This is a genomic window from Burkholderia sp. Bp8998 (assembly GCF_003854235.1).
Taxonomy (GTDB): Bacteria; Pseudomonadota; Gammaproteobacteria; order Burkholderiales; family Burkholderiaceae; genus Burkholderia.
In genome coordinates this window covers 1-56,381 of sequence record NZ_QTQF01000025.1, presented here as the reverse complement: position 1 = coordinate 56,381, position 56,381 = coordinate 1, and the positions used below count along the sequence as shown (strand labels likewise).

Sequence of the window (56,381 nt, the reverse complement as noted above, 5' to 3'; positions counted from 1 at the left end):
AAGGCCCGAGCGGCCTCGCGCTCGGACCGGGCAACGATGCGCTGATCGGCTGCGACCCCGATGAAGGCGGCAAGCAGACGACGCTGATCATCGACCGGACGGACGGTACGACGCTCGCGCAACTGCCGTTCGGGGGCGCCGACGAGGTGGTCTACGACCCGGTTTCGAATCGCTACTTCCTCGCTGGCGGTCACCACTCCAAGGACAACGTATCGCGGGTCGGCGCGAAGGACGCGAAGTTCGACCCCGCCCTCGCGGTCGTCGACGCCAGCACCCGCAGTCTCGTTGCAATCGTCCCGACCGGCAAGTTCTCGCATTCGGTCGCGGTCGACGGTGCGTCGCATCACGTTTTCGTCCCGTACGGCGCAGGGTCACCCGAGCAGTTCCCGGGAACCGGTATCGCCGTGTTCGCGACGGAGTAACGGCTCCAGTGCGGTGATTGTCCGCGGGAGAACGGTTCCCGCGGATTTTTTTGACGTCGCGCTCGTGCGCAGCGAGAGACCGACTATCGGACCCGGCGGCACGTCACGAGGCTGGATGGTCAGGTCGTGCGGCCTGGCCGGACGTACGCCGGAACGCGAGCGTGCCAGGTGAAGTGGAGTCAGGAGATGGAAGTGAAACACGGGTGGCCGATTCTGCGGTTACTGAAGCTGCTGGGCGTTTGCGCCGGATGCGCCGGCACCATGCATGCGTCGTTTGCCGAAGACGCGCGCGGCAACGCCCCGATGCCGACCTACGTGCTGAGTTACGCGCAGACGCAGACGCTGCTCTCGCTCGCCGTCGCCGAGGCGAACGCGCGGCACCTGGCGATGGGCTTCGCTGTCGTCGATCCGGGCGGGCATCTGCTGGCCGCCGTGCGGATGGATGGCGCATCGTTTTCGAGTGTCGACTTCGCACGCGGCAAGGCGTTCGCGTCCGTCGCGCTGGGCGGCCAGTCCGGCGTCACGCTCGAACATCGCTACCGCGACGATCCGTCCGAATACAGCAACATGTCCGGCGCCGGCTATTACGCGCCGTTTCTGCCCGGCCGCGGCACGTTTCCGGTCTTCATGAACGGCCATTTGCTCGGTGCGCTCGGTGCCGCCGGCGCACCGTCCGAGACCGACGATCAGGTGGTCCTGAAGGCGATCGCCGGGCTCGGCGCTCAATCCGCGCGTTGATCGCGCTTTGTCCTTGAAAACCAGTCTGGAAGACGTATGACACACAACATGGAAATGGAGCACTCGGGCGATACCCCGGCAATCGACATCGAGACGGGCCGTGCAGTGACGATGGACGGAACCGCACAATGCCGCCGGACCATGCTGAAGCTCGGCTTCGGCGCGCTTGCGGCAGGGTTGACTGGCGTCGCACGGGCGCAAGCGGCGGCCCCGAAGGTGCGAGCGGCAACGATGCACGTGCTGCCGGGTGGCAAGACGGTGAAGCTGGTGCCGTCGTGGGATACGGTGCAGGTCGGGCAAATGACGCCGGATGCCGCGGCGGCGGCTTCGATCCGGTCCGGCGACACCGTCTGGTACGACGGCACGTGGACCAACTGGGGCAACGAGGCGAAGTACGGGATGGGGTTCAAGGAGCGCGAGCCCATTCGCAAGAAATATCCGAACGGTGCATTTTCGCTGATCGGGCCGGTCGAGATCGAAGGCGCGGAACCCGGCGATGTCGTCGAATGCCGCATGTTGAAGATGCGGCCGATCGACTGGGGCTGGAACTCCGCGCCTCCGGGCGTCGGTGCACTGCCCGGTGATTTCGGTCCGTACCTGCGCTACCTGAAATTCGACGACGAGCGCACCTATGCGTCGTATGTACCGGGCGTGCGAATTCCGTTGAAGCCGTTCCAGGCCTATCTCGGCACCCAGCCGCCCGGCGACCGCGTGACGAGCGCGAACTTCGCCGGCAGCTATGGCGGCAATCTCGACTGTGCCGTTCTCGGCGTCGGCACGTCGGTATTTCTGCCCGTTCAAGTCGCGGGTGCGCGCGTATGGACGGGCGGCTCCATGGGGGCGTCCGGCGAGGGCAATGTCGACCAGACATCGATCGAATCCGCATTCGAGGAAATGCGAATCCAGTTCCTGCTCCACAAGCGGTCGTCGCTGAATGGCCCGATCGCCGAAACGCCCGAGCACTGGATCGGCTTCGGTTTCGCCGATAGCCTCGACGACGCGCTCGTTGCGTGCATTCGCCAGACGATCGGCTGGATGTCGGCCGCTACCGGGATTCCAGCAGTCGATTGCTACGGGATCCTGAGCGTGGCCGGAAGCTTCCGGATCACGCAGTATGCGCATCAGACCCGAACCGTCTACAAGACGGAACCGCCGAAGGGCGTGCACTGCATGGTGCCGAAGCAGATTTTCTCGGCCGAGATGCTGCGGCGCCTGTCGGATTACACGCGCGCGTAAGCGCAGGTTCGTTACTGCTTTTGAACGAGCGGCCGCACCGGCCGGATCCGTGCGTCACGGCGGGTCGGCGGGTGCGTGCCGCGGGAGGGTGCGTAGTGAAACTGAATGATCAAAAGACGACGGTCGATGCCGGCATGCCGCCAGTCGGCGCAATGAGCCGGACCGTCGCGTTGCTGGTCTGCTTTCTCGTCGTCGTTCTCGACGGCTTCAACACGACGTCGATCTCGTTCGTCGTGCCGACGCTGGCGCGCGACTGGCACCTCGCGCCGGCTGCGTTCACGCCGGTTTTCGTGGCGACCAACATCGGCGCGGCGATCGGCTTCATCGTCACCGGCCCGCTCGCCAGTCGCTTCGGACATCGTTCGGTCGGGCTGGCCAGCGTCGCGCTGTTCGGCGGTTGTACGTTGCTGACGATGTATGCAGGCAGCGTGGCGTTGCTGTCGGCGTTGCGGGTGCTGTCCGCGATCGGGCTGGGCGCGGCGCTGCCGATCGCGATCACGGCCTCGGCGGCGATCATCGGCGCGAAGCATAAGGTTGCCGCATCGGTGCTGGTGACGACCGGGATGTCGGTCGGCGCCGTGGCCGGAGGGTTGATCGGAGGCCCGCTGATGCACCGCTTCGGCTGGCAGGCGGTGTTCCTGATCGGCGGCGTACTGCCGTTTGTCGTCGCGCCCGCGTTCTTCCGGATCCTGCCCCCGGCCGCCGCCGCGGGATCCGGTACGCAGCATCCGGAGCGGCCGGTGGCGAGCCCGGTGCGGGCGTTGTTCTCCGACGGTCGTGCGCGTTATACCGGCGTGCTGTGGCTGTTCTCGTTCCTGATCTTCATGGACGTCTATGCCCTGCTGTTCTGGCTGCCGACCCTGCTGCTGTCGTTCGGCTTTTCGCTCGATCGGGCACCGGCCGGCATGGCCGCGTTCAGTATCGGCGGGCTGAGCGGCAACCTCCTGATGACGGCGGCCATCACGGCGATGACGGTGTCCGGGCGGTTGCGTGTGAAGTCGGCGCTGGCGGCGGGGATCGTCTGCGTGATCGCCGGCGTCGCGGTGCTGAGCCTGGCCGCATTGTCGCCGTCGACCGTGCTGCTGTCGATCGGTGTGATCGGCGCGGGGCTCGTCAACGGGATCATGGGGCAGACGGCGCTGGCGGTCGCATTTTATCCGCCGGGCATTCGCGCAACCGGCGTCGGCTGGGGACATGCAATCGGGCGGATCGGTTCATTCGTCGGCCCGGCAATCGGCGGCGCGCTGCTCGCGACGGGCTGGGATCCACGCCACATCGTGCTCGTCGCCGTGGTGCCGGCGATTGCCGCAATCGCCGCGCTCGGCGTGCTGGCGCTCATCGGTCGCGGCACGGTGGGCCCGGAGCCTGCCGCGAGCGGTGCGCCGGCCGGCCACTGAATCGTTCTCGACACACCTTTCTGAACAACCTGCGGAATCACGCTCGATCATGAAAATCATTGCTTACGCCGACGCCGGCCATCAAGCGCTGGGCGTCGTCACCAGCGATACGCATTTCGTCCCCGTTGCGGAAATCGCCCCGGATCTGCCCACGAACCTGATCGATCTGCTCGAGATGGACGACGGGCTTGAGCGCCTGCGTGCATCGGCTGCCGGCAAGACTGGCAATCGACTGCTCTCGTCGGTGACGCTGAAGCCGTTCCTGAACCGGCCGAACGCGATGTGGGCGCTTGCGCTGAACTTCAAGAGCCACATTGCCGAGACCGGACTGCAAACGAACCCCGACTATCCGCATTTGTTCCTGCGGACGGCCGCATCGTACGTCGGCGCGGGCGAGCCGATCGTCGCGCCGCCGGAAGCCGTGGCGCGCGCATTCGACTACGAGGGGGAACTCGGCGTGATCATCGGCAAGCCCGGGCGCTATATTCCCGTCGAGCGCGCGCTGGAATACGTCGCCGGCTACACCTGCCTGAATGAAGGCTCGGTGCGCGAATACCAGGTGCACAACCGGCAATTCGGCCTCGGAAAATGTTTCGAAGCGTCCGGTTCGTATGGCCCATGGCTCATGACTTCAGACGAGTTCGGCAATCCTGCGAAGCACACGGTGCTCACGCGCATCAACGGCATCGTCCGGCAGCGGGCCCCCCTCGACGACATGCTGATCGACGTGGCGCACACGGTGAGCTATCTCAGCCGCGGCTACCGGCTGCGGCCGGGCGACCTGATCGCGATGGGCACGCCCGGCGCGCTGAAGCCGGAACCCGGCGACGTCGCCGGGAATGACCTGTCGCGACAGTACGGACCGTTTCCGACGCCGGGCCTCGTGCACATGCGTCCGGGCGACTGGGTCGAAATCGAGATCGACGGGTTAGGCATACTCAGCAATCCGGTGATTGCGGATCCGACCGATCTGCTGGCCTGAGTGGTGCCATGCAGGCGTGCGGGGATCCGCACGCCTGCGGCAGACCGATCGCGCCGGTCAGTCGAAACGCTCCCGGTCGAGCGTGATCGAATGCCGGCGAAACTCGCTCGGCGGCACGCCCATGTGCTGCGCAAAGAAACGAGTGAAGTGACTGTGCTCCTCGAAGCCGAGCTCGTCGGCGATGTCGGCGAGCGGCCGGCCACTCTCGGCGAGCAGGCGAATCGCATGCGACATTCGAACCCAGTCGATGAAGTGCTGCGGCGAGATCCCCATGCAGCGCCGGAACTGCTCGAAAAAGCGTGACCGCGACAGCCCGACCTCGGCGGCGACCTGTGTAACGGTCATGTTCGCCGATGGCGCGCGCTTGATGAAGTCGAGCGCCTTACGGATTCTGAAGTCGACCGGGCGCGTGGACGGCGCGATGCGCGTCGTCAGTTCCGGATCGGCAAAATCGCGCCCGAGCGCCGTGAGGAGATCCTCGAGGATCGGCACGCAACCGGCATCGTGTGCAACGAGATGATTCGTGATGGCGGCCGCCAGACGGTCGACGTGGTGCTGTACGTCCGGCGTGACGACAACCAGCTGGCGCGGAAAGATGTCGGACGGGCCGCCGTCGGCCAGGCCGAGCCGCTTGCGCAGCCAGGGTGTTTCTATGACGAGCGACAGGATCAGCGACGGCGTGTCCTTGTTTGCGGACTTCGCGTGTTCGATCCACGGATTCAGGCAAATCGCAGCGTCGGCGCTGAGCGTGCATGCCTGCGAACCCATCCGGAAATCACAATCGCTTCCGCCAAGCTTGAACAGGAACTGGTACTGCGAGTGCGCATGCGCGACCAGCTGCCGGCTGATGAAGTTCACCGTGGCACGGCCGAACTCACCTTGCAGAATCCAGACCGGCCTTTCCGATTCCATTGCTGCTAGCACCATTTCCCTCTTCTCCGAAATCGCCGCGGCTGGAGCGCCGTCGCCGGTTCGGCGCGTCCTGCTCCGTTGCAAACGGCCGCCGTGTCGCGACAAGGAGACGTCGCTTGAACGCGCGTACAAGCCGCCTACTTAATCAAATGCGTGCCGGCCCGTCAATCCGGGGAAGATCGCAGATGTCGCTTGTGCAACGCCGGACCTGCCTCGCCGTAAAAATCCGGACGATCGGGTAAATCGTCGCTTCAATCGACCATCACCGCAGCGGCGCCCACGATAGAGTGTCATGCGAGCGGGGCGCACTGCGCAGTCCTGACGGGATTGAGTTCACGAGAGGTCGAGGATGACGGCATGGTTTGAACGCGACGGTATTCGTCTCGCATATGAGGAATCGGGTCCGGAAGATGCGCCCGTGGTGGTTTTCAGTCATGGCTTCCTGATGGACGGCGACATGTTTCGCCCCAACGTCGAGGCACTGAGCGATGTGTTTCGTTGTGTCGTCTGGGATCAGCGCGGCTTCGGCTCGACGGGGCCGATCGAACGGCCGTTCAGCTACTGGGATTCGGCACGCGATCTGATCGCGCTGCTCGATCATCTCGAGATTGCGTCCGCCTCGCTGGTAGGCATGTCGCAGGGTGGATTCGTGTCGATGCGCGCGGCACTGCTCGAGCCCGCCCGATTCCGGGCACTTGCGCTCATCGCGACGCGCAGCGATCTCGATGACGCATCGGTGACGGCGTCGTTCGACGCGCTCAAGACGGAGTGGGCGAACAACGGTGCGCGCAACGTGGCGGCGCATCTCGCCGGGTTTCTGCTCGGGGCGGATTACGCCGCATCGGCGTGGATCGAGAAGTGGCTGAGAATGCCGCGTGAAAAGTTCGGCTACCCGGTCGATGCGCTCACGACGCGCGATGATATTACGCCACGGCTCGCCGAGATCACCCATGCGGCGATCGTATTCCATGGCGATGCCGATGCGGCCATTCCGCTGCGTTGCGGTATCGCGCTTTCCGACAATCTGCCGAACTCCAGAGGAATCGTCCGTGTGGCCGATGCGGGGCATACGCCGAACCTCACCCATGCGCGTGATGTCAATCCGAAGCTGAGGGACTTCTTGTTGCGTTACGGGCGCTGACCGAACCGCTGCTTTGGTCTGACGGAGCTGCGCCGATCATGCATTCACCCGCTTTACGGAATGAATGAAGGAATGCGAATGAAGGCGGAATCGAGAGGATGAGGGCGAGGAAATCCGGACGATCCGGTAAGCGAGCGCACCTTTCGGTGAACGGCCATCTGGATGCGAGCCATATAGTCCTGTCGACCGCAATACCGACATCCGAAGGAATGAACATGCTTTTCATCGTTTACTGCCTCGATCACCCTGGCATGACGGACCGTCGTCAGATCCACTTTGCCGCGCATAAGGCGCGATTGCTTGCGTCCCCGTTGAAGGCGCGGATGGCGGGGCCACTTGTCGACGCCGACGGCGCGGTGGGTGGCAGCCTGTTTCTGTATGAAGCCGACGATATCGAAGCAGTGCGGCAACTGGTGCTCGACGATCCGTTTTATACCGACGGCATCTGGAAGTCCGTCGATATCCGGCTGTTCCTGAACCGCGCAGGCGAGCACTGATCGATCTTCGGCGCGATCCGACTGACCGGGGCAACTGTCCTGGCGGTGCGGCGTGGATCGGACACAGGTCGATGCGCGACAGGCGTCGCGGTCATTTCTGGCGACTTGATTGAAAATTCCCATGGTCCGAATTGGAACGCTCGAGGTTTTTCTGGACAGACGTGAAATTCGCTCTAACGGCAAACTGCTGCCCATGAGCAGTCGCGCGTTCGACATTCTCGAACTTCTGATTCGGGCGAACGGTGCATTGGTGTCGAAAGACGAGATCATGCAGCGCGTATGGCCGCACACGGTCGTGGAGGAAAACAATCTTCAGGTGCATGTCGTCGCGTTGCGCAAGGCGCTGGCGGGCGACCGGAACCTGATCGTCACGGTGCCGCGACGCGGCTACCGGCTGCTGACGACGACGCGCACCTATGCGCTGCAGCAGCTCGAGAACAACGGCGAACGTGCGGCTGCGGCGCTTGCGCATGCGAACGACTTCCACGCGTTGTTCAGGCTTGCGCCAGCCGGCGGCGAAGGGCTGCCGGGCGAATCGCGGCTCCACCTGATTCGACGCGAGCCGGAAAAATTGCGTGGTGCGGAGGCGCCAGGGGGACGCGTCGAGCATGAATGACGCGACCGGCCTGGAGCGATTTTTAGTTGAAACGTGGCGTTGATATCCTGATTTCGGGCGGCGGGACCTCAGTAATCACGATGCTCGTGTTCACGCTCGTGTTCGTGCTCGCGCCACGGATCACGTTCACGCGGATGACGATGCATCCACGCTTCGTGCTCCCAGTAACGATGGCCGTCCCAGTAGCGGTCGCCGTGCATGCCGATCGAGATCGACACATCCGCCGCCGGGGCCGGACGCTCTTCGTATGCCGGCTGCGGTGCAACGTAGACTTGCGCGAAGGCCGCGCTGGCCGCCACGAGTGTGCCGCCGGCCACGAGTGTCGGCAGAATTCGACGTATTGCAATGGTCTTGGGTTTCATCGCGCTGTCCTCCATCAAATACCTGAAGACGAGCAGGATTCGTTCCCATGCGGAGCGGCGGCCGCTTCGGTCGCTATTTCAAACATGCCGCCGCGCCTCATCGCCGCCAGTGCCGATCCGCTGTCGGAACGCACATTGAGCCGTTCGCGGTTCGACGCGATGAACGGAAGCGGCCGCGGCATTGGATGCAATGCCGCGGCCGGGAGAGGGGGAAGGAGAGAGCAGGGCAGGTTCAGGTGCGCGGCACGTCGTTTCGTGCCGTGCGTCGCGAACCTGCCTGCCCGTGGATCAGGCGACCGCCGAGCGCGCGACCCGCACCGGCACCGACTTGTACGACGGCGTGCCGCTTTCCTTGTCGATGTAGTCGAGCGGCACGAGCACGTTCGCTTCCGGGTAATACGCGCCGACCGATCCCGGCGCGATGTCGTACTCGATCGCGGTGATCTTCTCGAGCCGCAGCGTGCGGCCCGACGCGGTGACCGTCTCGATGTCGACGAGGTCGCCGTGTTCGAGCCCGTACTTCGCGAGATCGGCCACGTTCATGAACAGAACGTCGCGACGCCCGAACACGCCGCGATAGCGGTCGTCGAGCCCGTAGATCGTCGTGTTGTACTGGTCGTGGCTGCGCAGCGTGATCAGCCGCAGCACCTGCTCGGCGCCAAGCACGTCCGCGTCTTCCTTCACGCCCTGGTAGACCGAGAACATCGCCTTGCCGGTCGGCGTGGGCCACACGCGCTCGGTCGGCGGCAGCGGCAGGCGGAAGCCGCCCGGCGTGCGGATCCGCTCGTTGAATGCCTCGAAGCCGGGCACCGTCTTGTCGATCAGGTCGCGGATGCGGTCGTAGTCGGCGATCAGGTCGAGCCACGCGACCTTGCTGGCCGGCAGCGTCGCATGAGCGATCCCCGCGACGATCGCGGGCTCCGAGCGCAACTGGTCGGACGCAGGCTTGAGCTTGCCGGCCGACGCGTGGACCATCGACATCGAATCCTCGACGGTGATCGATTGCTGGCCGCTCGTCTGCATGTCGAGCTCGGTGCGGCCGAGCACGGGCAGGATGTAGGTTTCCTTCGCCACCAGCAGATGCGAGCGGTTCAGCTTCGTGCCGAGATGCACGCTGAGGTCGAGCTTCGCCATCGCGGGGAACGACAGCTCGGGATCGGGCAGCGCGACCGCGAAGTTGCCGCCGAGGCACAGCAGGGCCTTGGCCTGGCCGTCGACCATCGCCTGCATCGCCTGCACGGCGTCGTGCCCGTGGTGCGCGGGCGGCTTGAAGCCGCATACGTCCTCGATCTTCTGCAGGAACTCGGCCGACGGCTTCTCGGTGATGCCGACCGTGCGGTTGCCCTGCACGTTGGAGTGGCCGCGCAGCGGGCACACGCCCGCGCCGGGCTTGCCGAAGTTGCCGCGCATCAGCAGCAGGTCGGCGATCAGGCGCACGGTCGCGGTGCCCTTGTTGTGCTGCGTGACGCCCATCCCGTACGTGATGATCGTCGCGTTCGACTTCGCATAGGCGAGCGCGACCTGCTCGAGCTGCGCCTGGCTCAGGCCGCTCGCACGCTCGATGTCGTCCCACGACGTGGCCTGCAGGTCGGTGGAGAACGCGTCGAAGCCGTTGGTGTGCTGCGCGATGAAGTCGCGGTCGAGCACGTCGCCGCGCTCGGCCTCGAGCTGCAGCAGCGCCTTCATGATGCCCTTCAGCGCGGCCGCGTCGCCGCCCGCGTCGACCTGGTAGTACGTCGACGCGATGCGCGTCGAGCCGAACGACGCCATCTCGATCATGTCCTGCGGATCGGCAAAGCGTTCGAGCGCGCGTTCGCGCAGCGGATTGAACACGATGATCGGCACGTGGCGGCGCGAGCACTCGTGCAGCGTGCCCATCATCCGCGGGTGGTTGGTGCCGGGGTTGTGGCCGATCGAGATGATCAGCTCGCAGTGGTCGAAATCCTCCAGCGACACCGTGCCCTTGCCGATCCCGATCGACTGCGGCAGGCCGACGCTGGTCGGCTCGTGGCACATGTTCGAGCAGTCGGGGAAGTTGTTGGTGCCGAGCTCGCGCGCGAAAAGCTGATACAGGTACGCGGCTTCGTTCGACGCGCGGCCCGATGTATAGAACTCGACCTGCTCGGGCGGCAGCGCACGCAGCACCTCGCCGATGCGCGCGAACGCGTCGTCCCATTCGACCGCGCGGAACGTGTCGGTCGCGCGATCGTAGACGAGCGGATGCGTGAGCCGGCCCATGTTCTCCAGTTCGTAGTCGGACATCCGCAACAGCGACGATACCGTGTTCGCCGCGAAGAACTCGGGCGTCACGCGCTTGGTCGTCGCTTCCCACGTGACGGCCTTCGCGCCGTTCTCGCAGAACTGGAACGTCGACTTGTGTTCCTTGTCGGGCCACGCGCAGCCGGGACAGTCGAAACCGTCGGGCTGGTTGGTCCGCATCAGCACGATCGGCGCCTCGATGGTTTCCATCTGCGTGCGCACGGCCTCGGCTGTCGCGCGAAGCGCGCCCCAACCGCCGGCGGGCCCATCGTACTTCCTGATGCCTGGCACTTCGCGTCGATTTGTCATGTGATTCTCCATGAGCCTTTTCCCGCTGCGGGCGGCTCGGGTTGCGCCGCGTCGCGGCGTGGGGCGGTGCCGTCGGGCGGACGGCGCCGGTGATGCGGGCCCGTGCGTCCGGGCCCGCCTGTTATCGGTGATTCAGGGTGCGTCCTTCTTCGCACTGGACGACTTCTTTCCGGATGTCTTCGCGACCGGAGGCGGCGTCTGAGCCTTCGCTTCGTCATCCTTTTCATCCGTCGACGCCTTCGCCGCGTTGCCGTTCGGCCTGGCTTTTCCGTCGGCGTCCTTTTTCGCGTCCCTGGCGTCGGGCGACGCCAGCTTGTTGAACTTCACTTCGTCGCTCGCCTTGTCGTAATCGACTTCGACGCGATCGCCGGACGTCAGCTTGTCCGCGAGGATCTCCTTCGCGAGCTTCGTCTCGATGATCTGGCGCACCTGCCGCTTCAGTTCGCGCGCGCCGAATTCCGGCTGATAGCCGGCTTCGGTCAGGTGTTCGACGAGCGAGTCGCCCATCACGAGCGTGATGTCCTGCGCGGCGGCGGTGCGCACCACGCGGTCGAGCTGGATCTGCACGATCGAGCGGATGTTCTCCTTCGACAGCGCATGGAACACGATCACCTCGTCGATCCGGTTCAGGAACTCGGGGCGGAAATGGCCCTTCAGCACCTGCATCAGCGCCTCGCGGATCGCCTTGTCGGTCTTGCGCGCGGCTTCCGGCTGCGTGAGGTTGTCCATGATGATCGCGGCGCCGAGGTTGCTCGTCGCGATGATGATCGTGTTGCTGAAGTCGACCACGCGGCCCTTGCCGTCGGTCAGGCGGCCGTCGTCGAACACCTGCAGCAGCACGTTGTAGACGTCCGGATGCGCCTTCTCGATCTCGTCGAGCAGGATCACGCTGTACGGGCGGCGCCGCACGCGCTCGGTGAGCTGGCCGCCTTCGTCGTAGCCGACGTAGCCGGGCGGCGCGCCGATCAGCCGCGCGACCGCGTGCCGCTCCATATACTCGGACATGTCGATGCGGATGATCGCCTGCTCGTCGCCGAACACGGTCTCGGCCAGCGCCTTCGCGAGCTCGGTCTTGCCGACGCCGGTCGGCCCGAGGAACAGGAACGTCGCGATCGGACGGTGCGTCTGGCCGAGCCCGGCGCGAGACAGCCGCACCGCGTCGCTGACGGCGACCACCGCGTCGTTCTGGCCGACCACGCGCTCGCGCAGCTGCTCTTCCATCTTCAGCAGCTTCTGGCGCTCTTCCTGCGTGAGCTCGGACACCGGAATGCCGGTCAGCCGCGACACGACTTCGGCGACCGATTCGACCGTCACCTCGAGCGTCTCGGAACCGGTCTTGCGCTGCCACGCTTCCATCCTTTCGTCGAGCGACTTCTGCTTCTCGCTGATCTGCTCCTCGAACTGCTTCGCTTCGTCGAAGCGCTTGCGCGACGTCGCGTAGTCCTGCTCGCGCTTCAGCTGTGCGATCTGCGCTTCGCCTTCCTGGATGTCGACGGGGCGCGACGTCGCGCCGATCCGCACGCGCGCGGCGGCCTGGTCGATCAGGTCGATCGCCTTGTCGGGCAGGAAACGCGCGGTGATGTAGCGGTCGGCGAACTCGGCGGCCGCGACGAACGCGTCGTCGGCGAACGTCACCTGGTGGTGCGCCTCGAGGCTGTCGCGCAGCCCGCGCAGGATCACGATCGTCTGCTCGACGCTCGGTTCCGGGACGAACACCGGCTGGAAGCGCCGCTCCAGCGCCGCATCCTTCTCGATGTGCTTCTGGTATTCGTTCAGCGTGGTCGCGCCGATCAGGCTCAACTCGCCGCGCGCGAGCGCCGGCTTCAGCACGTTCGCGATGTCGAGCCCGCCTTCGCCGCCGCCCTGGCCCGCGCCGACGATCGTATGCAGCTCGTCGATGAACAGGATCAGTTCGTCATGCTTGGCGGTCACTTCGTCGATCAGCTGCTTCGCACGCTCCTCGAATTCGCCGCGATACTTCGCGCCGGCGACCATCGAGTTGATGTTGACTTCGACGAGCCGCTTGCCGCGCAGCACTTCGGGCACGTCGCCGTTCACGATCCGCTGCGCGAGGCCTTCGACGATCGCGGTCTTGCCGACACCGGGCTCGCCGATCAGCACCGGGTTGTTCTTCTTGCGGCGCGCGAGCACCTCGATCGTGCTCTCGATTTCCCGCGCGCGGCCGAGCACCGGGTCGAGCTTGCCCTGGCGCGCGATCGCGGTGAGGTCGCGGCCGAACTTGTCGAGATTCGGCGTGCCGGTCGGCGCGTCGACGCGGCCGTCTTCCGCACCCTTGCCGACGACCTTCACGACCTTCTGGCGTAGCGCTTCAGGCGTCACGCCGTATTTCTTCAGCAGCGTGCCGGCGATGCTGTCCGGCACCGACGCGAGACCGATCAGCAGATGCTCGGGGCCGATGTACGAGTGGCCGAGATCGCGCGACGCCTGGAATGCGTACTGCACGGCCTTCTTCACGCGCGGCGAGATCGACAGCCGGTCGAGCGAAGCGTCGGGGGAGGCCGTGCCGGTGTGCGCGTGCTCGTCGATGTACGACTGGATGTCGTGCGGCGACAGCTTCAGTTCCTTCAGCAGCGCGGCGCACACGTCGGTGTCCGCGAGCGCGTACAGCAGGTGTTCGGTGTCGAGTTCGCTGCGGCGCAGCGCGTGCGCCTTCTCGGCCGCGCGCTGCAACAGTTCGAGCGTTTGCTCGCTGAACGCGTCGGTCGGGTCGACCGATTCGCGCGGAATCTCGGCGGCAAGCGAGGGCGCGTCGCCGGACTCGCCGAACAGCGACGACGCACCGCCGCCCAGCAGCGAATCGAACGGGTTCAGCATGCTCTGATGCCGCATCAGCTGACGGAAGTGGTAGTCGCAGATCGAGATCGTCTTGCGCTCGCCGTCCTGCATCACGGTGGCGCGCGCGACGGCCGGCCGGGCGTGACAGATATCGCAAAGTGCGGGCATGGTGGTCTGGCTCCTGTCATTGAACGTGGATCGAAAGGGACGTCCCGATGTGCGCGGGCGCCCCGGGGTGCGCCTGCCGCACGACGTGACCGGCGGCGCGCGCGCCGCGCCGGCGCCCTCGCGCACCGTGCGCCGGCACGGCAACCGGCCGCGCTCGACGCCGGCAACACCGGTGCTTCGCTCGGCCCGCGGCATCACTTCGACTGCGTTCAAAATAGCGAATCGACCCATGTCCTCCAAGACACAGTTCCGCATCGGCCCGGCCGGGAATTGCACCCTCACATGCGTGCGAGCATGAGACGCAAGGAGTACAGACGAGCGCGCATGCGGGCGCGGCATGCGACAGACGGAAACGCGGCGGCGCGCGATGCGCGCGAAGCGCGGTGCGACATCGGCGCGCAGGGCGCCGGTGGAGAGCAAACGGGAGGGCGCGCGCGAGGTGAAACGCGGCTGCGCACGCGCATCGGTGCGATGACGCGGTGCGGTGGCGCGTTCGGGCGGGTTACGCGGCGCCCCGCGCGCACCGCGAGCGGTGCGTGGCGCGGGGCCGATGACGAAGAAGTCGGGTTGCACGGTGCAGGCCGAACAGGGCGCAACCGTGGCAGCCGCGATCAGTCGGAGAGTTTCATCGCGAGCCGCTGCCGTGCGATCTGCTTCATGTCGGTCGATAGCCCCGGATTCTGCAGACCATTGGCCCAGACGGAGAACGAATCCTCGATCAGGTTGCGGGTGTCGGGCGGCAGTTCGGCCAGCATCAGCGACACCACGGTGAACAGTACGGCGGTGTCGCCGGCCTGGCGGCTCGCGTTCGCGTCGATGACCTGCTTCAGGCTGTCGACCGACGCTTGCAGCGCCTGTAATGCGTCATTCGATTCGCTCATGTCACGCTCCATGCAGGAGGGCTCGGTCGGCGACGAACGTGCGGCCGGCCATGCGACCGGTGCGCGCGACACCCGGCAGGCATCACGCGCGGGCGGGACGTCAGGTCGCCGCGTTGGCCTGCGGCGCCACGGCCACCGATGCCTCGCTCGTCAGCATCAGGAACGTGAACGTTTCGCGCAGGTACAGGCGAACGACCTTGTCGGTATGGCTCGTGTAGCCGATCGACACGTCTTCGCCGAGGTGCAGTTCATAGTCGCCGCCGCGGGTGGACAGCACGCAGCCGCCGCTGATCGCCGGCGCCCAGATGATCTCGCCGCTGACGATGCGCTTGATGTGGCCGAGGACCGGATAGCCCTGGTCGCGCGCTTCGCTCAGCGCCGTATAGGCGTCCGAGCCGAGCACGACCGAGTACGGGCCGTCGACGCCGGCGAGCCGCAGCGCTTCCAGCGCGTCGCTGATCGCGTCCGGGTACGCGCTGACGTCGGCCGGCAGCGTGAGCTTGCGGTTCGACGTGCCTTCACGGATGCCGACGATGCCGGCGGCTTGATAGCCGTCGAAGATCGCGCCGTCTTCCGCGAACGCGAGCCGTTGCGCGGCGTCCTTCGCCGGCTGCCAGTCGGCATCGCGCGCGCCGCGCTCGACGCTGTCGATCGCATCGCGGCTCAGCTCGAACGGCACCGTCAGCTCGACGATCGTGCGGACTTCGCGCAGCCGTGCGCCCACCAGCTCGCGCGGCGCGGCGACCTCGCGCAGATGCCCGGTGCCGACGGCCGACAGCTCGGGGCCGGCCGGGCCTTCGACGTCGACCACGCGGCGCCCGGCCACCGAGCGCCTGAAGGTGCGTGCCACTTCTTCCTCGATCTGCTCCCAGGCGGACGAGGCGATCGGCGCGAGTTCGCGGTGCAGGTTATTCATAGGCCTTGGCTCCTTTCAGCGATCCGATGTTCAGCGAGCCGTCACGACGCAGCTCGGGCGATGGGGGGGCCGGCTGCGCGGCGGCGGTGGCGTCGGCGGCCGGTGCGGTGCGATCGGCGAGCGCTTCGAGCAGGTCGGCCGACGGCACGAAGAACAGCGAGCCGGTGACCGCGCGGCTGTAGTCGAGCAGCCGGTCGTAGTTGCCGGGCGGGCGGCCGACGAACATGTTCTCGAGCATCTGCTCGATCGGCGCCGGCGAGCGCGCGTAGCCGATGAAGTAGGTGCCGAATTCGCCGAAGCCGGGGCGCCCGAACGGCATGTTGTCGCGCAGGATCTTCACCTCCTGGCCGTTTTCGTCGAGCGTGGTCAGCGCGCTGTGCGAGCACGACGGCTTCACGTCCGGCGCCAGCTCGATGTCGGACAGCTTGGTGCGCCCGATGATGCGCTCCTGCGTCTCGACCGCGAGCGCGTTCCAGCCGGCCATGTCGTGCAGGTACTTCTGCACGATCACGTAGCTGCCGCCGGCGAATTCCGCATCTTCGTCGCCGATCACCGTGAAGTCGACCGCCTCGCGGCCTTCCGGGTTCTCGGTGCCGTCGACGAAGCCGATCATCGCGCGCTGGTCGAAGTTGCGGAAGCCGTGCACCTCGTCGACGACCGTGACCGCGTCGCCGAGCACGCCGAGCAGTTGCGTCGCGAGTTCGAAGCACAGGTCCATCGCGTCGGCGCGGATGTGCAGCAGGATGTCGCCAGGCGTCGCGACCGCCACGCGCTGGCCGGCGCCGAATTCGCGGAACGGATGCAGCGACGCGGGGCGCGGATCGCCGAACAGCGCATCCCATGCGTCGGCGCCGAAGCCGCATACGCAGGACAGGTTGCCGCCCGGCACGCGCTTGCCGACCGAGCGCACGAGCGCGGCGATGTCGCCGCACCACGCGCGGATCGTGTCGGCGCGCTCGGCGCCCGGGTTGACGGTTGCGACGAGGAAGATCGCGCTACGCGTGATCGGGCTGTGAACGGCCTGGGAAAGCGGGGGACGGGTTTGCATCGCGGCCTGCCGGTCAGTCATGTCGGGACGGACGGGCCGCGGTTGCCGCGGCGCGCGAAGACGAACGGTTGGACTGTGTCATGCGGCTGTTCTCTTTGTGACATGCGGATGAAGGACGTTGCGCGGGCATCGCGCAACGGGCCGCAGCGGCGGCAGCCCGCCGCCCGTGCGCGCAAGGGGGAGGCAGACAGGGTGGCCGCGCGTTCGCCCGGCGCGTGACCCTTCCGCACCGCGTAACGTCGTCGAGCCTGCAATCTAGCAGCTTCGGCGGGTCTTTGGAACACGTATCGGCAATCTGTCATTCGAATGGGTTGATCGGGGTCCGATTTTGCGTCGCGGGCGTGCAGCTGTACTCCTGAAACCCGCGGCGCTGTGCTCTTGAGCGGGCGTGGCGCGTGCAGTAGATTAGGTTCGCTCCGCCCGCGACGAGGGCCATCATGATGAACCTGCTGGAAGCGATGCGTATTTATGTTGCGGTGGTCGCGCGGGCCAGCACCGTGGCCGATGCGTGCGCAACCGTTCCCGATGCATCCGTCGCGGGCTTCCCGCCGCCCGAAACCCTTCGCCGTGTCGACGGAGCGTCGAGCGCGGCCCCTACGTCACTGCACCGGTCATCGCCTTGAATACGTCCACTGCTTCCGCCGATACGGCCACCGAGCGCATCCGCCGCCGCTTCGGACACTTCCTCCATGCGGCCGAGCTGGCCGGGCTGATCGTGATCGGTCTCGCGACCGCGTTCGCGATGACGCAGGAAGCGTGGAAGGTCGTGCTCGCGGGCGAGGTGTCGCTGACCGACCTGCTGCTGATGTTTCTCTATCTCGAAGTGCTCGCGATGGACGTGCGTTACCTGCGGCTCGGCCGGCTGCCGGTGCGCTTTCCGCTGTTCATCGCGATGACGTCGCTCGCGCGCGACCTGATCCTGCGCGGCGCCACCGACAGCCCCGAGCGGATGCTGATGACCACGTTCGGGATCGTGCTGCTCGCGGTGGGCGTGCTGATCCTCAGCTTCGGTCAGCATCGCTTTCCGATGGAAGTCGACGATGTCGAGGAGGATGCGCATACGCGGCGGTAATATGCGACGCCAGCACTGGCGGCGATCGAAAAGTCGCGAGCCGATTGCCGCATGCATGGTGATGCCGAGCTTCCAGAATCCGCTCGGTTTCCAGATGCCCGACGAGCGCAAGCGCGAACTGGTTGAATTCGCAACGAAAGCCGACATGCCGGTGATCGAGAACGGCGTGTACAACGAACTGTATTTCGGCCATGCGCACCCGAGCGCGCTGAAGGCGTTCGACCGCAACGGGATCGTGCTGCACTGCGCGTCGTTCTCGAAGAGCCTGACGGCCGCCTGCCGGATCGGCTGGGCGCTGCCGGGCCGCTATCGCGAACAGGTCGAGAAGCTGAAGTTCCTGAACACGCTGGCGACGCCGTCGCTGCCGCAGCTCGCGATCGCCGAGTTTCTCGAGCGCGATGGCTACGAACATCACTTGCGGCGCTTGCGCAAGGCATATGCGCAGCAGGCGAACCTGATGCGCGCGATGGTGTCGCGGTTCTTTCCGGAGGGCACGCGCATCTCGAGCCCGGCGGGCGGCTACGTGCTGTGGGTCGAGTTGCCGCCGCAGGTCGATGCGATGCGGCTGTACCAGCTCGCGCTGGAGCAGGGGATCACGATCGGCCCCGGCTACATGTTCTCGATCGAGGACACCTACCGTAATTTCATCCGGCTGAACTACAGCAGCCCGTGGTCGCCGGAGACCGAGCGGGCGATCGTCACGGTCGGCAAGCTCGCGACGGCCTGCATGGACTGACGGCGCGGCACGCGGATTGCTCCGGTCGCGCAACCCCGTGCGCACGCGTGCGGTGTTGCACGTGTTGCACCGCAACGTGGATGACGTTCCATGCCGGTCGTGGATCGCATGCGAGCCACAGTCCGTGTTTGCGTGCGCTGCGGGGGCGTCTGTACCTGTTCTTTTCAGGAAGGACACCGATAATGGGATCGTTACCCCGCCCCAAGGGAGTCACGCCATGTCCGCAAGCACCACCTCGTCTTCACCTCCTGATCTCACACAGGGCATCGCGCTCGACGATCTCGCCGACGGCGCGATGATCGAGGGCCGGGTCGGCGACGCAGCGGTGCTGCTGGTACGCCGCGCCGACGAACTGTTTGCCGTGGGCGCGCAATGCCCGCACTACGGCGCACCGCTGGCTGAAGGATTGCTGGTCGGCGATACGCTCCGCTGTCCGTGGCATCACGCGGCGTTCTGCTTGCGCACCGGCGAACTGCTGCGCGCGCCGGCACTCGACGGCCTGACGTGCTGGCGCGTCGAGCGTCGCGATGGCCGCGCGGTCGTGCTCGATGCACGGCCGGCCGCATCGCCGCCGGTGTTGAACACGGCCGGGCTGCCCGAGTCGGTCGTGATCGTCGGCGGCGGCGCGGCCGCGATCGCGGCGGCCGTGACGCTGCGGCAGGAAGGCTATCCGCACGCGATCACGCTGCTGAGCGCGGATAGCGAGCCGCCGTACGATCGGCCGAACCTGTCGAAGGACTATCTGGCCGGCACGGCCGAGGCCGACTGGCTGCCGCTGCGCGGCGCGTCGTTCTATACCGAGCAGCGCATCGACGTGCGCTGCGGCACGCGCGTCGCGCGGATCGACCCCGCGCAGCACGCGGTCGAACTCGCGGACGGCAGCCGCGTCGGCTACGGCGCGCTGCTGCTCGCGACCGGCGCCGAGCCGAACCGGCTGACCGTGCCGGGTGCCGATCTGCCGCACGTGTGCGTGCTGCGCTCGCGCGCCGATTGCGATGCGCTGATCGGCAAGCTGACGAGCGCGCAGCGCTGCGTCGTGGTCGGCGCGAGCTTCATCGGCCTCGAAGCGGCCGCCGCGCTGCGCACGCGCGGGCTCGACGTGCAGGTGGTCGCGCCCGATGCGCATCCGATGGCGCGGGTGCTCGGCGACGCGCTCGGCGACACGATCCGCGCGCTGCACGAATCGCACGGCGTGACGTTCCATCTCGGCGCGACGCCCACGCAGATCGCGCCGGACCGCGTGACGCTGTCGAACGGCGACGCGCTGCCGGCCGACGTGGTGGTGGTCGGCATCGGCGTGCACCCGAACGTCGCGCTCGCGCAGGACGCGGCATTGGCCGTCGATCGCGGCGTGACGGTCGACCGTTTCCTGCAGACGAGCGCACCGGACATCTACGCGGCCGGCGATATCGCGCGCTGGCCCGATCCGTTGACGGGCGAACGCATTCGCGTCGAGCACTGGGTCGTCGCGGAGCGGCAGGGCATCGCCGCGGCGCGCAACATGCTCGGCCAGCAGCGGCCGTTCGACGCGGTGCCGTTCTTCTGGAGCCAGCATTACGACCTGACGATCCGCTATGTCGGCCATGCGGAGCAATGGGACCGCGTCGAGATCGACGGAGACTTGCGCGCGCATGACGGTTCGGTGACGTTCTGGCGCGGCAATACGCGGCTCGCGGTCGCGACGATCGGCCGCGATCTCGACTGCCTGCGGGCGGAAGCGGCGCTGGAGCAGCAGGGCGCGCCGCACGTGTGATGACGGGATGGCATGGCGACGTCTTCCCGTCGCTGAATGCAGCGCAGCCCACGCTCTCCTGATTTCCCGATGCGCGCCGCCGGGTGCGCGCCTTGCTCGATCGACGCGACGGTCACATCCACCTTTTTCGCCGTCGCCAAGGAGGGCCCGACACGAAAGCCGTCGTATTTCACGGCATCGGCGACTTTCGCATCGATAACCGGAACGAGGAGGGCCGAGATGAACGCAATCAACGATCGCTACGACAACTGCATGGCTGCGTGCGATGCGTGCGCGCTCGCATGCGATGCATGCACGGCCGGGTGCCTCGCGGAACCCGACCCGCACGCGCTGGCCGGCTGCATTGCGCTCGACATCGAGTGCGCGCAGCTGTGCCGCTTCGCATCGGGCGCAATGGCGCGCCGCAGCGTGCTCGCACCGCAGGTGTGTGCGCTGTGCGCGCATGCGTGCGAGCTGTGCGCGGCCGAGTGCCTGCTGCATGCGCATGACCATTGCCGCCGCTGCGCGCTGGCATGCGACGCGTGTGCGGCGATGTGCCGCGCGATGGCATGAGCGGTCAGCGCGCGTCCTGAACCTTGCGCGCGACGCGCTGCAGCAGCGCGTCGAGCACCGCCATCTCGACGGGCTTCACGAGGTGATCGTCGAAGCCCGCGCTCGCGGTGCGCGCGAGGTCGTCCGGGCGTGCATGGCCGGACAGCGCGGCGCAGGTCATGCCGGCCAGCGCGTCGATCGCGCGCAGTTCGCGCAGCAGCGTGAAGCCGTCGACGTCGGGCATCGACAGGTCGATGAGCATCAGGTGCGGGACCATGTCGCGGGCGAGCGCGAGCGCGTCGTCCGCGTTGTACGCGACGCGCGGCGCGTGGCCCTTGACCTGCAGCAGCACCGCGAGCGTGTCGGCGGAGTCGTGGTTGTCGTCGACCACCACGATGCGCAGCGGCACACCCGCCGGCTGTTCGATTGCGCGCGGCGCGGGCGCGTCGACGGGCGCCGTGCGCGCGGCATGCTCGACCGGCAGCCGCACCGTGAACGTCGCGCCGTGGCCGGGGCCGTCGCTTTCGGCGGCAATCCTCCCGCCGTGCAGCTCGACGAACGACCGGCAGATCGCGAGGCCGAGCCCGAACCCGTCCGACGGGCGCCGACCCGCCACGCCTTCCTGTTCGAACAGGTCGAAGATCGATTCGAGCGAGCCCGGCGCGATGCCGACGCCGTGATCGGTCACGCGGATCGCGACGACCGAGCCTTCGACGCGCGCGCCGACGTCGATGCGGCCGCCGTGCGGCGAGAATTTCGATGCGTTGTCGAGCAGGTTGTGCAGCACCTGCACGAGTCGCGCGGCGTCGCCGCACACCACCAGCGGATCGGCCGGCAGGTCGACGCGGATGCGCTGCTCGCGCGCGGCCAGCTTCGGCTGGATGCTTTCCACGCCGCGGCAGACGAGGTCGCGCACGGTCACCGGCGCGTTGTTGAGCTCGACCTTGCCGGCCGTGATGCGCCCGACGTCGAGCAGGTCGTCGACCAGCCGCGTCAGCTGCGCGACCTGGCGATGCACGGCGTCGCGGCATTGCGCGAGCGCCGGCGCCGGATCGCGCAGGCTTTGCAGCACGCCGACCGAATGGCGCAGCGGCGCGAGATGGTTGCGCAGCTCGTGCGCCAGCATCGCGATGAAGACGCTGAGCCGGTGCGTCGACACTTCGAGTTCCGCGAGGCGCTTGCGCTCGGTCATGTCGCGCGTGATCTTGATGAAGCCGGCCAGCTGGCCGGCATGGTCGCGCACGGCCGTGATCGTCACGCTGGCCCAGAACAGCGAGCCATCCTTGCGCACGCGCCAGCCTTCGTCCTCGAAGCGGCCGTTCGCGACGGCTTCGTCGAGGCCGAACGCCGGCCGGCCGGCCGCGATCGCGTCGGGCGGATAGAAGCGCGAGAAATGGTGGCCGACGATCTCGGCGGTGCGATAGCCCTTGATGCGCTCCGCGCCCGCGTTCCAGGTCGCGACGTTGCCGTGCGGGTCGAGCATGAACACCGCGTAGTCGGTGATCGCCCCGACGACGGTCTCGAAGCGGAACTCCGCGAAGCGGTGCAGCAAATCGCGCGCGTCGGCGGGCCCGAGCGGCGGGGGCGGATCGGAAATGAGGTCGTCTTTCTTCATCGGCACGGCAAGTCGGATGCAAGGGCGCTCGTGGCGCCCTGCCACGGCCGGGCGAGCCGGCGGCGGCAACTCGATTCGGATTGGCCCCCGCAAGCATAAGGGAACTCAATTCGGCTGATCAATGGGTGCGCATCGCCTGTGCCGCCCGCCGCACGACGCAGGAAATCCGGCGGGCGACGGCCCGCGCAATGGCGGCGAGGCATGCCGCTTGCATCGCCGTCGGGTCCGCACGCCGTGGCGGGCCGCGCGCGAACGCCGGTCCGGCAGCGGCGCGCCGCTCCACGGCTACACGAGGACACCGCCATGAACAGCACACTGAACCCGGACAACGAACCGGCCGGCCCGGACGACGAGAACGCACGGCGCGGCCGCGACGGCCGCGCGCTGGGGCCGAGCGACTCGTCCGACAGCGGCAGCGACACGGCCGGCGCGCGCCGTCATGCGTTCGACGTCGATTCGCCGCTCGACGAGCACGCGCTCGAACGCGGCGACGCCGCGCTCGACAGCGATACGGATCGCGCGGGCACCGGCGAGCGCGCGTCGGCGGACGGCGACGCGGGGCTCGAGGAAGGCGCGGATATCGAGCCGGATCGCACGGAACGGCTGGGCGAGCCCGGCGGCATCGACGATCCTGACGTGCCCGAGGAACCGGGCGCGGGCGGCGCATAGGGGCCCGATACGGCGCGTCGTCGCGCAAAAACTGCAATCGCGTTGCAGATAGGGACGTCCGGCTCGCGACCCCGGCACCGGCCGCGCATGCGGCACGCGATTTGCAACGACCCGACCGACGCGCGCCGCGATGCGGCATGGGGCCGTGCGCGGCACTGGCGCGCGCAAGGAGAGACACGATGCAACGACGATATCCCGGACGGCAAGCCGAACGCAGCGGCCCGCCCGACTGGCAGGAGCGCGGCGAACGCGCGTACCGGGGCGCCGGGGAGCGCGACTTCCGCGACGACGGACCGCGGCGGCACGACGCCGACTATGAATCCGCGTACCGGCGCTTCGCGAGCGAGGACGTCGGCCCGGAAGACTGGGGCAGCGAATGGAGCGAACGCTCGGCGCGCTTGTCTGCCGAGCAGGGTCGCGGCGATACCGGCACCGACTGGCGCGACGCGCCGGGCGGTACGCGCGATCCCGCGTGGGAGGCTGAACACGGCTACGGCAACCGCGGCCGGCGCACGGCAGGCGGCGAGGGTCGTGAAGGCCGCTATGGCGGGGACCAGCCGGCGTTCCGCGGTCATCACCGGATGGGCTGGTACGGCGGCGAGCGCGACTACGACCCACGCGACCCACGTGATCCACGCCGTGCCGATGCGCCGGACCCGTCGCGCTTCGGCAGCGACGCGCAACGCGAGGCCATGCGCCATCGCAGCGGCCCGAAAGGCTATACGCGGTCCGACGAGCGGATTCGCGAGGACGTCTGCGAGCAGCTCACGTATGCGCTCGACATCGACGTAAGCGACGTCACCGTGCAGGTGCGCGACGGCCGCGTCGAACTCGACGGCACCGTGCCGCAGCGCTGGATGAAGCACGACATCGAGGACATCGCCGACGGCTGCATGTGCGTGCGCGACGTCGAGAACCGCGTGCGGGTGCGCCGCGACGGCGAACACGACACGGGCATGGTGCTGCATCCGTCGCAACGCACCGTCACGCCGACGCAGCCCGCCGCGCGCGATCCTGAACCGGGCAGCGGCACCGGCACCGGCAGCGATCACGAACCGCGCCATTGACGGCCGACGCGCGGGACGACCGGGCCACGGCCACAGGCATCGCGCGCATGACGACCGGCACCGACGACCTGCCGCGCGACGATCGCGACTCGCGCGGCAGCGGCCGACCTGATCGAGGCGCTGCGCGCGCTCGCGTTTCCCCTCGCGTTTCCCGTTTCCCTCTGGAGAAATCCATGTCGAATCTTCCCCTGCCGACGACACGTGGAGCACTGACCGAGCGTCGCGGCGGTAGCGCGTTTGCCGACCGCCAGGCCGCGGTCGCGGCCGTCGAATTACTGCTGCCGACGTTGTCGGCCGCGTTGCAGAGCGACTTCGTCGGCGACAGCGGCTGCCTGCACATCGTGATCATGGACCCGGCGCTCGGGCCTCGCGACGCGGCGTTCGAGGACGCGATCCTGTACGAGTTCTCGCTGCCCGACCCGAAGGACTGGGATGCCGACTATCGCGCGTACGCGCGCGCGAAGGCGCGGCTGTCGTGGGAAACCGGCCGCGACGGTCATCTCGTGCAGGCGCTGGAGCCGTACCGGTTGCGCGCGGGCGACACGAACCTGTGGGGCGGCGTCGCGCAGCACGGGATCGTGGTCGGCGTCTCGGGCGCGCAGCCGTGGTTCGACGAGGCGTTCGCGGGCTGCATCGCGCACTGCCTGCGCGCGCTCGCGAAGCATCGCGCGCAAGCGACACCCGACGGGCTCGCGATCTGAGCGCGGCCGGCCGGGCCGCTTTTTACAGCAGGTTATAAAAAAAGCCAGCGGGCGCGCGCCGAGGCCCGATACGGCGCAGGCGTGCGCAGACTGGCATGGTTCTCGCTGTACCTCCGGTAGCGCCGCTTGTCACGACAAGCGTCACGACCGCGATTCCCGCGATTCTTCGGACGCTTGCAGGAGATCCATGTTGAACGCCACTCACGACCCCGCCCGCCCGCCGCTCGCCGGCCGCACCGCGCTCGTCACCGGCGGCGGCCGCGGTCTTGGCGAGGCCATCTGCGAGGAACTGGCGCAACACGGCGCGCACGTGATCGTCGCCGATCTCGACGGCGATCGCGCGGCGGCCGTCGCGCAACGCCTCGAGCGGCATGGCGGCCAGGCGATCGGAATACCGCTCGACGTACGCGACGAGGCGTCGGTGCTGCAGGCCGTGCGCGATGCGCGCGACGCGCTGGGCGATCTCGACGTGATCGTCAACAACGCGGCAATCGACGTGACCGCGCCGATCGACGACGTGAGCGTCACCGCGTGGCAGCAGGTGCTGATGACCAACCTGTTCGGCCCGTACCTGATGTGCCATGCCGCCGTGCCGATGATGAAGGCGCGCGGCAGCGGCCACATCGTCAACATCGCGTCGACCGCATCGAAGCGCGCGTGGCCGAATGCCTCCGCGTATCACGCGACGAAGTGGGGGCTGCTCGGCCTGTCGCATGCGCTGCACGCGGAGTTGCGGCCGGCCGGCGTGAGCGTGTCGGCGATCGTCGCGGGCGGGATGCGCACGCCGTTCCTGCTCGACCGCTTCCCCGACATCGACGAGGACACGCTGCAGCCGCCCGGGCACGTCGCGGCCGCCGTGCGTTTCGTGCTGACGCAGCCGCCGGGCACCGTCGTGCCGGAACTGATGGTGCTGCCGATGAAGGAGACGTCATGGCCCTGACGCGCGAACGGCGGTTGCCCGGCGCGGTGCTGCTCGACAAGGACGGCACGCTGCTCGAGAACGTGCCGTACAACGTCGATCCCGCGCGGATGCAGCTTGCGCCGGGTGCCGCGCGCGCGCTGCGCACGCTCGGCGCGACGGGCATGCCGCTCGCGGTCGTGTCGAACCAGCCGGGCGTCGCGCTCGGCCGCTTTACCGAACAGGAGCTTGGCGCGGTCCGCCAGCGTCTCGCCGAACTGTTCGAAGCGAACGGCGCGCTGCTGGCGGACTTTTTTTACTGCCCGCATCACCCGGCGGGCAGCGTGTGGCGCTACGCCTGCGACTGTCTGTGCCGCAAGCCGCGCCCGGGGATGCTGCGCCGCGCGCTCGCCACGCTCGGCGCCGTCGCCGAATGGAGCTGGATGATCGGCGACATCCTCGATGACGTCGAGGCGGGCCGTGCCGCGCGCTGCAGTACGATCCTCGTCGACTGCGGCAACGAGACCGAATGGCGGCTCGATGCGATGCGCACCCCGCACCATGTGGTCGACCGCCTCGATCTGGCCGCCGATATCGTCGCGCGCGAGGCGGCGCGCCGCCACGGCTTGTGGGGGCGTCGATGAGCGTTGCGTGGGATCGTGCACGCCGCATCCTGTGCGTGCGGCTCGACAGCCTCGGCGACGTGCTGATGACGACGCCCGCGCTGCGCGCGCTGAAGGAGAGCGCCCCCGGCCGCCGGCTCACGCTGCTGACGTCGCGTACCGGCGCCGCGCTGGAAAGGCACTTGCCGATGGTCGACGACGTGTGGACGTATGACGCGCCGTGGGTCAAGCATCCGAAGGTGTGCGGCGATCCGGTCGCCGATCTCGACATGATCGACCGGTTGCTGGCCGGCCGCTTCGATGCGGCCGTGATCTTCACTGTCTACAGCCAGAGCCCGCTGCCGGCCGCGATGATGTGCTGGCTCGCGGGCATCCCGCTGCGGCTCGCGCATTGCCGCGAGAATCCGTATGAACTATTGACCGACCGCGTGGCCGAGACCGAGCCGGAATCGCACGTGCGCCACGAGGTCGCGCGCCAGCTTGCGCTGGTGCGCGCGGTCGGCGCGAAGACGTCCGACTGGCGGATGGCGTTCGAACCCGGCGAGGCGGCGCGGCGCATGCTGCACGCCCGGCTGCGCGCCGCGCTGCAGCGGATCGGCAGCCCGCACCGGCCGGGGCCGGCACGGGCGCGCTGGCTGGTCGTGCATCCCGGCGCGAGCGCGGCGTCGCGGCGCTGGCCGGCCGAGCGCTTCGGCGCGGCGGCCGCGCGGCTCGCGCCGCTGTTCGACGGCATCGCGGTGACGGGCAGCGCCGACGAGCGCGCGCTCGTCGACGCCGTGTGCGAACGCGCGGGGCCGCGCGCGGTGCCGCTCGCCGGCATGCTGCCGCTCGGCGAACTCGGCGCGCTGATCGAGACGGCCGACCTGCTGCTGTCGAACAACAGCGGCCCCGTGCATCTCGCGGCCGCGCTCGGCACGCCGGTCGTCGACCTGTACGCCCTGACCAACCCGCAGCACACGCCGTGGCGTGTGCCGCACCGCGCGTTGAACGTCGATGTGCCGTGCCGCAATTGCTATCGCAGCGTGTGCAACCAGCCGGACCATCCATGCCTGCTCGGCGTGAGCGTCGACGACGTCGTCGCGGCGACGCACGCGCTGCTGCGCGGCAGCGAGCGCCATGCGCGGCGCGCGGCCGCGCGGGCCGCCGCGCACGGCGACGCGCCGGTCGCGGTGAACGCATCGAACGTGATTCCCTTCGCGCATGTCACGACGAGGAGCTGACGCATGCCCGGATCCACTTACACGCTCGGCATCAACGCCGCGTTTCACGACAGCGCCGCGTGCCTCGTGCGCGATGGCGTCGTGATCGCGGCGGCCGAGGACGAACGCTTCACGCACGTGAAGCATGCGAAGCGGCCGGTGCCGTTCTCGACGTGGGAGTTGCCGTATCATGCGATCGACTACTGTCTCGCGGAAGCGGACATCGTGCTCGCGGACGTCGACCATGTCGCATATTCGTATGATCCGTGGCTCGAGCTCGATCGTCGCGGCAACACGCCCGAGCTGACGCTGCCGCTTGCACCGTCCGCGCACGCGCCGCGCGCCGACGGCGCATCGCCGTGGCACCCGCTGTTCCTGTCGTCGATCGTGAACGCGCCGCGCCAGCTTGCGGGCGGCGTGCCGCATCATCTGCAGCGACGTTTTCGCGGCGTCGCGCACGACGGGCCGTTCCGCTGGCACTTCATCGAGCACCATCTCGCGCACGAGGCCAGCGCGTTTCTCGCGGCGCCGTACGACCATTGCGCGGTGATGACGATGGACGGGCGCGGCGAACGCGCGACGACGAGCTACGGCGTGTTCGACGGCCAGTCGTACCGGCGGCTCGGACAGGTCAACATGCCGCATTCGCTCGGCCTGCTGTTCGAGCACGTGACGCGCTACCTCGGCTTTCTGCACTCGTCCGACGAATACAAGGTGATGGCGCTCGCGTCGTACGGCAAGCCGGTGCTCGCCGACGAGATGCGCAAGCTGGTTCGCTACAACGGCCAGGGCCGCTACGAAGTCGCCGACTGCGACCTGGCCGCGCGGTTCGGCGCGCCGCGCGAACGCGGCGCCCCGATCGAGCCGCATCATTGCGATATCGCGCACGCGCTGCAGCTGGTGCTCGAGGAAACGACGCTGCAGGCGGTCGACTGGCTCGCCGCCGAAAGCGGCGAGAAGCAGCTCGCGATGGCGGGCGGCGTCGCGCTGAACTGCGTGATGAACGCGAAGATCCGCGATCGCGGCCCGTTCGACGATGTCTGGGTGCAGCCGGCCGCCGGCGACGCGGGCACGGCGCTCGGCGCCGCGCTGTGGACCGATTTCCGGATGCGCGGGATGCGCGGCGACTGGCGAATGGACCACGCGTATCTCGGGCCGTCGTACAGCGACGACGCGATCGAGGCGTTCCTGAAGGACGCACAGCTGCCGTACCGGCGGCTCGCGGACGTCGCCGCGCAGACGGCCGCGCTGCTCGCCATGAACCGCGTGATCGGCTGGTTCCAGGGCCGCATGGAGTTCGGGCCGCGCGCGCTCGGCGCGCGCTCGATCCTGGCTTCGCCGATCGATCCGGACATGCAGCGCAAGCTGAACCGGATCAAGGATCGCGAGGACTTCCGCCCGGTGGCGCCGGTCGTGCTCGAAAGCCGTGCCCATCACTGGTTCAACGGCGGCCGGCGCACGCCGCTGCGCGCGCCGTTCATGCTGTTCGTCTACGACGTCGCGCCCGGCGCCGAAGCGACGATTCCGGCGGTGCGCCACATCGATGGCACCGCACGCGTGCAGACCGTCGACGAACACCAGCATCCGCTGCTGCATGCGCTGCTGACCGAGTTCGACGCGCTGACCGGCGTGCCGGTGCTCGTCAACACGTCGTTCAACACGCGCGGCGAACCGATCGTGTGCTCGCCGCGCGACGCGATCGAGTGCTTCTGGACGTCCCCGCTCGACGCGCTCGTGATCGGTTCGTTCCTGCTGGAGAAACCGAGATGAACATGCGCGACACGCAACTGCCGCCGGTGGTGTCGGTCGTCGTGCCGACCTACCGGCGGCCCGATCTGCTCGAACGCTGCCTCGATGCCCTGTGCGTGCAGGTGTTCGATCCGACCACCTACGAGATCGTCGTCGTCGACGACGACCGGGCCGGCAGCGCGTGGCCCGTCGTCGACGCGTGCCGCGGGCGCGTTGCCGACGTGCCGGTGATCCGCTACATGACGGCGCCCGATACGCAGGGGCCGGCCGGCGCGCGCAACGTCGGCTGGCGCAGCGCGCGCGGCGCGCTGATTGCGTTCACCGACGACGACACGATTCCCGATCCGACCTGGCTGCGCTACGGCTCGGCCGCGCTGCTGGCCGAACCGTCGGCGGTGGCGGCGGTGGGGCGCATCGATGTGCCGCTGCGGCCGCACCCGACCGACTACGAGCGCGACGTGGCCGGCCTCGCGCGTGCGGAATTCGCGACCGCGAACTGCTTCGTGCGGCGCACGGCGCTCGAGCGCGTCGGCGGTTTCGACGAACGCTTCACGCGCGCGTGGCGCGAGGATGCCGACCTGATGTTCGCGCTGCGCGAGCATGCGGGGCCGATCGTCGGCGTCGATGCCGCGCGCATCGTGCATCCGGTGCGCCCCGCACGCTGGGGCGCGAGCATCGGCCAGCAGTCGAAGGTGTTTTTCGACGCGCTGCTGTACAAGAAGCATCGCGCGACCTACCGGCGCCATATCCGGCCGATGCCGCCGTGGAACTACTACGCGGCCGTGCTGTTCGCGCTCGGCGCGCTCGGCTGCTTCGTGGCCGGCTGGCGCGCGCCGGGCATCGCGTGCGCGGCGGCCTGGGCCGTGATCACCGCCGCGTTCTGCGTGAAGCGCCTGCGCGGTACGCGGCTCACGCCGTCGCATGTCGCCGAGATGATCGTCACGTCGATCGCGATTCCGCCCGTGTCGCTGTACTGGCGCATGCGCGGCGCGCTTCACTTCCGGGTGTTCTTCCTATGATGCTCGACTCTGCTTCGTCGTCCGGTCCGATGCGCATCGCGGTATTCCGCGCGCTGCAGCTCGGTGACATGCTGTGCGCGGTGCCGGCGCTGCGTGCACTGCGGCGCGGCGAACCGCATGCGCGCATCACGCTGATCGGGTTGCCGTCGGCGCGTGAATTCGCGTCGCGTTTCTCCGACTACATCGACAATTTCATCGCGTTTCCCGGCGCGCCGGGCCTCCGCGAACAGCCGGAAGCCGAGCCGGCCGCATGCGAGCGTTTCGTCGCCGAATGCCGTGCGCGCGACTTCGATCTCGCGATCCAGCTGCACGGCAGCGGCGCGCAGACCAATGCGATCGTCGCGTCGCTCGGCGCGACGCGCACCGCCGGCTTCGTGCCGCCGGACGGCGGCACGACCGAGCTCGACTGTTCCATCACGTGGCGCGACGGCGAGCCCGAGGTCACGCACTGCCTGTCGCTGACGCGCAAGCTCGGCTATCCGGACTGGGGCGACTACCTGGAATTCCCGCTCGGCGGTCTCGACTACGCGCTGTGGCATGTGCTGTGCGACGAGCACGCGCTCGACCCGGGCCGCTACGTGATCGTCCATCCGGGCGCGCGGATGGCGTCGCGGCGCTGGCCGATCGAGCGTTTCGCGGGCGCCGCGCGGCAGCTCGCGGACGACGGCTGGCAGATCGTGCTGACCGGCACGCGCGGGGAACTCGCGCTGGCTGCCGCATTCGTCGAGCATCTCGCGCGGCCGTGCGTGAACCTGTGCGGGCGCACGCCGCTCGGCGCGCTGGCCGCGCTGATCGGCCGCGCGCGGCTCCTGTTGTGCAACGACACGGGCGTGTCGCACGTCGCGGCGGCGTTCGGCACGCCGAGCGTCGTCGTCGCATGCGGCAGCGACACGGCCCGCTGGGCGCCGCTCGACGCGGACCGTCATCGCGTGCTCGCGAACTACCCGGCCTGCCGGCCGTGCATGTTCGACACCTGTCCGTACGGACACGAGTGCGCGACCGCGATCGGCATCGACGACGTGATGGAGCGGGTGGGCGAACTGCTCGCGGAGGAGAGACGTCATGTCACGTAAGCGGTTGCGCGTGCTCACCTGGCACGTGCATGGCAACTACCTGTATTACCTGTCGCAGGCGCCGCACGATTTCTACATCGTGACGAAGCAGCAGCATCCGCCCGGATATGCGGGGCGCGTCGGGCACCTGCCGTGGGGCGACAACGTGCACGAGGTGCCCGCCGAATGCGTGCGCGACACCGAGTTCGACTGCGTGCTGTATCAGCATCACAGTCACTACGAACACGACCGGCTGCGGCTGCTGAGCGACGCGCAGCGCGTGCTGCCGGCGCTGTTCGTCGAACACGATCCGCCGCGCGAGCATCCGACCGACACGCTGCATCCGGTGCAGGACCCGCACGTGCTGCTGGTGCACGTGACGCCGTTCAACGCACTGATGTGGGACAGCGGCGTCACGCCGACCCGCGTGATCGAGCACGGCGTGCTGCTGCCCGACGGCGTCGCGTATCACGGCACGCTGCCGAAGGGCGTGACGGTCGTGAACAACCTCGCACGGCGCGGGCGGCGTCTCGGTGCCGACCTGTTCGAGGTCGTGCGTCACAGCGTGCCGCTCGACCTGGTCGGGATGGGCTCGACCGCGCTCGGCGGCATCGGCGAAGTACCGAACCCGGCGCTGCCGCAGTTCCTGTCGCACTACCGGTTCTTCTTCAACCCGATCCGCTACACGAGCCTCGGGCTCGCGGTGATCGAGGCGATGACGATCGGGCTGCCGATCGTTGCGATTGCAACGACCGAGATGGCCCAGCTCGTGAGGAGCGGCTACAACGGGGTTGCCGACACGCGGCCGGCCGTGCTGATCGACGCGATGCGCATGCTGATCCGCGATCCGGAACTCGCGCGCGAGTGGGGCGCGGCGGCGAAGCGCGACGCGTGCGAGCGGTTCGGGATCGAGCGGTTCGTGCGCGACTGGGACAACGCGTTGCGCGACGTCGCGTCCTAGGGCCTGTTCACGCTAATGACGGGCTTGCGAACGTGCCTTTCCGCCCGCAGGGCAAGGAGAGAGGAGGCGCAATAGCCGTAGCTATTGCAACGACGAACGACGCCGCAATGCGGGCGGAAAGGCACGTTCCCCTGTTTTGGAAAATTCATTCGTGGGGCCAGCGCAAGCCCGTTATTAGCGTGAACAGGCCCTAGCCGACGCCGCCTTTGGGCGGCCCGCTTACGCGGGGGGCGGGCCGGGTGGCGTGGCCGCGCTCGCGGCACCGGCGGTGCCGCCGGCATCGGCCGCGCCGCTCGTCGCGTTGCGTTCGTGTTCGGGTAGCAGCGCGAGGCGGTTGTACAAGGTCTTCAGGCTGATGCCGAGCGCCTTCGCGGTACGCGGCTTGTCGCCGTTGTAATGGCGCAGCGACGCGGCGATGAAGCGCTGCTGCGTATGCGCGAGCGTCGTGCCGATGTGCAGCGTCATCGCGTTGTGGCGCACTTCCTCGCGCGGCGGCAGCCGGCGCGGCAGCTGCAGTTCGATCTGTTCGTCCGCAAGGATGAATGCACGCTCCAGCGCATTGCGCAGCTCACGCACGTTGCCGGGCCACGTGTAGGCGCGCAATGCCTTCATCGCCTGGATCGACAGGCGCTTGCGTGTGCGGTGCCGCGCGTTCAGCCGTTCGACGATCTGCAGCGCGATGTCGCCGACGTCGTCCTCGCGCTGCCGCAGCGCGGGCACATGCAGCGCGATCGTCGCGATCCGGTAGAAGAGATCCTCGCGTAGCCGGCCGCTGCGCACGGCCTCGACCGGATCGTGATGGGTGGCCGCGACGATCCGCACGTCGAGCGGAATCGCTTCGTGGCCGCCGACGCGCACGATCGTGTTCGACTCGAGCGTGCGCAGCAGCTTTACCTGCAATTCCGCGGGCATTTCCGCGATTTCGTCGAGAAACAGCGTGCCGCCGCGTGCCGCTTCGAACATGCCCACATGTTGTGCAACGGCACCCGTGAAGCTGCCTTTTTCATGTCCGAACAAATGCGATTCCGCGATGTCCTTCGGGATGGCACCGCAGTTGACGGGTACGAACGGTCCGCGCCGGCGCGGACTCATGTCGTGGATGAGCCGCGCGACGATGTCCTTGCCGGCGCCGCTTTCGCCGACCACCAGCACACTGACGCGCGTCGCGGCAACACGCGCTACTTTCAGCAGCAACTGCTGGATCGTTTGCGAGCGGCCGAACAGCCGCGTGCCGTCATCGGCTGATTTCGACATGGGTGAGTCGTATTGGGAATTTTTGACCGAAATCGGCGAGACAAGGTGAAAGCGAGGTGAAAAAATGACGGGTGCGCGTCGTTTTCCACGTGGACAGCATAAACTTTATCCGTCTCCTTTCGGATTGAATCTGGCAATGTGCCAGCCGCGAGCGGATAGATTTATTCGATGAGCAGCGAATGCACGACACGCTTCTTCTATACTGCTAAGCACGCGTTTGTCATGGCAGCACGGCTTGTCTGATCGTTCACATGCGGTGCGGATGTGCCGCCAGGTGCGCGGCGTCGTACCCCGCATCGCATGCTCGCCGCGGTTTCGGCCGATGCTCGCGCCGGGCCGCATTACAAGGAGCTTCGATGCCTCATGTCCTGATCGTCGAAGACGATGCCGATACGCGCGCGATGCTTGCGACGCTCGCGCAAGCGCAGCAGCTCGTGTGCGACACGGCCGCGACGCTCGAAGAAGCGCGCACGCTCGTCTCGACGAATACCCCCGATCTCGTGTTGTGCGACCTCGTACTGCCGGACGGCAACGGGATGGATCTGTTCGACGCGTTGCCCAAGCGCGCGCATTGCGAAATGGTGCTGACCACCGGTCACGCGAGCCTCGAAACCGCGATCGATGCATTGCGGCGCGGCGCGACCGACTACCTGGTGAAACCGCTCAACATGCAGCGGCTGAACAGCATCTTCGCGCGGGTGCCGCGCACCACCGCGTTGCACGAGGAAATCGCCGAGCTGCGTTCGGAGCTGAAGCGCCTCGGGCGCTTCGGCCGGATGCTCGGCAGCTCGCCCGCGATGCAGGCCGTCTATGACGCGATCGGCCGCGTCGCGCGGACCGAAGCGTCGGTGCTGCTCACCGGCGAATCGGGCACCGGCAAGGAACTCGCCGCGCAGACGGTGCACGACCTGAGCCTGCGCCGGCGCGGACCGTTCCTCGCAGTGAACTGCGGCGCGATTGCCGCGAACCTCGTCGAAAGCGAGATGTTCGGCCACGACCGCGGCAGCTTCACCGGCGCGGAGCGGCAGCACAAGGGTTTCTTCGAACGCGCGGACGGCGGCACGCTGTTCCTCGACGAAATCACCGAGATGCCGGTCGAATCGCAGGTCAAGCTGCTGCGCGTGCTGGAAACCGGGCGGCTCACGCGGCTCGGCTCGACGCGCGAGATCGACGTCGACGTGCGCATCGTCGCGGCGACCAATCGCGATCCCGAAGCCGCGATGGCCGACGGCAAGCTGCGGCCCGATCTCTATCACCGGATCAACGTGTTCCCGATTCCGCTGCCGTCGCTGAGCGAGCGCGGCGACGACATCCCGATGCTCGCGGATGCCTTCCTGCAGCACTACAACGAGGAAAGCGGCCGCAACCTGCGCTTCACGCCGGCCGCGCGCGAAGCGCTGAAGAGCTACGCGTGGCCCGGCAACGTGCGCGAACTGCGCAACTTCGTGCAGCGTGCGAGCATCTTCAGCGACACCGACGTGATCGACACGCTGCCGCCGCCGATCATGGACGAACTGTCGAGCATGGTCGACTCGCATGAAGATCGCGTGACGGTGCCGTTCGGCACGCCGCTCGAGGAGGTCGACCGCAAGCTGATCCTCGGCACGATCGCACAATGCGGCGGCGTGAAGGCGCAGGCGGCCGAGGTGCTCGACGTCAGCCTGAAGACGATTTACAACCGGCTCGCGCAACTGGAAGACGAAGCGGAAAAGCCGGACTCCTGATGCCGTGCGCGATGCGCTCACGCACGCGCGTCCGCGCGGCGCCGCGCCTCGTCACGGAGCCGGCGGCGCATGCGTTCGACGTGCGGCGGAATCGGGCGCCGCTCGCGCAGGATCCACGACAGCCCGGCGAACGCGCGTGCGACGCAGCGTTCACGCCACAGGCGCGGCAGCATGCGGATCGTATTGCCGAGCGCCGCGCCGGCCGGCCATCTGAGCCACGCGGTCCACACCGCGTTGCGGGTGGAGACACTCACGCGCGTCTGGACGTCGCGCTGCATCGAAGGGTAATGATGAACCGTCAGGTGCGGTGCATACACGAGCCACGCACCGGCGCGATACAGGTCGAGCGCGAGCAGCGCTTCCTCGCCGCCGAGGAAGTAGCGCGGGTGATAGCCGCCTGCCCGCAGGAACGTGTCGCGCCGGAATGCCGTCGCGCCGGCGAGGAGCCCGAGGATCGGGCGGCCGGGCAGCGCGACGCTCGCATCGAGCGGGCTGTCGGCCATCAGCCGGCAGGTCGGGTCTTCGCGCTCGTTCGGGCCGACCAGCACGCGCGCGGTGACGGCCGCGACGTGCGGATACGCATCGAGCAGGTTCGCGGCTTCCGCGATCGAGCCGGGCGCCCACCACGTGTCGTCGTCGCAGAACGCGACGTGGCGCGTGCGCGCGACGGCCGCGCCGAGATTGCGACCGGCCGCGCCGAGGTTGCCCGGCGCATGCACCAGCGCCGCGTGCGGAAAGCGGTCGCGCACGAGCGCGGCGGTCTCGTCGTCCGACCCGTTGTCGACGACCACGATCGCGGGCCGGTCGGGCAGGTCGGAGAGCCGGGCGAGCGTGCGCGCGAGTTCCGCCGCGCGTTGACAGGTCAGCACGACCGCCGTCACGCGCCCTTCGCGCGGCGGCAGCGCGACACGCGCGGGTGTTACACGGACAAGCTGCCGCATGCGAGCCGCCAGTACGTTTCGGGTTCACGGAGATCGGCGCGCATATGAGGCTCGAACAGCGCAATCTGGCTCGCATAGGCGTCCACGGCGGCGGCCTTCGCTGCTGCACCCTCCGTGCGGCTGCCGGCCGGCGCGCCGACCGGATGCCCGATCCAGCCATGCTCGCGCCAGCCGATCACGCGCCTGGCCATCAGCCCGTCGATGCGCCGGTACGGCACATCCTCGTAGAAGCGCCACACGCGCGATACGTCGCCCGACCGGGCGTGGGCGCGCAGCAGCGCCAGCATGGCCTGCTGCACGCGCAGGTGATCGCGATGGAACAGGCCGGCAGGCGCCAGCACGCCGAAACCCGGGTGCGCATCGATCGTGTCGGCCAGGCGCGCGGCGATCGCCGTCGAGGCGGCCGGCGTGCCGTACTGGTCGTCGAGGAAGTCGAGCCACACGGGCCGCGCATCGAGTATCGCGAGCGCGTGCCGGTCTTCGTCGCGGCGCGCGCGCATGGCTTCGTCGGCGCTATGGAAGCCGGCGCGGCGATCCCACGGCTGGGCGGGCGTATCGCGGGCCGGAATGCCCGCGAAGACCGTGACGACGACCGAGCCGGGCGTTTGCGCGAGCAGTCGTCCGCAGCTGAAGACGGCATCGTCGAGATGCGGCGAGACGACGAGCCAGCGTGTTGGAGCGGTCATGTCCTGAATGTCTCCGTCGTAACAGGTGCAAGAGGTGCAAGCGGCCGGGCCAGCGGTGCCGGTCGCCGAGCATGCGGGCGAGCAGGGGGCATGCCCGCCCGGTCACCGGTGGCCGGCCGACGCCAGCCTGCCGGCAGGAGCGTGTCCGATGTTTGAAACTGCGCGGCCGCAAGCCGGAAATTACGCAACCGCCGTGATGCTCGTCGCGATCGCGACCGTGCTGCAGACGCTCGCGATCCGCTTCGGCGGCGTGAACCTGCCGCTCGTCCTGTACTACCCGATGCTGGCCGGCGCGGCGTGGGCGACCTCGCTCCCGTTCGGCATCGTGTCGACCGGCATCAGCGGGCTGCTGGTCTGGACGCTGTTCCTGTCCGATCCGGGCGCCTATACCGAGCCGCTGCCCGACCGGCTCGTGCGGCTCGGCACCTTCTTGCTGGTCGGTGTGCTGGTCTGCGCGATCGCGGCCATGCTGCGCCGCGCGCGGCTCGCGAACGACGTCGCGCGCCGGCGCGAAGCCGCCGCGCGGCGGCAGCTCGAAGCCGTGCTGCAGGCGCTGCCGCATGGCGTGATCGCGGCCGATACGAAAGGGCGGGTCACCTATCTGAATGCGGCCGCGGCCGGGTTGACCGGCTGTCGCGCGGTCGATGCGACGGGCCGGCCCGTGCGCGACGTGCTGCGCGTGTTCGATCACGAGGACCGGCGCGTGCTGACTACGTCGCTCGATCGCGCGCTCGGCGGTGCGCAAGCGCTGTCCGACCGGCACTGGCTGCACGGCGCGGACGGCAGCACGCCGGTGCCGATCGTCGAGACGGCGTCGCCGATCGCGGATGCGGACGGCAACGTCGACGGCGCGGTGCTGCTGCTGCGTGATGCCGGCGCGGAACGCGCGCTTACCGATACGTCGCGGCTGCAGCTCGCGGTCGTCGATGCGTCGCCGGACGCGATCGTCGGGATCGACGGCCAGGGCCGCATCGTCAGCTGGAACCCGGCTGCACAGCGGATCTTCGGGTATGACGAAGCCGACGCGCGCGGGCGTCCGCTCGAAGCGCTGGTCGCGATGCGCTGGCTGCGCCGCAATCCGCTTTCCGAAGCGTTCGACACGATGCATGAAGCGGTTGGCCCGCTCGAACTGTTGTGCGTGCGGCGCGACGGCCGGCGGTTTCGCGCGACGGTGTCCGCCTGCCCGGTGCGCGGCGATGCGCGCAGTTGCGTCGCGCTGTCGCTGACGCTGCGCGAGACGGGCGCGCAACGCCGTCGTGAGCTGCGCACCCAGCGCTCGCTGCAGGGCGCGCGCGACGCGCGTGACCATGCCGATACGTCGAACCGCCTGAAGGACGAACTGCTTGCGACGGTGTCGCACGAGCTGCGCACACCGCTGAACGTGATCTACGGCTGGGTCGAGGTATTGCGCCATTCCGGCGACGCCGCACTGCAGCAGCAGGCGGTCGACGCAATCGACCGCAGCGCGCGTTCGCTCACGCGGATGGTGGGCGACATCCTCGACGCATCGTCGCTCGCGACCGGCAAGCTGCGGATCGATGCGATGCCGGTCGACGTCGTGCGGCTGTTCTCCGATGTGGTCGGAGCGTTCCAGACGGCCGCATCGTCCACCGGGATAGTGCTTGAATTCGAGTGCACGGCGAGCGCTTGCGTGGTGTCGGGCGACGCGGAGCGCCTGCGGCAGATGGTGTCGAACCTCGTGTCGAACGCGCTGAAATTCACGCCGGGCGGCGGCGCGGTGACGGTCACGCTCGCGCGCGACGACGCGCACGCGGTGCTGACCGTCGCCGATACGGGCCAAGGCATTCCCGCCGCGTTCATTCCGCATGTATTCGACATGTTCCGCCGCGCGGACGAATCGCCGGCGTCGTCGCGGCGCGGGCTCGGGCTCGGCCTGTCGATCGTCCGGCACATCGCCGAGCTGCACGGCGGCAACGTGCGCGTCGACAGCCCGGGCCGCAATCGCGGCGCGACGTTCACCGTGACGCTGCCGGCCGGCTGGCAGCCGATCGGCGCGATGGCGTGGGGCGTCGCGCAGCCGCGCGAGCGCCCTGATCCGCTCGCGCTCGACAGGCAGCGCATCCTGATCGTCGACGATGATGCAACCACACGTGCGAGCCTGACGGCGGCGCTGACGACGCTCGGCGCGACCGTCGCGATCGCATCGTCGGGCCGCGAAGCACTCGCGGTCGTCGACGACATGCGGCCCACCGTCGTGCTGTCCGACCTCGCGATGCCCGACGGCGACGGCTTCTGGCTGCTGGACGCATTGCGCCACGGCGGCGCGAACGGCGCCACGCCGCCCGACCTGCGCGTGCTGGCCGTGACCGCACACGCAGGACTCGCCGACGAGCGCCGCGCGCTCGAAGCGGGGTTCGACGGCTATCTGTGCAAGCCGGTCGACCTGGGCGAGCTGGCGCAGAAGATCGCGCGCGTGACGCAGCGAGACGGCTGATGCGGGGCGCGCGGCGACCGGCGCATCGGGTCGTGCCGTCACGTCATGTCGCCGCCGGCCGGTTCTGCGTGCTGATCTGCGCGAGCATGTGCGACGCGATCTGCGTGCTGCGCACGAGGTCGCCGGGCGTGTGATGCACCGCCTGCCGATGGATGAAATACCGCGCGGTATGCGCGAGCCCGTTCGCGAGCGGCGTCGTCGCGCGCCAGCCGAGGCGCCGGTGCGCGGCGTCGAGATCGGGCCGCCGCTGGCGCGGATCGTCCGACGGCAGCGGGCAGAACTCGATCGCGACCGTCGTGCCGACGATCCTCACGACCTCGCGCGCGATGTCGATCATCGCGATCTCGTCATCGCTGCCGAGGTTCACCGGCGCGCATGCGTCACCCGATTCATCCATCAGCCGGATCAGCGCATCGACCATGTCGTCGACATAGCAGAACGAGCGCGTCTGCCGGCCGTCGCCGTAGACGGTCAGCGGCTCGCCGGCCAGCGCCTGCGTGATGAAGTTCGACACGACACGACCGTCGGCCGGATGCATGCGCGGCCCGTACGTATTGAAGATCCGCGCGATCCGCACGTCGGTGCCGTACTGGCGGTGATAGTCCATGAACAGCGTTTCCGCGCAGCGCTTGCCTTCGTCGTAGCACGCGCGCAGGCCGATCGGATTCACGCGGCCGCAGTAATGCTCGTCCTGGGGATGCACGTCGGGGTCGCCGTACACCTCGCTCGTCGATGCCTGCAGGATGCGCGCCTTCAGGCGCTTCGCGAGGCCGAGCAGGTTGATCGCGCCGTGCACGCTGGTCTTGGTCGTCTGCACCGGATCGCGCTGGTAGTGCACGGGCGACGCCGGGCACGCTAGGTTGTAGATCTCGTCGACCTCGACGTACAGCGGAAACGTCACGTCATGACGCATCAGCTCGAAGTTCGGCGCGTTGAGCAGATGCGCAATGTTCTCCTTGGTCCCCGTGTAGAAGTTGTCGACGCACAGCACGTCGTGCCCGGCCGTCACGAGGCGTTCGCACAGATGTGAACCGAGAAACCCGGCGCCGCCGGTGACCAGTACGCGTTTGCGATCGTAGCCCTTCATCATGCATTCTCCTTGCGGTGCGCGAGTACGCCCTGGGTGGTCGCGACCGGCGTGCGTCGGCTGCTGGCCGCGGTGCCGGCGCGCGGCGGATGCACGACGTCGCGATAGATGTCGACGAGGCGGTCGGCCACGCCGCGCCACGTATAGAAGCGATGCGCGCGCAGGTAGCCGGCGCGGCCGAGTGCGGCGCACAGGTCGGGCCGGGCCCGCAGTTGTACGAGCCGCTCGGCGAGCGCGGCCGGGTCGCGCGGCGGCACGAGGTAGCCGGTGACGCCGTCGTCCACCGTCGTGCGGATGCCGCCGACGTCGCTGCCGATCACCGGCGCCGCGCACGCCATCGCCTCGACCGGCGTGATGCCGAACGGCTCGTACCACGGTGTCGTCACGAACACGTCGGCCGCGCTGTAGCACAGGTGCAGTGCATCGCGCTCGCGCCGGCCGACGAAGATCACGCGGTTCGCGATGCCGATGTCGTGCGCGAGCGCGGCGAGCCGCGCGAGTTCCGGGTCGCGCGCGGGGTCGGGCGTCGCGTGGCTGCCGCCGACGATGTAAAGCCGCGTCGGCCGTTGCGGATCGCGCGGCATCCGTGCGAGCGCATCGATCACGGTGTCGATCCCCTTGCGCGGCACGAGACGCCCGAGTTGCAGCACCATGAACGCATCCTGCGGCCAACCGAGCCGCGCCCGCGCATCGATACGTGGCACCGGCCGGAATTCGCACGCATCGAACCCGCATGGCACGATCTCGATGCGCGCGGCGTCGGCGTGATAGTGGGTGGTCAGGTCGAGCGCATCCTGCGGGCATTCGGCGATCAGCCGGTCCGAGCGGCGTGCGAGCGTGTCCTCGATCGTGAAGCGTTCGTCGGGGAAGCCGTCGGCCGCGCCCTGATGCAGCCGGCGCACGCGGCCGAGTGCATGGAACGTCGTGACGAGCGGGATGCCGAGGCGCTTCTTCACGCGCAACGCGGCCTCGCCCGACATGAAGAAGTTCGCGTGCATCACGTCGACCGGATCGGGTTCGCACCGCATGCGCGCGATCATCTGGTCCGCGAACGCGCCCATGTACGGCAGCAGCCGCTCCTTCGGCACGTCGACGGGCGGGCCGGCCGGCACGTGAATCACGCGCATGCGCGAACCGATCCGCACGACGTCGGGCAGGTGCGGATCGTCGCAACGCGTGTAGACGTCGACGTCGAGGCCGCGCTCGGCGAGCTGCTTCGCGACGTTCGCGACGTAGATGTTCTGCCCGCCCGCATCCACGCCGCCGATCACCCCCAGCGGTGACGCATGTTCACTGATCAACGCGATTCTCTGCATGGTGTTGCTCCCAAGGTCGGGGCCGCGCCGGTGGGTCCCGTTGCGTCCCTGTTCGGCAATCGCCATGCCCGGAACTTTGCGGGTCATGCGTCCCGCCGGTGTGCCGAAAAAATTACAACGCGTTGGATTAAAGGGCGTCTGATCGGCGTGCCGCATGCCCGAGCGGCGTACCGCGCGCGGCACGCCGCTTGCGCCATCGGGATACCCGCCGGCCATGCCGGCCCCACGAAAGGAGGTCACGATGAAGGTATTCCCGCTGCAAGCTCGCGCAACGCGATTCCGCCGTCATCCCGCCGCGCGTCTCGGCATGGCGATCGCGATCGCCGCGGCCACCGCCTGCACGGTGGTCGCGCCCGACGTGTTCGCCGCCGGTGACGACGCCGCGACATCGTCATCCATGTCGTCGTCGACGCATTCGAGCACGGGCACGAAGATCCACGACGCAACCATCACGACCAAGGCCAAGGCCGAACTGGTCGGCACGAGCGGCCTGTCGGCCGGCGACATTCACGTGAAGACCCGCCACGGCATCGTGATGCTGACCGGCAGCGTGCCGGACGAACAGCAGCGCGCGCAGGCGGTCGGCGTCGTCAGGAAGATCGACGGCGTGCAGGACGTGCGCGACCAGCTGACCATCCGTCCGAAATAGCCGCGGCGCCATGGAAGGAGTCCAGTGATTTGACGTCCTCCTCCGCGCCTAAAGGCGGAGGATTCCCACACCTGGCGATGCACGTCCGCATCGGAGAATGTTCAGCGCAGCATTGGTATCACGATCATGCTCGACACCACAGTCACTGCAAACCCACTCTCTTACTCGCAGTCCCGCGATACCTTTCGGCCGCGCCGTGCTGTCTTTCGACCCGCACGACGAACAGGACTGGGTGGAACCGCTTTCGTCGACTTCCTCGAACGTGGCTCCGTGCGCGATCGCCTTGTAACGGAGCTTGTCCCGAAAGGACGACCAGGATGCGTCGTAGACACTTTTCGCAATCCTGGATCTGGCGAGCTTCGCGGCCGACACGTTGCCGACCGCGATGTAATCGAAGCGACGGACCAGATCGAGCGCGAGCTTGTGCTGGAAATCGGCACGGGCATTCGCGACCTTGGCGTGCAGCTTCGCGATATGCCGCTTGTGCTTTCGCGCCCGTTGCGCCTTCGCGAGCTTCTCGGCCGCGCGTCGGCCGAACCGATCGTTAGGCAGCTTCTCGCCCGTCGAAAGAGCGTGCTTCTGCGTATCGTTGCAGAAGTTCCAGACGTAGTTCACCGCGCGGCTCTGCTTGTTAAGCAGTCCGTTGAGCGACTTCACCCGGTAGCGGTAGACAAGGATCATGTTGGTGATCCTAACCCGTGGAAGAAGCTGCCTGTCAACAGCACTCCTTTCCTTCCCGCCATTCGCCCCGAAGGAAGTCCCCTTGGGGGAAATGGCGGGATTTCTCGGAGCAAATTCTGATGAATTGCATGCTCAAACCGGTCGGCGAGCAGACGATCGTGATCACGGGCGCCACGAGCGGCATCGGCCTCGTCACCGCACGCAAGGCGGCACGGCGCGGTGCGAAGCTGGTGCTGTTCGCGCGCAACGAGGGCGCGCTGAACACGCTGTGCGAGGAAATTCGCCAGCGTGGCGGCCTCGCGGTGCCGGTCGCCGGCGACGTCGGCAACATCGAGGATGTGCAGCGCGCGGCCGCGAAGGCGGCCGATACTTATGGCGGCTTCGACACGTGGATCAACAACGCGGGCGTATCGATCTTCGGCACGGCGGCCTCGGTCCCGCTCGAGGATCAGCGGCGGCTGTTCGATACCAACTACTGGGGCGTCGTGCACGGCTCGCTCGTCGCGTCGGACCATTTCCGGCGCAGGAGCGATTTCCACGGCGGCGCGATCATCAATATGGGCAGCGAGGCGTCGGACGCGCCGGTACCGCTGCAAAGCGCGTATGCGGCATCGAAGCATGCGGTGAAAGGCTTCACCGATTCGCTGCGGCTCGAGCTGGAGTCGGATCACCTGCCGGTGTCCGTCACGCTGATCAAGCCGGCCGCGATCGACACGATGTTCGTGATGCACGCGAAGAACTACATGAACGTCGAGGCGAAGCTGCCGCCGCCGATCTACGACCCGGACCTCGTCGCCGACGCGATCCTGTTCGCGGCGGCCCATCCACGCCGCGCGCTGTTCGTCGGCGGCGCGGCGAAGTTCACGTCGGCCAGTGCGTATCACGTGCCGCGGCTGTTCGATCGTGTCGCGGCCACGCTGTTCTCGCGCGGCCAGCGCACGGTGCGCCCCGCGCGGCCGCGCGACGACAACGCGCTGTACGAGTCGCGCCACGCGCTGCGCGAGCGTGAAGGGATGGAGGGGCCGGTGCTGCGCGGGTGCGCATACAACGCGGTGGTGCAGCGGCCGAAGGTCGCGGGCGCGGTCGCGCTGGGCGCGGCGGCGCTGGTGGTCGCCGCGCTCGCGCGCGCGCGCCGCGCTTCGACGTAATCGCAGTTCAATCCGTTTTTCATCCGAAGGAGGTTTCCATGTCATCCCGACAACATACGGGCCACGAATACAGCCACTCGCGCGCGCACGAAGGCGAGCGCGCGCAGCAGGACCACGACAAGGGCGGCCATCAGACGGGGCACGGCAAGGCGCCCAGCCCGGTCGACGTGCAGAAGGCGCTGAAGGGAATGGACTATCCGGCGAGCAAGTCGGACGTGGTCCAGTGCGCGGAACGCTCGCATGCGGACCCGGGCGTGCTCGAGATGCTCCGGCGGATTCCCGATCGCGAATACACGACGCCGGCATCGGTGTCGAAGGAACTCGGGCGGCTGATGTGAGTGCCGCCGTGTCGCGCCGCGCGGGCGGCGCCTTGCGGTCACGAGGAGCACGAGCATGGCGATGATCGTCGCAGGCCGCTTCACGACGTTCGATGAAGCGGAAGGTGGGGCGCGCCACCTCTACGAGCGCGCGTTCGGCCCGGACGACGTGTCGATCTTCTTCCTGAACCCGGGCGGCCAGCACGCGCGCTTTCCGATCGGCGGCGACGTGTATGCCGATACGGCCGCGAAGCCGGGCGGCCGCGGCGCGATGGTCGGCGCATTGCGCGGGCTGGTGATCGGCGCGATCGTCGGGTTCATCGGGTACGCGGCCGGGTTGCGCGACTGGTTCGTGCCGGCTGCCGGCGCGCTCGCCGGCGCGTATCTCGGCGCATTCGGCGGCGCGCTCGGCCGGATGCGCGGCCAACAGGCCGAAGGCAAGGGCACGCTCGCGCAAACCGAAACCGGCGTGATCCTGGCCGCGCGCGTGACCGCGACGACCGCGGCCGCCGCGGAAGACGTGCTGCGCGCGACCGGCGCGCAAGCGATCGAGCGCGTCGAAGGCGACTGGCAGGACGGCGAATGGCGCGACTTCGATCCGGTACGGCGGCCGGACGGCACCACGAAGGGCAGGCCGCGCTGAGCACGCCACTTCCGCAAGCGCCAGCAACGCGGCGCATGGCATGCGCTTGCTGACGCGCGCGGGCGGGTGCGCGGCACGCGGCATGCCGCTTGCGGCGCGTTCCTGGCACCCGTTCAAGGACGCACTCATGACCACGGCAACGCCCCGCCGCCCAGGAAGCAGACGTGGCAGCCCGGCAGCGAGCGGGACATGCATCCGAACGGCGGCTCGATCGTCGGCGGCTGACGACTGCCCCAACACAAGGAGAACGCGCATGAAACAACCCAACTGGACGATCGCGGCGCTCGCCGCGGGCGTGCTCGCCGTGTCGGGACTCGCGCATGCCCAGATGCCGACCGAGCCGCCCGCATCGAATCCGCACGTGCCGGGCGGCGTGATCAACCCGTCGTCCGGCGCCGCCGGCGCGGGCGATCCGGGCATCGTGAAAGCCCCGCAGAGCGCCGACGCGGAATTCGTCGACAAGGCCGCCATCGCCGGCAAGGCCGAGGTGCAGGCGAGCCAGCTCGCGCTGAAGCAGGCGCAATCCCCGGACGTGCGTGCGTTCGCGAAGCGGATGGTGGCCGATCACGGCCAGGCAGCCGCGAAGCTCAACGAGATCGCCGCCCGAAAGGGCATGAAGCCGCAGGCCGACCAGATTTCGGACCCGGACGTCGAGGCGCTGCGCGGCAAGAGCGGCCACGACTTCGACACTGCGTATGTCGCGGCGGTCGGCCCGGACGCGCATCACAAGGCGGTCGCGCTGTTCGAAGGCGAGGCGCGCGACGGCAAGGACGCGCAGCTGCGCGCGTTCGCGCAGTCCACGCTGCCGACGCTCAAGCATCACCTGAGCATGGCGGAGGCGCTCCAGCGCAAGGTGGGCGCGCAGTAACGCGCGCCCGGTTCAACCCCGGGCCGCGCGGGCGGCCCGTTTTTCGGAGAGGCAGTCATGGCCCAACGGCAATCGAAGCACGAAGGCATCCTCGAACTGCTCTGCCAGGCATACGAGACCGAGCTTGGCGGCGCGAAGATCTACGAGGCCGCGCTCCAGTGCGCGACCGACGAGGACCTGCACAAGGAATGGGAGAAGTACCACCGCGAGACGATGCACCACCAGGACGTGCTGCGCAAGGTATTCGACACGCTCGGCCTCGACCCGGATACGCAGTCGCCGGGGCGTGCCGCGGTCGCGGCGACCGGCAAGTCGCTCGTCCAGGTGATCGAGCAGGCGAAGAAGCAGGCCGCCACGGCGGTCGCGCAGGTCGTCGCGGCCGAGTGCGTGGTGCTCGCCGAGACCAAGGATCACCTGAACTGGGAGCTGATCGGCTATGCGGCCGACCAGTTGCGCGACGGCGACGCGGCGAAGGCGCTGAAGGCCGCGCACGACGAGGTCGAGGCCGACGAGGACCATCACCTGTATCACACCCGCGGCTGGGCGCGCGAGATGTGGATCGAGTCGATGGGCTTCAAGGCCGTGCTGCCGCCGCCGGAGGAAGTGAAGAAGGTCGAGTCGGCGGCCGATGCGGCGCGCGCTGAACGCTCGCGCGGCAAGATGATGTAACCGTGCCGGGCCGGCAACCGGGTCGTGCTGCTCGCGTGGCGCCCGGTTGCCCGATCCTGTTTGTCGTGCCGCCGTTCCCGTCTGCCTTGTCAGCGGTTGTCAATCGGTTGCATGCGCAACTAAACCATTCCGGTCACGTCAGCATGTCCACGGCCATCACGATCACCGATGCCGCCATCAGCGCGACCGCGAGCCACCCGAACACCTTCGACGCGATACCGCTGCCCGGCTGGCCGGCCGCATCGCGCCGCTGCGACAGCAGCATCACCAGCACGAGCATCGGGACTGCCGCGATGCCATTGAGTACCGCGCTCCAGTACAGCGCCTTGATCGGATTGACCGGACTGAAACAGATCGCGATGCCGACGATCACGCACGCCGCCAGCACCGCATAGAACGCGGGCGCGCGGCGCACCGGCTCGTTCAGGCCTTCGCGAAACCGCCATGCTTCCGCGCAGCCGTACGCGGCGCTGCCCGCGAACGCGGGAATCGCCAGCAGCCCGCAACCGACGATGCCGAACGCGAACACGACGAACGCCGCTTCGCCGGCGATCGGCCGCAGCGCCTCGGCGGCCTGTGCGGTGGAGCCGATGTCGTGCTTGCCGTGCGTGAAGAACACGGCCGCGCCGATTGCCATGATGCAGAACGACACGGCGTTGGTCACGATCATCCCGGTCCAGGTATCGAACGTGATGCGTCGCTCGGCCTGGGTTTCCTCGACTTCGAGCGCGGCCTGCCACACGAACAGGTACGGGCTCAGCGTCGTGCCGAGCACCGCGACCGCGGTCGTCGCATATTCGTGCGTGAAACTGACGTGCGGCAGCACGATTGCGTGCAGCAGGCCGCGCCAGTCGATCTGCACGAAACCGAGCTCGAGCACATAGGCGAGCAGGCCGAGTGTCATCCATTTGAGCCAGCGCGCGTAGCGTTCGTAGGAGAGCAGCACCTGCAGCGCGAGCGACGCGAGGCCGTAGACGGGCGCATACCAGTAGCTGCGGCCGCCGGCGACGAGCGCGGTCGCGTCACCCATCGCGGCGAGATCGGCGCCGACGTTCACCACGTTGACGATCGCGACCATCACGATCAGGGTTTTGGCGAGGCGATCGGAGAAGTGCTCGCGGATCCCGGCGACGAGGCCTTCGCGGTTGGTGCGTCCGACGAACGCCGACGCGAGCTGCACGACGACCATCATCGGCAGCGTGACGACGATCATCCACAACATGTTGAAGCCGAACTGGCTGCCGGCCTGGGCGTAGACCGCGACGTTGCTCGGATCGGCGTCGGACGCGCCCGCGAGCAGGCCGGGGCCGAGCTTGCGATACCACGGTTTCGCGGCCGGCTGGACGGGCTTGGCCGAGCCGGTATCGCTCGAGCCGTCGTCCTGGCGCAGGTCGCTCATGCGGCGTCTCCGCGCGCGCCGTGCGTACCGCCGTGGCCGCCAGCGAGGCGCGCCGCAGTGCGCAGCGCGTCGACGAGCGTCCGGTACGCTTGCTCGCGCGAATCGGCGCCGCGCGTGCGCAGCACGTAGGACGGGTGATAGGTCGCGACGACCAGACAGCCGTCGGGGGAGCGCACCGGCTTGGGCGTGCGCTCCAGCGTCGCGTCGTTGTCCCGCAGCACCGTGCGCAGTGCCGTCGCGCCGAGCGCGACGATCACGCGGGGCGCAAGCGTATCGAGCTCGCGTTCGAGCCAGTAGCGGCACGCGGCGACTTCGCGCTGCGCGGGCGTCTTGTGCAGCCGCCGCTTGCCGCGCGGCTCCCACTTGAAGTGCTTGACCGCATTGGTCAGGTAGACGCTGTCACGCTCGATGCCGGCCTCGTCGAGCGCGCGGTCGAGCATGTGGCCCGCCGCGCCGACGAACGGGATGCCCGTGCGATCCTCCTGGTCGCCCGGCTGCTCGCCGACCAGCATGATGCGCGCGCCGACCGGCCCCGCGCCGGGCACCGGCTGCGTCGCGTGTTCCCACAGCCCGCAGCGGCGGCAGGCGTCGAGCGTGGCCGGCGCGTCGTCGTCGGGAGCGGGCTCGGCAGTGGCGGGCTTCGGCGGCGCGCGGCGCGTCATGCGGTGCCTCCCGCGCAGGCCTGCACCGCGCACCTGCCCGCGCCGGCGCGCGCTCGCCGGCGGCTTGCATGCCGATCAACGGCCTGGCCGGATCGGACCATCGGCAATGCGCGCATCGATGGCTCCCGTATCGACGATATCGACGACATGCAGCAACCGGCATGCCGCATGCAGTCGACCTGGGCGCGCGGTTTGGGTCGGGGCCGCACCTGACTGCAGGGAGCAACGCGATGCAATCCGGCTCCGGCGGCGTTCGGGCTGCGGGCGATGACGGGCGGCGTCGCGTGGGCATTACACGACACTTGTAAAACGGTGCCGTGCCCCGTGCCCCGTGCAGCGCGAAGCCGTCGGCGTGCACGAAAGCGGCTCGCGGGCCGCGTCGATCACTTCGCCGCCCGTCATTCAGGTCGCGAAGTCGGTCGACGCCGACAGCGCTTTCCACGTTTCCGTTTCCTGGGCCACGTACGCGTTTTTCGCGGCGATGGCAGCCAACGTGTCCGTGCCGAGCGGAAGGCGCAACGGCGGGTTCGGCGCGTCGACCAATGAGATCATCGCGGCCGCGAGCTTCGCCGGGTCGCCGGGCTGGTTGTGATTCAGCTGCACGGTGTGGCGGCGAACCGCGCCCGAGGTTTCGTCGTAGTCGTCGATCACGTGCGGTGCCACCGCCAGCGACGACGCATCGAGAAAGTCCGTACGGAAATATCCGGGCTCGACGACCGTCGCGTGAACGCCCAGCGGCTTCAGCTCCGCATGCAGCGCTTCGGTGATGCCTTCGACGGCGAACTTCGTCGACGAGTACACGCCGAACCCGGCGGCCGCCCGATAGCCGCCGATCGACGAAATATTGATCACGTGGCCCGAGCGGTTCGAACGCATCGTCGGCAAGACGGCGCGCGTGACGTTCAGCAGCCCGAACACGTTCGTGTCGTACATGCGGCGGACATCCGCGTCGGCGGATTCCTCCACCGCGCCCAGCAGACCGAAGCCGGCATTGTTGACCAGCACGTCGATTCGGCCGAATGTTTCGATCGCCGCCTGCACGGCCGCCTTGGCGTGCGTTTCGTTCGTCACGTCCAGTTCGACGGCAAGCAATGCCGCCGAGTCGCCAAGTCGCTCGACGATCGCCGGGATGTTGCGTCCCGCCGCGACGACCGCGTTGCCGTCCGCGAGCGCGGCCTCTGCAATCAATGCACCGATGCCGCGCGACGCGCCGGTGATGAACCAGACGCGCTTGAAACCGTGTCGTTGAACGTCTGCCATGATGTTTCTCCTACGTGGGGGTGATGAGGTGATGCCATGGTAGGCGCGCCGATTGACTCGAACTAGACGGTCAATATTTGACTGATAATCAACTTTTATTTGCGAATCATGAGGCGGGGAAATGAACGGAATTCGCGCGATCACGACGTTCGTCCGCGCCGCGACGCTCGGCAGCCTGCGCGGCGCGGCGATCGACCAGGGCATCTCGCCGCAGGCCGCGAGCCATGCGGTGATGCAACTGGAGAAGGAACTCGGGGTGCGGCTGTTTCATCGGACCACCCGCAGCCTGAGCCTCACGGAGGAAGGCCAGCGGCTGCTCGACCACGCGAGGCCGGCGCTCGACATGCTGTCGTCCGCGCTCGACGACGCGCGGCGCTCGACGGAAGAGGTGAGCGGCGTGCTGCGTATCAGCGCGCCGCGCGCGCTGGGCCTGACGGTCCTGTGGCCCTGCTTCGAGGAATTCCAGCGGCGCTACCCGGACGTGCAGCTCGACGTGCAGTTCGACGATCAGTTCACGGACCTCGTGGCGGACCGTGCCGATGTGGGGTTTCGCGGCGGGCCGCCGCCGTCCGGCGGCGCGATCGCACGCCGGCTGGTGCCGATTCAGCTGATCGTGTGCGCATCGCCGGACTATATCGAGCACAACGGCGCCCCGCGGACCATCGATGAACTGGCTCGACATCGCTGCACCGGATATCGGCGCGCCAACACGGGAAAGCTCGCGCAATGGCAGTTTCGTATCGGCGAGGAGATCGTCTATCGCGACGTGCCCGCCGCGATCTGCGTGAACGATACGGAGATGGAAACGCAGGCGGTTCTGTCAGGCCTCGGCATCGGACAGCTGGGCAGCTTCAATGCGGCGCCGCATATCAGGAGCGGCCGGCTCGTTCCGTTGCTGACGCAGCACGTGACGGAATCCGGAGCGGTCTACATCTACTACCGGCATCGCACCGAGCAGTCGCGACGCGTGAAGACGTTCATCGATTTCATGGTGGAGCGCATGGCCGGCAATCGAAACTTCTTCGTCGATCCGTCCGAGCTTCGCGCCGCGCGGGAACCGCGGCCGGAACGGGCCGCGAAGCGGCGCGGATAGCAGCGGATAGCAGCGGCGGGCCAGCCGCGCCGCCCCCGAATCATGCACAATACCCGGCATCTGAGATGCGGAGACCAGCCCCGTGGGAATCAACTTCGATTTGACCGACTTGCAGGCGTTTCGCGCGGTGGTGGAGCTGGGCAGCTTCCGGAAGGCCGCCGAGTCGATCAGCATTTCGCAGCCCGCGTTGAGTCGCCGGATCGACAAACTCGAGGAAGCGCTCGGCGTGCGCCTGTTCGAGCGCACCACGCGCAGCGTCACGCTGACCACCGTCGGCCGCGTGTTCGCGCCGAGTGCCGAGCAGCTGCTGGACGATCTCGACGCCGCGCTGCTCGGCATCCGCGACGTGTCATCGAGCCGCCTCGGTCATGTGACGATCGCGTGCGTGCCGTCGGTCGCTTACTACTTTCTGCCGAACGTGATCGCGAGCTATCATCGCCGCTTTCCGCGCATCCGGGTCAAGCTGATCGATGCGAGCGCGAACGAGGTGCTGAGTGCCGTCATCAGCGGCGAGGCCGATTTCGGCGTGAGCTTCATGGGCAGCCAGGAGCCCGAGGTCGAGTTCAAGCTGCTGCTGCAGGAGCGGTTCGTCGCCGCGTGCCGGCGCGATCATCCGCTCGCGCGCAAGAAGCGCGTGACCTGGAACGAGCTTTACGAGTACGAGTATGTGTCGGTGGACAAGACGTCCGGCAACCGCCTGTTGCTCGACCAGGCGCTGACGGCTGTCGCGCCGCGTGCGCCGAGCGTGTGCGAGACGCGCCACGTGACGACCATGCTCGGGTTGATCGAGGCGGGGCTCGGTGTCGCCGCGGTGCCGTCGATGGCGATGCCCGGCGAGGACCATCCGCTGCTCACGAGCGTGCCGCTCGTCGAGCCGGTGGTCAAGCGCCGGGTCGGCATCGTGAAACGGCGCGGACGCCCGCTGACGCCGGCGGCGGAGGAGTTTCACCGGGCGGTCGTCGACGCGAAGCGCGGCGGCGCCGCGCGCGGCGATGGATCGAAGTCAGTGACGCATACGACCGATACAACAGGAACATCGAGGAAGACCGCATCGTGAGGCTGGCAAGACCGCTTCGTTCGCTCTACGTACAGGTGCTGCTGGCGATGGTGCTCGGCGTGAGCGTCGGCCACGTCTGGCCGTCGGCGGGCGCGATGCTCAAGCCGCTCAGCGATGCATTCGTCGGTCTCGTGCGGATGATGATCGCGCCGATCGTGTTCTGCACGATTGTCTCGGGCATCACGTCGCTCGCGAACGGCAAGGCCATCGGACGCACGATCGTCCACGCGCTGGCGCTGTTCTATCTGCTGACCGCCGCCGCGCTCGCATTCGGGCTCGTCACCGCGTTCGTGCTGCGGCCCGGCGCCGGCATGCACGTCGACGTGCGCCATCTCGATTCGAGCATCCTGGCGCAATACATGCAGCGTGCGCAGCCGCACGGGCTCGTCGAGTTCGCGCTGAGCGTGATCCCGGACACGATGCTCGGCGCGTTCCAGCAGGGCGAGGTGCTGCCCGTGCTGCTGTTGTCGCTGCTGTTCGGCTTTTCGCTGAATGCGTATCCGCAGGCCGGGCGGCCCGTGCTGGCGCTGATCGACGGTGTCGCGCAGGTCGTCTTTCGCGTGCTGGCGATGATCATGCGGCTCGCGCCGCTCGGCGCATTCGGCGCGATGGCGTTCACGGTGGGCCGCTTCGGCATCGGCTCGGTCGGCTCGCTCGCGCGGCTGATGGCGTCGTTCTACGTGGCCTGCGGGCTGTTCGTCGCGCTGGTGCTCGCGCCGCTCGCACGATTGCATGGTTTCGCGTTGTGGCGGCTGTTGCGCTATCTTCGCGAGGAATTGCTGATCGTCCTCGCGACGTCCTCCACGGAGCCGGTATTGCCGCGGCTCATCGTCAAGCTGGAGTCGCTGGGTTGCGACAAGGGCGTCGTCGGGCTCGTGCTGCCGGCCGGCTACTCGTTCAACCTGGACGGCACCGCGATCTACCTGACGCTCGCGGCAATGTTCATCGCGCAGGCGTGCGACGTGCCGCTTTCCGCGCCGCAAATCGCGGCGATGCTGGCGTTGATGCTGCTGACGTCGAAGGGCGCGGCCGGCGTGTCCGGCAGCGGGCTCGTCGCGCTCGTCGCGACGCTCGCGGTGATGCCCGACCTGCCGGTGGCCGGCGTCGCGCTTCTGGTCGGCATCGATCGCTTCATGTCGGAAGCGCGCGCGCTGACGAGCGTGATCAGCAATGCGTGCGCGGTGATCTTCGTGTCGGCGTGGGAAGGGGCGTGCGATCGTGCGCGGCTCGCACGGATGCTGAGCGCGGCCGGGCCGGCGGGCCCGAACGGTATCGACGATGCCGGGCGCGACGGGAAGACTGTCTGACGCACGCCTTCCCGGGGTTCGTGCTCAATGCGCGGAGACGGAATCCAGCCCGGTCGATTTCACTTCCGCCTGCACGTCGGGCGACGCGAGATAGTCGAGGAGCGCCTTCGCTTCCTTCGGATGTTGCGCGCCGACGGGGATGCCGGCCGCGAAGCGCGTGACGGACTGCAGCGATTCGGGAATCTTGCCGACGAACGTCGCGCCCTTCACGGGCAGCAGTTCGCTCACCTGCTGAAAGCCGATCTCGTAGTCGCCGTTCGCGACCACGGATGCGACCGGAATCCGCGGGACCATCTTCGCCTTCGATTTCACCTGGTCCTCGATGCCGAGCTTCCTGAACAATTCCCGCTCGATGTAGACGCCGCTCGCGCTGTCCGAGTAGGCGATCGACTTCGCCTGCAGCAGCACCTGCTTGAGGCCCTCGGCCGTGCTGATGTCGGGTTTCGCCGCGCCGTCGCGCACGACCATGCCGATGCGCGAATCGGCCAGCTCGACGCGCGAGCCGGGGATCACTTTGCCTTGCTTGATCAGGTCGTCGAGCGCGTAGCCGACCATGATCACCGCGTCGGCCGGCTCGCCGCGCGCGAGCCGGTTCGGGATCGCTTCGGGCGACTTGCCCATCGACGGCCCGAGCGCGGTGTCGAGCGTGTTGCCGGTGTGTGACGTGAACTGCGGGCCGAGCAGCTTGTAGGCGGCGGTGAAGCCGCCCGAGCTCATCACGTGCAGGTCGGCGGCCTGCACGTTCGCGGTGACCGCGGCGGTGGCGACGAGCGCGGTCGCGCACAGTTTCAGGAACGGGATTTTCATGGTCGTGGTGGTGGTCGTGGTCCGGGTCGGGCGATGTCGGGCAGGTGGTTCGGCCTGAGGCTTCAGTGCGCCGGCGTCAGCGTCGCGGGGTGGCGGCGATAGAGTACGAACGTCGCCAGCAGCGCGCACACCGCGGCGAGGCTCATCCAGTAGCCCGGCGCGGCCTTGTCGCCGGTCATGTGAATGAGCGCCGTCGAGATCGCGGGGGTGAAGCCGCCGAACACGGCCGTCGCGAGGCTGTAGGCGAGCGAGAAGCCAGCCACGCGCACTTCCACCGGCATCACTTCCGTCAGCGCGACGACCATCGCGCCGTTATAGATCCCGTACATGAACGACAGCCACAGCAGCACGAGCAGCATGTTGACGAACGACGGCGCGTGAGCGAGCAGCGACAGCGCCGGATAGGCGGTCGCGATCGCGAGCAACGTCATGCCGACGAGCAGCGGCCGGCGGCCGATGCGATCCGAGAGCGCGCCGCCGATCGGCAGCCACACGAAGTTCGACACGCCGACGCACAGCGTGACGAGCAGGCTGTCGGCGGTGCTGAGATGCAGGACCGTCTTGCCGAAGGTCGGCGCGTAGACCGTGATCAGGTAGAAGCTCGTGGTGGTCATCGCGACCAGCATCATGCCGGCGACCACGACGCCCCAGTTTCGCAGCAGCGTGCCGAACACTTCCTTCATGCCCGGACGATGCCGGCGCGCCTTGAACTCCTGCGTTTCCTCCAGGTTGCGACGCAGCATGAAGATGAACGGCACGATCATGCAGCCGACGAAGAACGGCACGCGCCATCCCCATGCGGCGATCGCCGATGCGCTCAGCCATTGGTTGAGCGCGAAACCGAGGCCGGCCGCGACGACGATCGCGACCTGCTGGCTGGCGGACTGCCAGCTCGTGAAGAAGCCCTTGCGGCCGGGCGTGGCCATCTCGGCGAGATAGACCGACACGCCGCCCAGCTCGGCACCCGCCGAGAAGCCCTGCAGCAGCCGCCCGATCAGCACGAGCGCGGGCGCGAGCAGGCCGATCGTCGCGTAGCCCGGCACGAACGCGATCAGGATGGTGCCGCTGGCCATGATGGCCAGCGTGACGATCAGGCCCTTGCGGCGGCCGACGTCGTCGATGTACGCGCCCAGCACGACCGCGCCCAGCGGGCGCATCAGGAAGCCCGCGCCGAAGACCGCGAACGTCATCATCAGCGACGCGAACTCGCTCGCGGCGGGAAAGAATACGGCCGCGATCTGCGTCGCGTAGAAACCGAACAGGAAGAAGTCGAACTGCTCGAGGAAGTTGCCGGCCGTCACGCGGAATACCGCGGCGGCCTTCGAACGTCCGGTCGGAAGGCTGGGCGAGGGGTGCATCAGGGTGTCTCCTGGGAATCTGGACAGTGCGCGGGGAGCGGTCGATTGTCGTTTCGGCAATGTTCGCCCAGAGACGGGGAAACGTTAAGTGCGAATTTTGGAAGGATTGATGTTGTTTGGTTATCAATGGGTGGGGCCCCGGCAGAAGGATTCCGTGGGGCGCGCACGGGCTGAATGGCGGCGTCAGCAAGGAAATGCCCGATCACCTGCCCTTGTCTGAAGTCGACGCAATCCAATTTTGAGAAAGGGTTTGGCCGAACCGCAGTAGAGTTTTTCCGCTCGTATCGCAGGATGCCGCAAGGGCATCGCATACATCTCTTTGTGAAAAACAGGAGGACGCGTGAAAGACCAGCATGGACGGGACATGATTCGCTTGGGCGACACCACGGATCACGGCGGCGAAGTGATCGAAGCGGCCGGTGATTTGAGGCATAGGGGGATTGCCGTTGCGCTGGACGGCCACGCGGTGAGGTGCCCCCGATGCGGCGGCGTGTTTCCACTGCTGGCAAGTGGTTCGCGCACACATCACGGCCGGCGCGTCGGCTATCACGGCGACAAGACCGGTTGCGGTGCGACCGTCATTGGCCAGCGAACGGCAGGGGCAGAGTAAATGGAGATTTTTACCCAGGCTCGCACGCTGTCCATCTCCGGCGCGGCGTTACCCACCTACGGCAT

General features: G+C 68.1%; 52 protein-coding genes and 2 pseudogenes (1 of these 54 running past the window's edge). 35 read left to right on the top strand and 19 right to left on the bottom strand.

All coding sequences use genetic code 11. From position 1 onward, the window contains the following. From DIE06_RS23625 to DIE06_RS23605, 5 genes are all read left to right on the top strand, one after another. Nucleotides 1–422, top strand: the final stretch of a protein-coding gene (locus tag DIE06_RS23625; protein ID WP_124663431.1) for a YncE family protein. Its footprint begins 709 nt before the window's first position; 422 of the gene's 1,131 nt are visible here — the last part of the coding sequence; the start codon falls outside the window, past its left edge; the stop codon is at nt 420–422. 186 nt (nt 423–608) lie between these two features. Next, nucleotides 609–1,160, top strand: a complete 552-nt coding sequence (locus DIE06_RS23620; protein WP_124663430.1) for a heme-binding protein — start codon at nt 609–611, stop codon at nt 1,158–1,160. A gap of 36 nt (nt 1,161–1,196) precedes the next feature. After that, nucleotides 1,197–2,396, top strand: coding sequence for an acetamidase/formamidase family protein (locus DIE06_RS23615; RefSeq protein WP_124663429.1), 1,200 nt, complete (start codon nt 1,197–1,199; stop codon nt 2,394–2,396). A gap of 95 nt (nt 2,397–2,491) precedes the next feature. Next, nucleotides 2,492–3,793 (top strand): MFS transporter, encoded by a 1,302-nt coding sequence (locus tag DIE06_RS23610; protein ID WP_124663428.1) that lies wholly within the window; start codon nt 2,492–2,494, stop codon nt 3,791–3,793. Next, the gene (locus tag DIE06_RS23605) at nt 3,774–4,775 is read left to right on the top strand and encodes a fumarylacetoacetate hydrolase family protein (RefSeq protein ID WP_260433751.1); all 1,002 of its coding nucleotides are present in this window, start codon (nt 3,774–3,776) and stop codon (nt 4,773–4,775) included. The genes DIE06_RS23610 and DIE06_RS23605 overlap by 20 nt, the downstream gene beginning before the upstream one ends. Nucleotides 4,776–4,832: 57 nt before the next feature. Here the strand turns inward: DIE06_RS23605 and DIE06_RS23600 are convergent, their stop codons facing one another. Continuing rightward, nucleotides 4,833–5,702 (bottom strand): AraC family transcriptional regulator, encoded by an 870-nt coding sequence (locus DIE06_RS23600; RefSeq protein ID WP_124663427.1) that lies wholly within the window; start codon nt 5,700–5,702, stop codon nt 4,833–4,835. Between the two features lie 334 nt (nt 5,703–6,036). On the opposite strand from DIE06_RS23600, the gene DIE06_RS23595 reads away from it, so the two are divergent. The 3 genes and pseudogenes from DIE06_RS23595 to DIE06_RS23585 form a co-directional block, all read left to right on the top strand. Continuing rightward, nucleotides 6,037–6,828, top strand: a complete 792-nt coding sequence (locus tag DIE06_RS23595) for an alpha/beta fold hydrolase (protein WP_124663426.1) — start codon at nt 6,037–6,039, stop codon at nt 6,826–6,828. Between the two features lie 209 nt (nt 6,829–7,037). Next, nucleotides 7,038–7,325, top strand: a complete 288-nt coding sequence (locus DIE06_RS23590; protein ID WP_260433750.1) for a YciI family protein — start codon at nt 7,038–7,040, stop codon at nt 7,323–7,325. 121 nt (nt 7,326–7,446) lie between these two features. After that, nucleotides 7,447–7,725, top strand: a pseudogene (locus DIE06_RS23585) (transcriptional regulator); the annotation flags it as partial. A gap of 284 nt (nt 7,726–8,009) precedes the next feature. On the opposite strand, the gene DIE06_RS23580 reads toward DIE06_RS23585, so the two are convergent. The 6 genes from DIE06_RS23580 to DIE06_RS23555 form a co-directional block, all read right to left on the bottom strand. Continuing rightward, nucleotides 8,010–8,303: a hypothetical protein gene (locus DIE06_RS23580; RefSeq protein ID WP_124663425.1), complete on the bottom strand. Its 294-nt coding sequence runs from the start codon at nt 8,301–8,303 to the stop codon at nt 8,010–8,012. 288 nt (nt 8,304–8,591) lie between these two features. Then, nucleotides 8,592–10,871: an FdhF/YdeP family oxidoreductase gene (locus tag DIE06_RS23575; protein WP_124663424.1), complete on the bottom strand. Its 2,280-nt coding sequence runs from the start codon at nt 10,869–10,871 to the stop codon at nt 8,592–8,594. Between the two features lie 132 nt (nt 10,872–11,003). Continuing rightward, nucleotides 11,004–13,835, bottom strand: a complete 2,832-nt coding sequence (locus tag DIE06_RS23570; RefSeq protein ID WP_124663423.1) for an ATP-dependent Clp protease ATP-binding subunit — start codon at nt 13,833–13,835, stop codon at nt 11,004–11,006. A gap of 611 nt (nt 13,836–14,446) precedes the next feature. Continuing rightward, on the bottom strand, nt 14,447–14,716 hold the full coding sequence (locus DIE06_RS23565; RefSeq protein ID WP_124663422.1) for a hypothetical protein: 270 nt from the start codon (nt 14,714–14,716) through the stop codon (nt 14,447–14,449). A 100-nt stretch (nt 14,717–14,816) separates the two neighbouring features. Continuing rightward, entirely contained in the window at nt 14,817–15,632 is an 816-nt protein-coding gene (locus DIE06_RS23560) for a family 1 encapsulin nanocompartment shell protein (protein ID WP_124663421.1), read from the bottom strand. Then, a complete protein-coding gene (locus DIE06_RS23555) occupies nt 15,625–16,701 on the bottom strand; it encodes a Dyp-type peroxidase (RefSeq protein ID WP_124663420.1) in 1,077 nt (358 codons plus the stop codon). The genes DIE06_RS23560 and DIE06_RS23555 overlap by 8 nt, the downstream gene beginning before the upstream one ends. Before the next feature lie 416 nt (nt 16,702–17,117). Here DIE06_RS23555 and DIE06_RS23545 point away from each other — a divergent pair, with 416 nt between their 5' ends. From DIE06_RS23545 to DIE06_RS23525, 5 genes and pseudogenes are all read left to right on the top strand, one after another. Further along, nucleotides 17,118–17,303, top strand: coding sequence for a hypothetical protein (locus DIE06_RS23545; protein ID WP_124663418.1), 186 nt, complete (start codon nt 17,118–17,120; stop codon nt 17,301–17,303). Continuing rightward, complete coding sequence (locus DIE06_RS23540) at nt 17,300–17,752, top strand: phosphate-starvation-inducible protein PsiE (RefSeq protein ID WP_124663417.1); 453 nt, start codon at nt 17,300–17,302, stop codon at nt 17,750–17,752. Before DIE06_RS23545 ends, DIE06_RS23540 begins: the two co-directional genes overlap by 4 nt. A 12-nt stretch (nt 17,753–17,764) precedes the next feature. Continuing rightward, nucleotides 17,765–18,488: pseudogene (locus tag DIE06_RS23535) on the top strand (PLP-dependent aminotransferase family protein); the annotation flags it as partial. A gap of 217 nt (nt 18,489–18,705) precedes the next feature. Then, nucleotides 18,706–20,241, top strand: a complete 1,536-nt coding sequence (locus DIE06_RS23530; RefSeq protein WP_124663416.1) for an FAD-dependent oxidoreductase — start codon at nt 18,706–18,708, stop codon at nt 20,239–20,241. Between the two features lie 219 nt (nt 20,242–20,460). Next, nucleotides 20,461–20,793 (top strand): four-helix bundle copper-binding protein, encoded by a 333-nt coding sequence (locus DIE06_RS23525; protein ID WP_124663415.1) that lies wholly within the window; start codon nt 20,461–20,463, stop codon nt 20,791–20,793. A gap of 4 nt (nt 20,794–20,797) precedes the next feature. Here the strand turns inward: DIE06_RS23525 and DIE06_RS23520 are convergent, their stop codons facing one another. Then, on the bottom strand, nt 20,798–22,387 hold the full coding sequence (locus DIE06_RS23520; RefSeq protein WP_124663414.1) for an ATP-binding protein: 1,590 nt from the start codon (nt 22,385–22,387) through the stop codon (nt 20,798–20,800). 303 nt (nt 22,388–22,690) lie between these two features. Here DIE06_RS23520 and DIE06_RS23515 point away from each other — a divergent pair, with 303 nt between their 5' ends. From DIE06_RS23515 to DIE06_RS23470, 10 genes are all read left to right on the top strand, one after another. Then, nucleotides 22,691–23,056, top strand: a complete 366-nt coding sequence (locus tag DIE06_RS23515) for a chemotaxis protein (RefSeq protein ID WP_124663413.1) — start codon at nt 22,691–22,693, stop codon at nt 23,054–23,056. A gap of 179 nt (nt 23,057–23,235) precedes the next feature. After that, nucleotides 23,236–24,123, top strand: a complete 888-nt coding sequence (locus DIE06_RS23510; protein WP_124663412.1) for a BON domain-containing protein — start codon at nt 23,236–23,238, stop codon at nt 24,121–24,123. A 173-nt stretch (nt 24,124–24,296) separates the two neighbouring features. After that, on the top strand, nt 24,297–24,824 hold the full coding sequence (locus DIE06_RS23505) for a hypothetical protein (protein WP_124663411.1): 528 nt from the start codon (nt 24,297–24,299) through the stop codon (nt 24,822–24,824). Nucleotides 24,825–25,011: 187 nt separating this feature from the next. After that, the gene (locus DIE06_RS23500; protein WP_124663410.1) at nt 25,012–25,764 is read left to right on the top strand and encodes an SDR family oxidoreductase; all 753 of its coding nucleotides are present in this window, start codon (nt 25,012–25,014) and stop codon (nt 25,762–25,764) included. Continuing rightward, the gene (locus DIE06_RS23495; RefSeq protein ID WP_185733457.1) at nt 25,755–26,366 is read left to right on the top strand and encodes an HAD-IIIA family hydrolase; all 612 of its coding nucleotides are present in this window, start codon (nt 25,755–25,757) and stop codon (nt 26,364–26,366) included. Before DIE06_RS23500 ends, DIE06_RS23495 begins: the two co-directional genes overlap by 10 nt. Further along, entirely contained in the window at nt 26,363–27,565 is a 1,203-nt protein-coding gene (locus DIE06_RS23490) for a glycosyltransferase family 9 protein (protein ID WP_124663409.1), read from the top strand. The genes DIE06_RS23495 and DIE06_RS23490 overlap by 4 nt, the downstream gene beginning before the upstream one ends. Before the next feature lie 3 nt (nt 27,566–27,568). Beyond that, complete coding sequence (locus DIE06_RS23485; protein ID WP_124663408.1) at nt 27,569–29,314, top strand: carbamoyltransferase C-terminal domain-containing protein; 1,746 nt, start codon at nt 27,569–27,571, stop codon at nt 29,312–29,314. Further along, on the top strand, nt 29,311–30,312 hold the full coding sequence (locus DIE06_RS23480; RefSeq protein ID WP_124663407.1) for a glycosyltransferase family 2 protein: 1,002 nt from the start codon (nt 29,311–29,313) through the stop codon (nt 30,310–30,312). The genes DIE06_RS23485 and DIE06_RS23480 overlap by 4 nt, the downstream gene beginning before the upstream one ends. After that, nucleotides 30,309–31,385 carry a glycosyltransferase family 9 protein gene (locus tag DIE06_RS23475; RefSeq protein ID WP_124663406.1) on the top strand — a complete coding sequence of 359 codons (1,077 nt, stop codon included), beginning with the start codon at nt 30,309–30,311 and terminating at the stop codon, nt 31,383–31,385. The genes DIE06_RS23480 and DIE06_RS23475 overlap by 4 nt, the downstream gene beginning before the upstream one ends. Further along, nucleotides 31,375–32,325: a glycosyltransferase family 4 protein gene (locus DIE06_RS23470; RefSeq protein ID WP_124663405.1), complete on the top strand. Its 951-nt coding sequence runs from the start codon at nt 31,375–31,377 to the stop codon at nt 32,323–32,325. Before DIE06_RS23475 ends, DIE06_RS23470 begins: the two co-directional genes overlap by 11 nt. A gap of 219 nt (nt 32,326–32,544) precedes the next feature. Here the strand turns inward: DIE06_RS23470 and DIE06_RS23465 are convergent, their stop codons facing one another. Then, nucleotides 32,545–33,579, bottom strand: coding sequence for a sigma-54-dependent Fis family transcriptional regulator (locus tag DIE06_RS23465; protein WP_124663404.1), 1,035 nt, complete (start codon nt 33,577–33,579; stop codon nt 32,545–32,547). Between the two features lie 356 nt (nt 33,580–33,935). Here DIE06_RS23465 and DIE06_RS23460 point away from each other — a divergent pair, with 356 nt between their 5' ends. Next, complete coding sequence (locus tag DIE06_RS23460) at nt 33,936–35,303, top strand: sigma-54 dependent transcriptional regulator (RefSeq protein ID WP_124663403.1); 1,368 nt, start codon at nt 33,936–33,938, stop codon at nt 35,301–35,303. Between the two features lie 17 nt (nt 35,304–35,320). Here the strand turns inward: DIE06_RS23460 and DIE06_RS23455 are convergent, their stop codons facing one another. Both DIE06_RS23455 and DIE06_RS23450 read right to left on the bottom strand, forming a co-directional pair. Then, nucleotides 35,321–36,244 (bottom strand): glycosyltransferase family 2 protein, encoded by a 924-nt coding sequence (locus tag DIE06_RS23455; RefSeq protein ID WP_124663402.1) that lies wholly within the window; start codon nt 36,242–36,244, stop codon nt 35,321–35,323. Beyond that, nucleotides 36,223–36,930, bottom strand: a complete 708-nt coding sequence (locus DIE06_RS23450; protein WP_124663401.1) for a PIG-L deacetylase family protein — start codon at nt 36,928–36,930, stop codon at nt 36,223–36,225. The genes DIE06_RS23455 and DIE06_RS23450 overlap by 22 nt, the downstream gene beginning before the upstream one ends. A gap of 148 nt (nt 36,931–37,078) precedes the next feature. Between DIE06_RS23450 and DIE06_RS23445 the strand changes: the two genes are divergently transcribed. Beyond that, on the top strand, nt 37,079–39,385 hold the full coding sequence (locus tag DIE06_RS23445) for an ATP-binding protein (RefSeq protein ID WP_124663400.1): 2,307 nt from the start codon (nt 37,079–37,081) through the stop codon (nt 39,383–39,385). A gap of 43 nt (nt 39,386–39,428) precedes the next feature. Here the strand turns inward: DIE06_RS23445 and DIE06_RS23440 are convergent, their stop codons facing one another. Both DIE06_RS23440 and DIE06_RS23435 read right to left on the bottom strand, forming a co-directional pair. Then, nucleotides 39,429–40,472, bottom strand: coding sequence for a UDP-glucuronic acid decarboxylase family protein (locus tag DIE06_RS23440; RefSeq protein ID WP_124663488.1), 1,044 nt, complete (start codon nt 40,470–40,472; stop codon nt 39,429–39,431). Continuing rightward, a complete protein-coding gene (locus tag DIE06_RS23435) occupies nt 40,472–41,788 on the bottom strand; it encodes a glycosyltransferase family 1 protein (RefSeq protein ID WP_124663487.1) in 1,317 nt (438 codons plus the stop codon). Before DIE06_RS23435 ends, DIE06_RS23440 begins: the two co-directional genes overlap by 1 nt. Nucleotides 41,789–42,029: 241 nt before the next feature. Here DIE06_RS23435 and DIE06_RS23430 point away from each other — a divergent pair, with 241 nt between their 5' ends. After that, nucleotides 42,030–42,437 carry a BON domain-containing protein gene (locus DIE06_RS23430; RefSeq protein ID WP_124663399.1) on the top strand — a complete coding sequence of 136 codons (408 nt, stop codon included), beginning with the start codon at nt 42,030–42,032 and terminating at the stop codon, nt 42,435–42,437. A 48-nt stretch (nt 42,438–42,485) separates the two neighbouring features. Here the strand turns inward: DIE06_RS23430 and DIE06_RS23425 are convergent, their stop codons facing one another. Further along, nucleotides 42,486–43,118 carry an RNA-guided endonuclease TnpB family protein gene (locus tag DIE06_RS23425; RefSeq protein ID WP_124663398.1) on the bottom strand — a complete coding sequence of 211 codons (633 nt, stop codon included), beginning with the start codon at nt 43,116–43,118 and terminating at the stop codon, nt 42,486–42,488. A gap of 119 nt (nt 43,119–43,237) precedes the next feature. Here DIE06_RS23425 and DIE06_RS23420 point away from each other — a divergent pair, with 119 nt between their 5' ends. The 5 genes from DIE06_RS23420 (at nt 43,238) to DIE06_RS23400 (ending at nt 46,763) form a co-directional block, all read left to right on the top strand. Then, entirely contained in the window at nt 43,238–44,266 is a 1,029-nt protein-coding gene (locus tag DIE06_RS23420) for an SDR family oxidoreductase (protein ID WP_124663397.1), read from the top strand. Nucleotides 44,267–44,304: 38 nt separating this feature from the next. Then, a complete protein-coding gene (locus DIE06_RS23415; protein WP_124663396.1) occupies nt 44,305–44,604 on the top strand; it encodes a DUF2795 domain-containing protein in 300 nt (99 codons plus the stop codon). A 55-nt stretch (nt 44,605–44,659) separates the two neighbouring features. Continuing rightward, nucleotides 44,660–45,226 (top strand): hypothetical protein, encoded by a 567-nt coding sequence (locus DIE06_RS23410; protein WP_124663395.1) that lies wholly within the window; start codon nt 44,660–44,662, stop codon nt 45,224–45,226. A gap of 253 nt (nt 45,227–45,479) precedes the next feature. After that, a complete protein-coding gene (locus DIE06_RS23405; RefSeq protein WP_124663394.1) occupies nt 45,480–46,094 on the top strand; it encodes a DUF4142 domain-containing protein in 615 nt (204 codons plus the stop codon). Between the two features lie 57 nt (nt 46,095–46,151). Further along, nucleotides 46,152–46,763: a hypothetical protein gene (locus tag DIE06_RS23400; protein ID WP_124663393.1), complete on the top strand. Its 612-nt coding sequence runs from the start codon at nt 46,152–46,154 to the stop codon at nt 46,761–46,763. A 133-nt stretch (nt 46,764–46,896) separates the two neighbouring features. On the opposite strand, the gene DIE06_RS23395 is transcribed toward DIE06_RS23400, so the two are convergent. The 3 genes from DIE06_RS23395 to DIE06_RS23385 all read right to left on the bottom strand — a co-directional run bounded on the left by DIE06_RS23395 (nt 46,897) and on the right by DIE06_RS23385 (nt 50,084). Continuing rightward, entirely contained in the window at nt 46,897–48,162 is a 1,266-nt protein-coding gene (locus tag DIE06_RS23395) for an NRAMP family divalent metal transporter (RefSeq protein ID WP_124663392.1), read from the bottom strand. Further along, entirely contained in the window at nt 48,159–48,824 is a 666-nt protein-coding gene (locus DIE06_RS23390; protein ID WP_124663391.1) for a UdgX family uracil-DNA binding protein, read from the bottom strand. The genes DIE06_RS23395 and DIE06_RS23390 overlap by 4 nt, the downstream gene beginning before the upstream one ends. Nucleotides 48,825–49,226: 402 nt before the next feature. After that, nucleotides 49,227–50,084 carry an oxidoreductase gene (locus DIE06_RS23385; protein ID WP_124663390.1) on the bottom strand — a complete coding sequence of 286 codons (858 nt, stop codon included), beginning with the start codon at nt 50,082–50,084 and terminating at the stop codon, nt 49,227–49,229. 121 nt (nt 50,085–50,205) lie between these two features. Between DIE06_RS23385 and DIE06_RS23380 the strand changes: the two genes are divergently transcribed. The 3 genes from DIE06_RS23380 (at nt 50,206) to dctA (ending at nt 53,541) form a co-directional block, all read left to right on the top strand. Further along, nucleotides 50,206–51,177: a LysR family transcriptional regulator gene (locus DIE06_RS23380; RefSeq protein ID WP_124663389.1), complete on the top strand. Its 972-nt coding sequence runs from the start codon at nt 50,206–50,208 to the stop codon at nt 51,175–51,177. An 82-nt stretch (nt 51,178–51,259) separates the two neighbouring features. Then, entirely contained in the window at nt 51,260–52,234 is a 975-nt protein-coding gene (locus DIE06_RS23375) for a LysR family transcriptional regulator (RefSeq protein WP_124663388.1), read from the top strand. Further along, nucleotides 52,231–53,541, top strand: a complete 1,311-nt coding sequence (gene dctA, locus DIE06_RS23370) for a C4-dicarboxylate transporter DctA (RefSeq protein ID WP_124663387.1) — start codon at nt 52,231–52,233, stop codon at nt 53,539–53,541. Before DIE06_RS23375 ends, dctA begins: the two co-directional genes overlap by 4 nt. 24 nt (nt 53,542–53,565) lie before the next feature. On the opposite strand, the gene DIE06_RS23365 is transcribed toward dctA, so the two are convergent. Next, entirely contained in the window at nt 53,566–54,348 is a 783-nt protein-coding gene (locus DIE06_RS23365) for a substrate-binding domain-containing protein (protein WP_124663386.1), read from the bottom strand. Between the two features lie 62 nt (nt 54,349–54,410). Next, the gene (locus DIE06_RS23360) at nt 54,411–55,706 is read right to left on the bottom strand and encodes an MFS transporter (protein ID WP_124663385.1); all 1,296 of its coding nucleotides are present in this window, start codon (nt 55,704–55,706) and stop codon (nt 54,411–54,413) included. A 364-nt stretch (nt 55,707–56,070) separates the two neighbouring features. Between DIE06_RS23360 and DIE06_RS23355 the strand changes: the two genes are divergently transcribed. Beyond that, nucleotides 56,071–56,316, top strand: a complete 246-nt coding sequence (locus DIE06_RS23355; protein ID WP_124663486.1) for a PAAR domain-containing protein — start codon at nt 56,071–56,073, stop codon at nt 56,314–56,316. Nucleotides 56,317–56,381: the final 65 nt, after the last annotated feature.

Coding starts and splice junctions, on each gene's coding strand:
- DIE06_RS23380 (WP_124663389.1), top strand. CDS start 50,206: ATGAACGGAATTCGCGCGATCACGACGTTCGTCCGCGCCGCGACGCTC.
- DIE06_RS23395 (WP_124663392.1), bottom strand. CDS start 48,162: ATGAGCGACCTGCGCCAGGACGACGGCTCGAGCGATACCGGCTCGGCC.
- DIE06_RS23485 (WP_124663408.1), top strand. CDS start 27,569: ATGCCCGGATCCACTTACACGCTCGGCATCAACGCCGCGTTTCACGAC.
- DIE06_RS23515 (WP_124663413.1), top strand. CDS start 22,691: ATGAACAGCACACTGAACCCGGACAACGAACCGGCCGGCCCGGACGAC.
- DIE06_RS23525 (WP_124663415.1), top strand. CDS start 20,461: ATGAACGCAATCAACGATCGCTACGACAACTGCATGGCTGCGTGCGAT.
- DIE06_RS23615 (WP_124663429.1), top strand. CDS start 1,197: ATGACACACAACATGGAAATGGAGCACTCGGGCGATACCCCGGCAATC.
- DIE06_RS23365 (WP_124663386.1), bottom strand. CDS start 54,348: ATGAAAATCCCGTTCCTGAAACTGTGCGCGACCGCGCTCGTCGCCACC.
- DIE06_RS23445 (WP_124663400.1), top strand. CDS start 37,079: ATGTTTGAAACTGCGCGGCCGCAAGCCGGAAATTACGCAACCGCCGTG.
- DIE06_RS23565 (WP_124663422.1), bottom strand. CDS start 14,716: ATGAGCGAATCGAATGACGCATTACAGGCGCTGCAAGCGTCGGTCGAC.
- DIE06_RS23595 (WP_124663426.1), top strand. CDS start 6,037: ATGACGGCATGGTTTGAACGCGACGGTATTCGTCTCGCATATGAGGAA.
- DIE06_RS23510 (WP_124663412.1), top strand. CDS start 23,236: ATGCAACGACGATATCCCGGACGGCAAGCCGAACGCAGCGGCCCGCCC.
- DIE06_RS23390 (WP_124663391.1), bottom strand. CDS start 48,824: ATGACGCGCCGCGCGCCGCCGAAGCCCGCCACTGCCGAGCCCGCTCCC.
- DIE06_RS23560 (WP_124663421.1), bottom strand. CDS start 15,632: ATGAATAACCTGCACCGCGAACTCGCGCCGATCGCCTCGTCCGCCTGG.
- DIE06_RS23450 (WP_124663401.1), bottom strand. CDS start 36,930: ATGACCGCTCCAACACGCTGGCTCGTCGTCTCGCCGCATCTCGACGAT.
- DIE06_RS23425 (WP_124663398.1), bottom strand. CDS start 43,118: ATGATCCTTGTCTACCGCTACCGGGTGAAGTCGCTCAACGGACTGCTT.
- DIE06_RS23480 (WP_124663407.1), top strand. CDS start 29,311: ATGAACATGCGCGACACGCAACTGCCGCCGGTGGTGTCGGTCGTCGTG.
- DIE06_RS23620 (WP_124663430.1), top strand. CDS start 609: ATGGAAGTGAAACACGGGTGGCCGATTCTGCGGTTACTGAAGCTGCTG.
- DIE06_RS23430 (WP_124663399.1), top strand. CDS start 42,030: ATGAAGGTATTCCCGCTGCAAGCTCGCGCAACGCGATTCCGCCGTCAT.
- DIE06_RS23570 (WP_124663423.1), bottom strand. CDS start 13,835: ATGCCCGCACTTTGCGATATCTGTCACGCCCGGCCGGCCGTCGCGCGC.
- DIE06_RS23505 (WP_124663411.1), top strand. CDS start 24,297: ATGTCGAATCTTCCCCTGCCGACGACACGTGGAGCACTGACCGAGCGT.
- DIE06_RS23575 (WP_124663424.1), bottom strand. CDS start 10,871: ATGACAAATCGACGCGAAGTGCCAGGCATCAGGAAGTACGATGGGCCC.
- DIE06_RS23410 (WP_124663395.1), top strand. CDS start 44,660: ATGGCGATGATCGTCGCAGGCCGCTTCACGACGTTCGATGAAGCGGAA.
- DIE06_RS23530 (WP_124663416.1), top strand. CDS start 18,706: ATGTCCGCAAGCACCACCTCGTCTTCACCTCCTGATCTCACACAGGGC.
- DIE06_RS23435 (WP_124663487.1), bottom strand. CDS start 41,788: ATGCAGAGAATCGCGTTGATCAGTGAACATGCGTCACCGCTGGGGGTG.
- DIE06_RS23600 (WP_124663427.1), bottom strand. CDS start 5,702: ATGGTGCTAGCAGCAATGGAATCGGAAAGGCCGGTCTGGATTCTGCAA.
- DIE06_RS23590 (WP_260433750.1), top strand. CDS start 7,038: ATGAACATGCTTTTCATCGTTTACTGCCTCGATCACCCTGGCATGACG.
- DIE06_RS23490 (WP_124663409.1), top strand. CDS start 26,363: ATGAGCGTTGCGTGGGATCGTGCACGCCGCATCCTGTGCGTGCGGCTC.
- DIE06_RS23520 (WP_124663414.1), bottom strand. CDS start 22,387: ATGAAGAAAGACGACCTCATTTCCGATCCGCCCCCGCCGCTCGGGCCC.
- DIE06_RS23545 (WP_124663418.1), top strand. CDS start 17,118: ATGATGAACCTGCTGGAAGCGATGCGTATTTATGTTGCGGTGGTCGCG.
- DIE06_RS23460 (WP_124663403.1), top strand. CDS start 33,936: ATGCCTCATGTCCTGATCGTCGAAGACGATGCCGATACGCGCGCGATG.
- DIE06_RS23500 (WP_124663410.1), top strand. CDS start 25,012: ATGTTGAACGCCACTCACGACCCCGCCCGCCCGCCGCTCGCCGGCCGC.
- DIE06_RS23385 (WP_124663390.1), bottom strand. CDS start 50,084: ATGGCAGACGTTCAACGACACGGTTTCAAGCGCGTCTGGTTCATCACC.
- DIE06_RS23440 (WP_124663488.1), bottom strand. CDS start 40,472: ATGAAGGGCTACGATCGCAAACGCGTACTGGTCACCGGCGGCGCCGGG.
- DIE06_RS23495 (WP_185733457.1), top strand. CDS start 25,755: ATGGCCCTGACGCGCGAACGGCGGTTGCCCGGCGCGGTGCTGCTCGAC.
- DIE06_RS23360 (WP_124663385.1), bottom strand. CDS start 55,706: ATGCACCCCTCGCCCAGCCTTCCGACCGGACGTTCGAAGGCCGCCGCG.
- DIE06_RS23475 (WP_124663406.1), top strand. CDS start 30,309: ATGATGCTCGACTCTGCTTCGTCGTCCGGTCCGATGCGCATCGCGGTA.
- DIE06_RS23555 (WP_124663420.1), bottom strand. CDS start 16,701: ATGACTGACCGGCAGGCCGCGATGCAAACCCGTCCCCCGCTTTCCCAG.
- DIE06_RS23405 (WP_124663394.1), top strand. CDS start 45,480: ATGAAACAACCCAACTGGACGATCGCGGCGCTCGCCGCGGGCGTGCTC.
- DIE06_RS23415 (WP_124663396.1), top strand. CDS start 44,305: ATGTCATCCCGACAACATACGGGCCACGAATACAGCCACTCGCGCGCG.
- DIE06_RS23400 (WP_124663393.1), top strand. CDS start 46,152: ATGGCCCAACGGCAATCGAAGCACGAAGGCATCCTCGAACTGCTCTGC.
- DIE06_RS23420 (WP_124663397.1), top strand. CDS start 43,238: ATGAATTGCATGCTCAAACCGGTCGGCGAGCAGACGATCGTGATCACG.
- DIE06_RS23580 (WP_124663425.1), bottom strand. CDS start 8,303: ATGAAACCCAAGACCATTGCAATACGTCGAATTCTGCCGACACTCGTG.
- DIE06_RS23355 (WP_124663486.1), top strand. CDS start 56,071: ATGATTCGCTTGGGCGACACCACGGATCACGGCGGCGAAGTGATCGAA.
- DIE06_RS23470 (WP_124663405.1), top strand. CDS start 31,375: ATGTCACGTAAGCGGTTGCGCGTGCTCACCTGGCACGTGCATGGCAAC.
- DIE06_RS23465 (WP_124663404.1), bottom strand. CDS start 33,579: ATGTCGAAATCAGCCGATGACGGCACGCGGCTGTTCGGCCGCTCGCAA.
- DIE06_RS23455 (WP_124663402.1), bottom strand. CDS start 36,244: ATGCGGCAGCTTGTCCGTGTAACACCCGCGCGTGTCGCGCTGCCGCCG.